The organism is Sphingopyxis sp. Soil_C_28, assembly GCF_057657055.1.
This window is the reverse complement of sequence record NZ_JBDGJE010000002.1, coordinates 444,881-502,551: the sequence shown is the minus strand read 5'-3', so window position 1 is coordinate 502,551 and position 57,671 is coordinate 444,881. Positions and strand designations below refer to the sequence as shown.

General features: G+C 65.4%; 45 protein-coding genes and 1 tRNA gene (2 of these 46 running past the window's edge). 27 read left to right on the top strand and 19 right to left on the bottom strand.

All coding sequences use genetic code 11. The features are described 5' to 3' along the window. From AC3A43_RS10525 to AC3A43_RS10485, 9 genes are all read left to right on the top strand, one after another. On the top strand, positions 1-16 hold the end of the coding sequence (locus tag AC3A43_RS10525; protein ID WP_487792494.1) for a CoA-binding protein. Its footprint begins 407 nt before the window's first position; 16 of the gene's 423 nt are visible here — the last part of the coding sequence; its start codon lies off the left edge, out of view; its stop codon occupies positions 14-16. Next, positions 13-609 (top strand): hypothetical protein, encoded by a 597-nt coding sequence (locus AC3A43_RS10520; RefSeq protein WP_487792493.1) that lies wholly within the window; start codon positions 13-15, stop codon positions 607-609. The genes AC3A43_RS10525 and AC3A43_RS10520 overlap by 4 nt, the downstream gene beginning before the upstream one ends. A 50-nt stretch (positions 610-659) precedes the next feature. Next, positions 660-1,373, top strand: coding sequence for an SIMPL domain-containing protein (locus AC3A43_RS10515; RefSeq protein WP_487792492.1), 714 nt, complete (start codon positions 660-662; stop codon positions 1,371-1,373). A 74-nt stretch (positions 1,374-1,447) separates the two neighbouring features. Then, positions 1,448-3,736, top strand: a complete 2,289-nt coding sequence (locus AC3A43_RS10510; RefSeq protein ID WP_487792491.1) for a xanthine dehydrogenase family protein molybdopterin-binding subunit — start codon at positions 1,448-1,450, stop codon at positions 3,734-3,736. After that, positions 3,733-4,728, top strand: a complete 996-nt coding sequence (gene hemH / locus AC3A43_RS10505) for a ferrochelatase (protein WP_487792490.1) — start codon at positions 3,733-3,735, stop codon at positions 4,726-4,728. Before AC3A43_RS10510 ends, hemH begins: the two co-directional genes overlap by 4 nt. A 94-nt stretch (positions 4,729-4,822) precedes the next feature. Continuing rightward, positions 4,823-6,370: a DUF1963 domain-containing protein gene (locus AC3A43_RS10500; protein ID WP_487792489.1), complete on the top strand. Its 1,548-nt coding sequence runs from the start codon at positions 4,823-4,825 to the stop codon at positions 6,368-6,370. 97 nt (positions 6,371-6,467) lie between these two features. Beyond that, entirely contained in the window at positions 6,468-7,190 is a 723-nt protein-coding gene (phbB, locus tag AC3A43_RS10495) for an acetoacetyl-CoA reductase (RefSeq protein ID WP_487792488.1), read from the top strand. A gap of 175 nt (positions 7,191-7,365) precedes the next feature. Next, complete coding sequence (locus AC3A43_RS10490) at positions 7,366-7,914, top strand: DUF7010 family protein (protein WP_487792487.1); 549 nt, start codon at positions 7,366-7,368, stop codon at positions 7,912-7,914. Next, complete coding sequence (locus AC3A43_RS10485) at positions 7,896-8,144, top strand: ribbon-helix-helix domain-containing protein (RefSeq protein WP_487792486.1); 249 nt, start codon at positions 7,896-7,898, stop codon at positions 8,142-8,144. Before AC3A43_RS10490 ends, AC3A43_RS10485 begins: the two co-directional genes overlap by 19 nt. Here the strand turns inward: AC3A43_RS10485 and AC3A43_RS10480 are convergent. From AC3A43_RS10480 to AC3A43_RS10470, 3 genes are all read right to left on the bottom strand, one after another. Then, positions 8,141-8,998, bottom strand: a complete 858-nt coding sequence (locus AC3A43_RS10480; protein ID WP_487792485.1) for an ATP-grasp domain-containing protein — start codon at positions 8,996-8,998, stop codon at positions 8,141-8,143. The genes AC3A43_RS10485 and AC3A43_RS10480 overlap by 4 nt on opposite strands. 112 nt (positions 8,999-9,110) lie before the next feature. Continuing rightward, on the bottom strand, positions 9,111-13,814 hold the full coding sequence (locus AC3A43_RS10475) for an NAD-glutamate dehydrogenase (RefSeq protein ID WP_487792484.1): 4,704 nt from the start codon (positions 13,812-13,814) through the stop codon (positions 9,111-9,113). 174 nt (positions 13,815-13,988) lie between these two features. After that, positions 13,989-15,329, bottom strand: coding sequence for a PAS domain-containing protein (locus AC3A43_RS10470; protein ID WP_487793032.1), 1,341 nt, complete (start codon positions 15,327-15,329; stop codon positions 13,989-13,991). Positions 15,330-15,784: 455 nt separating this feature from the next. On the opposite strand from AC3A43_RS10470, the gene AC3A43_RS10465 reads away from it, so the two are divergent. Both AC3A43_RS10465 and AC3A43_RS10460 read left to right on the top strand, forming a co-directional pair. Further along, positions 15,785-16,225, top strand: coding sequence for a DUF983 domain-containing protein (locus AC3A43_RS10465; RefSeq protein ID WP_487792483.1), 441 nt, complete (start codon positions 15,785-15,787; stop codon positions 16,223-16,225). Beyond that, the gene (locus AC3A43_RS10460) at positions 16,182-17,585 is read left to right on the top strand and encodes an aminotransferase-like domain-containing protein (RefSeq protein WP_487792482.1); all 1,404 of its coding nucleotides are present in this window, start codon (positions 16,182-16,184) and stop codon (positions 17,583-17,585) included. The genes AC3A43_RS10465 and AC3A43_RS10460 overlap by 44 nt, the downstream gene beginning before the upstream one ends. Positions 17,586-17,592: 7 nt before the next feature. Here the strand turns inward: AC3A43_RS10460 and AC3A43_RS10455 are convergent, their stop codons facing one another. From AC3A43_RS10455 to AC3A43_RS10425, 7 genes are all read right to left on the bottom strand, one after another. Continuing rightward, positions 17,593-19,617, bottom strand: a complete 2,025-nt coding sequence (locus tag AC3A43_RS10455) for a glycoside hydrolase family 97 protein (RefSeq protein ID WP_487792481.1) — start codon at positions 19,615-19,617, stop codon at positions 17,593-17,595. Positions 19,618-19,699: 82 nt separating this feature from the next. Then, positions 19,700-21,109, bottom strand: a complete 1,410-nt coding sequence (locus AC3A43_RS10450; RefSeq protein WP_487792480.1) for an efflux transporter outer membrane subunit — start codon at positions 21,107-21,109, stop codon at positions 19,700-19,702. Between the two features lie 11 nt (positions 21,110-21,120). Beyond that, entirely contained in the window at positions 21,121-24,312 is a 3,192-nt protein-coding gene (locus AC3A43_RS10445) for an efflux RND transporter permease subunit (RefSeq protein WP_487792479.1), read from the bottom strand. Between the two features lie 158 nt (positions 24,313-24,470). Next, positions 24,471-25,742, bottom strand: coding sequence for an efflux RND transporter periplasmic adaptor subunit (locus tag AC3A43_RS10440; protein WP_487792478.1), 1,272 nt, complete (start codon positions 25,740-25,742; stop codon positions 24,471-24,473). A gap of 390 nt (positions 25,743-26,132) precedes the next feature. Further along, entirely contained in the window at positions 26,133-26,753 is a 621-nt protein-coding gene (locus tag AC3A43_RS10435; RefSeq protein WP_487792477.1) for a TetR/AcrR family transcriptional regulator, read from the bottom strand. Positions 26,754-26,802: 49 nt separating this feature from the next. Further along, positions 26,803-27,183, bottom strand: coding sequence for an OsmC family protein (locus tag AC3A43_RS10430; RefSeq protein ID WP_487792476.1), 381 nt, complete (start codon positions 27,181-27,183; stop codon positions 26,803-26,805). 374 nt (positions 27,184-27,557) lie between these two features. Further along, positions 27,558-27,631, bottom strand: a tRNA-Cys gene (locus tag AC3A43_RS10425). A gap of 266 nt (positions 27,632-27,897) precedes the next feature. On the opposite strand from AC3A43_RS10425, the gene AC3A43_RS10420 reads away from it, so the two are divergent. The 3 genes from AC3A43_RS10420 (at position 27,898) to AC3A43_RS10410 (ending at position 30,581) form a co-directional block, all read left to right on the top strand. Next, on the top strand, positions 27,898-28,560 hold the full coding sequence (locus AC3A43_RS10420) for a protein-L-isoaspartate O-methyltransferase family protein (RefSeq protein WP_487792475.1): 663 nt from the start codon (positions 27,898-27,900) through the stop codon (positions 28,558-28,560). A 35-nt stretch (positions 28,561-28,595) separates the two neighbouring features. Further along, complete coding sequence (locus AC3A43_RS10415) at positions 28,596-30,083, top strand: TolC family outer membrane protein (protein ID WP_487792474.1); 1,488 nt, start codon at positions 28,596-28,598, stop codon at positions 30,081-30,083. Between the two features lie 78 nt (positions 30,084-30,161). Further along, positions 30,162-30,581 carry a DUF2497 domain-containing protein gene (locus AC3A43_RS10410; RefSeq protein ID WP_487792473.1) on the top strand — a complete coding sequence of 140 codons (420 nt, stop codon included), beginning with the start codon at positions 30,162-30,164 and terminating at the stop codon, positions 30,579-30,581. On the opposite strand, the gene nudC is transcribed toward AC3A43_RS10410, so the two are convergent. The 3 genes from nudC to AC3A43_RS10395 are packed head-to-tail and all read right to left on the bottom strand — an operon-like array spanning position 30,578 to position 33,782. Beyond that, entirely contained in the window at positions 30,578-31,447 is an 870-nt protein-coding gene (nudC, locus tag AC3A43_RS10405; protein WP_487792472.1) for an NAD(+) diphosphatase, read from the bottom strand. The genes AC3A43_RS10410 and nudC overlap by 4 nt on opposite strands. Further along, entirely contained in the window at positions 31,447-32,733 is a 1,287-nt protein-coding gene (locus AC3A43_RS10400) for a serine hydrolase domain-containing protein (protein WP_487792471.1), read from the bottom strand. The genes nudC and AC3A43_RS10400 overlap by 1 nt, the downstream gene beginning before the upstream one ends. Further along, entirely contained in the window at positions 32,730-33,782 is a 1,053-nt protein-coding gene (locus tag AC3A43_RS10395) for an A/G-specific adenine glycosylase (protein WP_487792470.1), read from the bottom strand. Before AC3A43_RS10395 ends, AC3A43_RS10400 begins: the two co-directional genes overlap by 4 nt. A gap of 26 nt (positions 33,783-33,808) precedes the next feature. Between AC3A43_RS10395 and AC3A43_RS10390 the strand changes: the two genes are divergently transcribed. The 5 genes from AC3A43_RS10390 (at position 33,809) to AC3A43_RS10370 (ending at position 40,183) form a co-directional block, all read left to right on the top strand. After that, positions 33,809-34,381, top strand: coding sequence for a DUF721 domain-containing protein (locus AC3A43_RS10390; protein ID WP_487792469.1), 573 nt, complete (start codon positions 33,809-33,811; stop codon positions 34,379-34,381). Positions 34,382-34,398: 17 nt separating this feature from the next. Next, entirely contained in the window at positions 34,399-35,106 is a 708-nt protein-coding gene (locus AC3A43_RS10385; protein WP_487792468.1) for a thioredoxin domain-containing protein, read from the top strand. A 36-nt stretch (positions 35,107-35,142) separates the two neighbouring features. Further along, positions 35,143-35,883: a thioredoxin domain-containing protein gene (locus AC3A43_RS10380; RefSeq protein WP_487792467.1), complete on the top strand. Its 741-nt coding sequence runs from the start codon at positions 35,143-35,145 to the stop codon at positions 35,881-35,883. A gap of 131 nt (positions 35,884-36,014) precedes the next feature. Then, positions 36,015-39,458: a chromosome segregation protein SMC gene (gene smc, locus AC3A43_RS10375; protein ID WP_487792466.1), complete on the top strand. Its 3,444-nt coding sequence runs from the start codon at positions 36,015-36,017 to the stop codon at positions 39,456-39,458. Continuing rightward, positions 39,455-40,183 carry a class I SAM-dependent methyltransferase gene (locus AC3A43_RS10370; RefSeq protein WP_487792465.1) on the top strand — a complete coding sequence of 243 codons (729 nt, stop codon included), beginning with the start codon at positions 39,455-39,457 and terminating at the stop codon, positions 40,181-40,183. Before smc ends, AC3A43_RS10370 begins: the two co-directional genes overlap by 4 nt. On the opposite strand, the gene ubiA is transcribed toward AC3A43_RS10370, so the two are convergent. From ubiA to AC3A43_RS10350, 4 genes are read right to left on the bottom strand one after another with little or no spacing between them, the layout of a single operon-like run. Continuing rightward, a complete protein-coding gene (gene ubiA, locus AC3A43_RS10365) occupies positions 40,180-41,088 on the bottom strand; it encodes a 4-hydroxybenzoate octaprenyltransferase (RefSeq protein WP_487792464.1) in 909 nt (302 codons plus the stop codon). The two genes, AC3A43_RS10370 and ubiA, sit on opposite strands and share 4 nt — an antisense overlap. 54 nt (positions 41,089-41,142) lie before the next feature. After that, on the bottom strand, positions 41,143-41,802 hold the full coding sequence (locus AC3A43_RS10360; protein ID WP_487792463.1) for a TadE/TadG family type IV pilus assembly protein: 660 nt from the start codon (positions 41,800-41,802) through the stop codon (positions 41,143-41,145). Beyond that, entirely contained in the window at positions 41,799-42,335 is a 537-nt protein-coding gene (locus tag AC3A43_RS10355; RefSeq protein WP_487792462.1) for a TadE family protein, read from the bottom strand. The genes AC3A43_RS10360 and AC3A43_RS10355 overlap by 4 nt, the downstream gene beginning before the upstream one ends. Next, complete coding sequence (locus tag AC3A43_RS10350; RefSeq protein ID WP_487792461.1) at positions 42,332-44,284, bottom strand: TadE/TadG family type IV pilus assembly protein; 1,953 nt, start codon at positions 44,282-44,284, stop codon at positions 42,332-42,334. The genes AC3A43_RS10355 and AC3A43_RS10350 overlap by 4 nt, the downstream gene beginning before the upstream one ends. Before the next feature lie 204 nt (positions 44,285-44,488). Here AC3A43_RS10350 and AC3A43_RS10345 point away from each other — a divergent pair, with 204 nt between their 5' ends. The 6 genes from AC3A43_RS10345 (at position 44,489) to AC3A43_RS10320 (ending at position 53,599) form a co-directional block, all read left to right on the top strand. Then, complete coding sequence (locus AC3A43_RS10345) at positions 44,489-45,238, top strand: 16S rRNA (uracil(1498)-N(3))-methyltransferase (RefSeq protein ID WP_487792460.1); 750 nt, start codon at positions 44,489-44,491, stop codon at positions 45,236-45,238. A gap of 89 nt (positions 45,239-45,327) precedes the next feature. Then, the gene (locus tag AC3A43_RS10340; protein ID WP_487792459.1) at positions 45,328-47,310 is read left to right on the top strand and encodes a proprotein convertase P-domain-containing protein; all 1,983 of its coding nucleotides are present in this window, start codon (positions 45,328-45,330) and stop codon (positions 47,308-47,310) included. Beyond that, entirely contained in the window at positions 47,310-49,358 is a 2,049-nt protein-coding gene (locus tag AC3A43_RS10335; RefSeq protein ID WP_487792458.1) for a hypothetical protein, read from the top strand. Before AC3A43_RS10340 ends, AC3A43_RS10335 begins: the two co-directional genes overlap by 1 nt. A 52-nt stretch (positions 49,359-49,410) precedes the next feature. Beyond that, entirely contained in the window at positions 49,411-50,784 is a 1,374-nt protein-coding gene (locus AC3A43_RS10330) for a glutamate--cysteine ligase (protein WP_487792457.1), read from the top strand. Between the two features lie 157 nt (positions 50,785-50,941). Next, positions 50,942-53,203 (top strand): TonB-dependent receptor, encoded by a 2,262-nt coding sequence (locus AC3A43_RS10325; protein ID WP_487792456.1) that lies wholly within the window; start codon positions 50,942-50,944, stop codon positions 53,201-53,203. A 96-nt stretch (positions 53,204-53,299) separates the two neighbouring features. Then, entirely contained in the window at positions 53,300-53,599 is a 300-nt protein-coding gene (locus AC3A43_RS10320) for a hypothetical protein (protein ID WP_487792455.1), read from the top strand. On the opposite strand, the gene AC3A43_RS10315 is transcribed toward AC3A43_RS10320, so the two are convergent. Further along, a complete protein-coding gene (locus tag AC3A43_RS10315) occupies positions 53,596-54,990 on the bottom strand; it encodes a methyltransferase family protein (RefSeq protein WP_487792454.1) in 1,395 nt (464 codons plus the stop codon). The two genes, AC3A43_RS10320 and AC3A43_RS10315, sit on opposite strands and share 4 nt — an antisense overlap. Positions 54,991-55,230: 240 nt before the next feature. Between AC3A43_RS10315 and AC3A43_RS10310 the strand changes: the two genes are divergently transcribed. Next, entirely contained in the window at positions 55,231-56,457 is a 1,227-nt protein-coding gene (locus tag AC3A43_RS10310; RefSeq protein ID WP_487792453.1) for a M23 family metallopeptidase, read from the top strand. Position 56,458: 1 nt separating this feature from the next. Beyond that, positions 56,459-56,857 (top strand): bactofilin family protein, encoded by a 399-nt coding sequence (locus AC3A43_RS10305; RefSeq protein WP_487792452.1) that lies wholly within the window; start codon positions 56,459-56,461, stop codon positions 56,855-56,857. Here AC3A43_RS10305 and AC3A43_RS10300 read toward each other — a convergent pair. Further along, positions 56,854-57,671, bottom strand: the end of a protein-coding gene (locus AC3A43_RS10300; protein ID WP_487792451.1) for a sensor domain-containing diguanylate cyclase. 940 nt of this gene lie beyond the right edge of the window; the window shows 818 of its 1,758 coding nt (coding positions 941-1,758); its start codon lies beyond the right edge, outside the window — the gene reads right to left on this strand; it ends in the stop codon at positions 56,854-56,856. The two genes, AC3A43_RS10305 and AC3A43_RS10300, sit on opposite strands and share 4 nt — an antisense overlap.

Here is a 57,671-nt window from a genome sequence, read left to right as displayed (position 1 = left end):
CGGCCTGCTGCGGTGAAGGCTGTCTTTTCGCTGCTGGCGGCAACGGCGCTTGCCGGCTGCGCAACCACGCCCGCCGCAACGAACCCGCAGGATGAATTTTTCGCCGCGCTCTCGGCACGTTGCGGCAAAGCCTATGCCGGCAAACTTGCGAGCGATCAGGACGCCGATGCCGATATGCGCGGCAAGGCGATGGTGATGCATATCCGCCATTGCACCGCCGATCGGATCGAGATTCCGTTCCATATCGACGGGCTTGGCCCCGATGGCGGCTGGGACCGGTCACGGACGTGGATCATCAGCCGCACGTCCACGGGCCTCCGCCTCAAGCACGATCATCGCCACGCCGACGGAACCTCCGACGACGTGACGCTCTATGGCGGCGACACCGCCGATGCCGGGACATCGACGCGGCAGAGCTTTCCCGTCGACGCCGAATCGATCGCGATGTTCGAGCGTACGGGCCGCGGCGTTTCGACCACCAATATCTGGTCGGTCGAAACGACGGACGCGGGCTTCACCTATGGCCTCGACCGGCAGGGACGGCATTTCCGTGTCGCATTCGATTATGCGAAGCCGGCAACGCCGCCGCCCGCGCCCTGGGGCTGGTAAGGAACCGTTGCACCCGTCATACGCTAACCAGCCAAGATGGGAGAAAGTTCATGCGTAACCAGACCCTTATGCTGATTCCGCTGCTGGCGCTCGGTGCGTGCGGCGACAAGGCGCCCGATCCGCGCGGCGTCGGGCATGACGAAACCCTGTTATCGGTGTCGGCAACCGGCCGGTCCGAGACAAAACCCGACGAGGCACGCTTCACCGCCGGGGTCAGCACGATCGCGGCGTCGGCGGAAGCCGCGACGCAGCGCAACAATGAAACGATGACCAAGGTCACCGAAGCGCTGAAAGCGTTCGGCGTTGCGGGCAAGGACCTGCAGACGCGCCAGCTGACGGTGAACCGCATCGACTGGGGTGCCAACAAGGGCAAATATGAAGCGGTCAATCAGGTCGAGGTGCGGATGCGCGCGGTCGACAAGGCGGGCGAGGCCGTCGCGGCGACGACGCAGGCGGGCGCCAATGTCCTGTCGGGTCCGACGCTGCGCGTGTCCGATCAGGAGGCCGCGACCAAATCGGCCTATGCCGCCGCCTATCGCGCTGCCCGCGCGCGCGCCGACGCTTATGCCGGCGCTGCGGGGCTCAAGATCGATCGCGTGCTCACGATCCGCGATGGCGGCGATAACGCCCCACCGATGCCTTATGCTGCCGACGCCGCCAATTACGCGGTCGCCGAGCAGTCCGCAGCCGCCCCGCCCTTCAATCCCGGGATCAGCGAATCGCAGGTTTCGGTGCGCGTCGATTTCGCGCTGTCGGAGGAATAGCGGCGCGATCGCGCCCGGCAGGAAAGCGCGATTTTCTTTGCGCCGATTCGCGGGCCTGACTATCAGCAGCGGGCATGACCGGCATTCGCGACACTGTGGGGCAACATAAATCGCGCGTGCCGCACGTCAGCCGCCGTCAGATGCTGGTCGGCGCGACCGCGGCGGGCGGGCTCGCGATCGCGTGGAGCCTCTGGCCGCGCGATTACCTGCCCAATCTGACCGCCGCACCCGACGAGCATGTCTTTAACGCCTTCCTGAAGATCGGCGACGACGGGCATATCAGCGCGATCGTGCCGCAGTGCGAAATGGGTCAGGGCGTCACGACGCTGTTGCCGCAGATCATGGCCGACGAACTCGGCGCCGACTGGCGGACGATGGCGGTCGAAACCGCGCCGATCAATCCGCTCTACACCAACACGCTGCTCGTCGACGAGGACAGCGCGGTCTTTACCCCGCGGTCGGGGGTTCCCGATTTCGTGTCGGACGTGCGCAGCTGGGCGCGCCGCGAATGGGCGGTTCGTCACGCCGTCATGCTGACCGCGAACAGCTCGTCGGTGCGCATGTTCGAAGCGCCGTGCCGCGCCGCTGCGGCGCAGGCGCGCGTGTTGCTGATGATGGCTGCGGCGAAACGCTGGGACGCCGACTGGGAACAGTGCGACACGCAGGACGGCTTCGTCACTTTCGGCAAGAAGAAGCTGCGCTTTGGTGATGTGGCGGCCGCCGCCGCGCTGCTCGAACCGCCCGCCGAGCCCGTCTATCGCGCGAGCAGTTCAGACCCGCTTTACGGCAAGGAGCTGACGCGGCTCGACCTGCCCGCCAAGATCGACGGATCGGCCAATTATGCCGGCGATATCCGCCTGCCCGACATGGTGTTTGCGGCGATCCGCCAGGGGCCGCTCGGCGCGACGACGCTGAAGAGCATCGATCGCAAGAAGGGGCTGTCATCCCCCGGCCTGCTGCATGTCGTCACGCACGAACGCTGGGTCGCGACGGTCGCGCGCAACTGGTGGGCGGCGAACCGCGCGCTCGACCGCTTCGCGCCACTGTTCGAAACCGAAGGCACGCCGATTTCGTCCGACCGGATCGACAAGGCGCTGAAGACGGCACTGAAAGGCGATGGCTATCGCATCGCGAGCGAAGGCGATGTCGGCGAGGCGATGGAGGGGCGTCAGAAAATCTCCGCCGAATATGCCATTGCGCCCGCGCTCCACGCCGCGATCGAAACCCGCACAGCGACGGCTGCCCCCGACGGCGGCGGCCTGCGCATATGGGTCGCGACGCAGGCGCCCGCGCAGTGCCGTGACGCGATCGCGCGGGCGACCGGCCTGGGGGCCGCAAACATCATGCTGTTCCCCATGATGGCAGGCGGATCGTTCGATGCCTGCCTCGATCATAGCGCCGCGGTGCAGGCGGCGATTATCGCGCTGCAGGTCAAACGCCCGGTCCAGCTCGCCTGGTCGCGCGCCGAAGAAATCATGCGCCTGCCGCCACGCCCGCCGGCCCGGGCCAAACTGACCGCGACGCTCAACGCCGCGGGCGGGATCGACGCGCTCGTCACGCGCATCGCCGTGCCGCCGACCAACCATGAGTTTCGCGACCGGCTTTTCGACAACACTCCCGCCGACGTCGCGCAGCGCGCCGCTGCGGGGCGCACCGACGCCGCCGCGGTCGAGGGTGCGGCGACCAGCTATGCCATCCCGCACAAGGCGGTCGATCATTGCCCCGCCGATATCGGTCTGCCGACCGGGCGCTGGCGCGGTAATGCCGACAGCTACACCGCCTTTTTCACCGAATGTTTCGTCGACGAAATGGCGGCGCGCGCGGGGACCGATGCGCTGTCCTATCGCATGGCAATGCTCGGCAATGCGCCCCTGCTCGCGCGCTGTCTGCTCACCGCGACCAGCCTCGGCGGCTGGGAAGGCGGCCTGTCGGGGACCGCGCAGGGCCTTGCCTGTCACTCGATGCGCGGCAGCCACATCGCGCTGATGGCGACCGCGCGGCAAAGCGAGCGCGGATTGCAGGTCGAACAATTGGTCGCGGTCGTCGATGCCGGGCGGCTGGTGAATCCCACCGTCGCGCGGCAGCAGATCGAGGGCGGGCTGATCTTCGGGCTGGCCGCAGCGGTTGGCGCCACCACCGACTATGAAGGCGGCGTTGCCACCGCGCGCAAGCTGAGCCAGCTCGGCCTGCCCGACCTGTCGCAGACCCCGCAGATCCTGATCGAATTCATCGACAGTGATCGCGATCCCGGCGGGCTGGGCGAGATTGGCGTGCCCGTCGTCGCGCCCGCCATCGCCAACGCGATGTTTGCTGCCACAGGCCGCCGGATCCGCCGGATTCCGCTGTCGGCGCACCCTTTATGACGCTGCCTCCTGATCATCCGCCCATCGCCGCGCCGCAAATCGGCGTGTTGCTGACCAATCTCGGCACCCCCGACGCGCCTGATGCGCCGTCGGTGCGCCGCTATCTCGGCGAGTTCCTGTCGGACCGCCGCGTCGTCGAAATCCCGCAAATATTGTGGCAGCCGATCCTGCGCGGAATCATCCTGACGACGCGCCCGAAAAAGTCGGCGCATGCTTATGCGCAGGTGTGGACCGAGGATGGGTCGCCGCTTGCCGCGATTACGCGTGCGCAAAGCAATGCGCTGCAATCCGCGTTCGGGGAAACGGTGCAGGTTGCCTATGCGATGCGATACGGCAATCCGGCGATCGGTCCGGCGATCGACGCATTGAAGGCCGCGGGATGCGCGCGCATCCTCGTCGCGCCGCTCTATCCCCAATATTGCGCCGCAACGACCGCGACGGTCGTCGATGCCGTGGGCAAGCATCTGGAATCACTGCGCTGGCAGCCGACGGTCCGCTTTCTGCCGCCCTACTACGACGATTCGGCCTATCTGGACGCATTAAAAACGTCGGTTGAGACGGGCCTCGCCGCGCTCGATTTCAGCCCCGACGTGCTGCTTGCGAGTTTTCATGGCATGCCCCAGCGCACGCTGCACCTTGGCGATCCCTATCATTGTCATTGCCAGAAAACGGCCCGGCTGCTGGCCGAAGCGCTCGGCCGCCCGGTCGATGTCGCGTTCCAGTCGCGATTCGGCCGCGCCAAATGGCTCGAACCCGCCACCGATACGCGCCTCGAACAGCTCGGCCGCGGAGGTCGCAGCGTCGCGATTTTCGCGCCGGGGTTTGCCGCCGACTGCCTCGAAACGCTGGAAGAGCTGGCGATCCGCGGCAAACAGCAGTTCGAAGGCGCCGGGGGAAAACGCTTCGCCTATCTTCCGTGCCTCAACGCCGATACTCCGGGCCTGGCGATGCTGGAGACGCTGACGCGGCGCGAACTCGCCGGTTGGCTTTGATCCAGGCCGCTTACCAACTGTTTAGGTCCATGCGCTAAACTGATCCGACGCGGCGCCGAACAGGCATAATCCGCGCCAATTTGGAGGTAACGCCATGACCGAGGTCGAATCGGCAGCGCTCGCGCTGGCCGGGCTCACGCTCGCCTTTCTGGCGATCGCCTTTGCCATATGGTGGCAGCGCCGTCCGCGTCCCGCCGCGGCAACGCCCCGAGCGCCGCGCGAACCGCGTGCACCGGGCGAAAGCCGCTTGCCCAAATTGTCGCGCAAGGCGGCCCCCGAAGTGGAAACGGTGGAAATATCGCCGTCGCGGCTCGCACGGATCAGCCGCAAAACCCCGCTCGAAATACCGAGCGATGACGAATATGAACCCATCGTCGCCGACGAACCCGTCGATGCCGCGCTCGCAGCAATCGTTTCCGAGGTCGAAGAAGACGCGCACCGGGTCGAGAAAGCCGCCGCGGAGGAGGTCTCTCTGCGCCTCGTCCCCCAGATTCCGTCGCGCGACGCCATTTCGACGAACAGTTGGCTCGGCGGTCGTCCGCGACTTTCCGCGGGAATGGAGTGGCCCAAAATCGACGGCCAGCCCGCCGATTTCCTCGCCCAGATCAGCTGCACCGACCTGCCTCGCGGTCTGTGGAACGGGCTTGGCCCGCGCGACGGCGCGCTCGCCTTTTTCATCCACCGCAGGAATTATGACGTGCGCGTCCTTCACCTGCGCGAAACCGGCACACCGATTGCGCCGCCCTTCACGCTCAACGATCCGGAGGGGTGGTTCGGTCCGCAGGGGGGGCTCGCTTCGGGCGATCTGACGTCGTTCGCAGTGCGCGCCTTTCCCGAATGGCCGGTCGATCTGATCGGCGTCCGCCCGGGCGATACCGATCCGCGCAGCAAAGCCGATCCGGACGAAACCGGCCGCGCGCTCTACGCACGTGGTTACGATATCGCGGACCCGGCTTTCCATCCGTTCGACTGGGGCAGCATGACCGCGATGATCGCACTGCTCGAAATGCGGCTCGACCGGCTGGTGACCGAAGCGGCGCCGCCGCCGGGCGCCAGCGCCGAAGATGTGAACGAGATGGAAGGGCGCGCCGCAATCAACCGCGAAGCGCGCACGCGCGCTGAAGAAATTATCGCGATCGTGCACGACAGTGCGACGCGCGACGCCTTCTCGGCCGGCGATGCGACCGCCGTGATGGCCGGACTGCACGCGATCCATTGGGCCAAGGCGATCTGCACCCTCGACCCCGAGACGGGCGTCGAGATGATCGAAACGATCACCTTGCCGTTGACGACGCACCGCGCCGACGCGGATCTGTGGGTTCATGATTATCAGACGATCTTGTTCGATCGCGCGAAACATGCCTGGTGCGCCGACCCCGACAATCTTTCAACGTCGGCGCGCGCGTTTTACGAACCCTGGTGGCGCGACCTTGCGGACCGCGAGATGGCCGCAATCGGGCATGAGCCCTTTCGTCACATCCATGATTATGACGAGGAGCGCGACGCGGTCTTGCTGGAGCTGCCGACCAGCGGATTGATGAGCCGGAAGTTCGGTGACGGCGACAATCTGGTGGTGACGATCGACAAGGCCGATCTCGCCATCGGCGACTTTTCGAAGGTCCGGGCGCAGGTCAGCCACTAGGCGCCTGAATAGCTTTGCGATTGACGTTCCGGTAAACTTGCGGCGCCCGCTTGCGCAGCCTAATCATGATTCCATAAACACGTGGGAGAGTGAGTTTATGGCACGCGTAGCAATCGTCACCGGCGGCAGCCGCGGTATCGGGGAAGCAATCTCCCTGAAACTTCAGGAACAGGGCGTCACCGTCATCGCCAACTATGGCGGCAATGATGAAAAGGCACGCGCGTTCACCGACCGCACCGGCATCGCGGCGATCAAATGGGACGTCGGCGATCATCAGGCATGCCTCGACAGCTGCGCGCGCATCGCCGAGGAGTTCGGCCCCGTCGACATCGTCGTCAACAACGCCGGCATCACCCGCGACGGCACGCTTGCCCGCATGAGCTATGACGACTGGGACGACGTCATGCGCGTCAACCTCGGCGGCTGTTTCAACATGGCGAAGGCCACGTTCGGCGGCATGGTCGAACGCGGCTGGGGCCGCATCGTCAATATCGGGTCGATCAACGGTCAGGCCGGCCAATACGGCCAGGTCAACTACGCCGCCGCAAAATCGGGCATCCATGGCTTTACCAAGGCGCTGGCACAAGAAGGCGCCAAGAAGGGCGTGACCGTAAACGCGATCGCGCCGGGCTATATCGACACCGACATGGTCGCGGCGGTGCCGCCGCAAGTGCTGGAAAAAATCGTCGCCAAGATCCCGGTCGGCCGTTTGGGGCAGGCCGACGAAATTGCGCGCGGCGTAGCGTTTCTTTGCAGCGAAGACGCCGGCTTTGTGACCGGGTCGACGATGAGCATCAACGGCGGGCAGCATATGTACTGAACGATGGCAGGCGTGTAACCAAGGCGTTCGCGCAGCGGACGACGAGGTTAGGCGCCGGTGCCGCAAAGCGGCAGCCATCGGCACGGCCAGCGGGGCGGCGATCCCAAAGATCGCAGCCCCGTCTGACGGCAAGTGGCGGCATTGCCGCCGCCGATCAACACGCTACACCCACACCATGACCGAACCCGCCTTCTCCCTCACTGCCGCCCAGCAAGACCTTGCCCGCGCCTATGCGGGCGGCGCGCCCGGCGTTCTGGTCTCGGGCGTCGTGTGGCTCGTCGCCGGCATCATATGGCAGCTTCACGGCACTATGGTCGCCTTCGTCGCGCTATTCATCGGCGGCATGGCGATCCACCCGCTGGCGGTCCTGATCGAACGCACCACATTCAAGGCCCCGAAACCGACCATCGGCAAGGCGCTCGAAACGCTGGCGCTCGAAGCAACCGTCCCGCTGTTCGTCGGCGTGATGATCGCGTGGGTGCTGCTCGTCCGCGCGCCCGACCTTGCGATCCCCATCTTCGCCGCGATCATCGGCGCGCGCTATTTCCTCTTTCGCACGATGTATGGCGACATCGCCTATTGGGCGCTCGGCGGCGCGATCCTGCTGGTGGCCGGCCTCGCGCTGTTCGGCATCGGTCTTTCGTTCAACCTCGGCTTTCTCATCGGTGCGATCGAGCTGGTCGCGGCCGCGCTGCTCCTGCGGCGATGGCGCGCCCGCCGTTGAGCGCGCCGCTCCACCCCCCGGTCAAGCGCTCGGTGACCATCGCCGGTCACCCGACCTCGATCAGTCTTGAGCCGATGTTCTGGGACGCGCTGGAAGCCGAGGCGGCGCGGCAGGCGCTGCCCGTCAACGCGCTCGTCGCGCGGATCGATGTCGAGCGGATGGAGGCCGACGATCCGCCGAACCTGACTTCGGCGATCCGGCAATGGCTGTGGCAGAACCGCCCGGGCTAGATCGCGGCGTAGACGGCCAGTCCGAACCCCGCGCCCTTGTCGGGGGCATGATGCAGGAACAGCGAGGGCTCGATCAGTTCGAGTTCCATGATGTGAAGTTTGCCCGTCGCATCGCCGACCATATCGACGCGCGCATACACCGGCGGTGCCGGAGCCGCGGCCAGCGCCGCTGCCGCCAGAGCCCGCGCAGCATCATTGGCTTCCCACAGGGTCTCGCGCCCGCCGAACTGTTCCTGCACGCGAAAGTCGCCCGACGCAGGGCGTTTGACGATCGCGTGGCTGAACTGGCCGCCGAAAAAGAAAAGCGAATATTCGCCGTCGGTCAGGATGCCCGCCATCAGCGGTTGGACGAGCCGTCGCTGGCCGATCGCGTCGGCGGGGATCGGTGCGCCGGTCGCGATGCGGTGGGTGCCGTCGGCGCCGCCGGAGATCGCGGGCTTGATCACGACCTCTCCGGCGCCAAGTTCGGCGCGCGCTGCGGCGAGAGCCGCCTCGTCGAGCCCGGCGACCTCGACCGTCGGCACCACGGCGACATCCTTTGCACCGAGTTCGGAGAGATAGGCCTTGTCGCTGTTCCAACGCAGCACGGGCACCGGATTGGCCACCGGCAGCGCGTCGGCCTCGAGCCGATCGAGCAAGGCGTACCAGGCCGCAACATCGCGTTGATAGCCCCAGGCAAAGAGCGGGAGGACCAGATCATAGCCCGACAGATCGCCGGGATCGCTCCACACCCGCTGCTCGACGATCAGCCCGGCAGCGGTCAGCGCCGCCGCCTTGCGGGCAAAGGCGGGCTGCCACTTTTCGTAATAATCGGGCGCCGGGACAAGGATCGCGACGCGAGGCTGAAACGGCATGGGCACTCCATAAATAGGGGCAGTCCCCATTTTATTTGGCCGATCGATGGAAACCGCTCTGCCATTCTCGATTAAATAGGGACTGTCCCTATTTATTGCCCGCAATCGTCGATTACCGTCCCAGCAGTCCGCGGGCCTGTCCGGCGATATGCGACAGCATCGCGCCATTCGGGTTCGGGATCGTCCGCGCCCGTTCGACCGTCGCCTTGAACTGCGCGACGCGCGGGGCATGGTCGGCGAGCCATTTGGTCACCGCCGCGTCCAGATCGCCCTTCGGCAGCCCGGCGAGGAAGCTCAGGCGCATCTGCTGGAAATCGCGCGCGAGGCTGTTGACCAGCAGACGTTCCCACGGATCGGCGGGGCTCATATGCGCCGCCAGCGTCTGCGCCCAGTCGAGCCCCAGAGCTTCGCCGAGATGGGTGAAAGCGCGGGTGACCGCGATTTCGTCATCACCGCGCCGCTCGGCCAGATCGACGATGCCGATCGCGCCGTCGGTCTTGAACAGGCGAACCACCGCCGCGGTCAGCGGCTCCGGCGCGCCGGCGTCGAGGAGCTGCTGCGTCAGCATGTCCCACTGGTGCTTGACCGACGGACTGAGCAGTGCGTCGACTCCGGTCATCAGGCGGTCGACACCGGGTTCGAGCCGCGCGACCACCGGGCCCGCCTGCGCCAGCGTCTGGGTCACGCGGAGGAGGTCGGCCATTTGCGACGTCATCGCCGACGACGCCTGTGCGAAGAGCGACAGGCGCACGCTTTCGTCAATCTTCGCCGCGTCGAGCGCGGTCCAGATCGCCGGCATGTCGAGCAGCCGCTCGACCGCGACGAACGCCGCCGCAATATCGCCGAGCGCGCAACCTTCCTCTTCGACGAGTTCGAAAGGATGGACGATGCCCATGCGATTGATGATGCGGTTCGCAATCTTCGTCGCGATGATTTCGCGGCGCAGCTGGTGATCGGCAATCGCCGTCGCGAAATCGCGCTGCATCTCGGCCGGGAAAGCCGCCGCCAGGTCACTGCCCAGCGCAGGATCGTCGGGCAGGTCGCTATGCTCGATCGCGTCCTGCAACGCGAGTTTCGCGGTCGACAACAGCACCGCGAGTTCGGGGCGCGTCAGCCCGCGCCCTTCGGCAGCGCGGCGGAGCAATTCATCGTTCGCCGCGAGTCCTTCGACCTTGCGGTCGAGACGGCCCGAAGCCTCGAACGTCTCCATCAGCCGGACGAGCGACGGCACACCCGCCGCGCCGCCCTTCTCGGCGATCGACAGCGCGAGCGCCTGCAGCCGGTTGTCCTCGAGCACCAGCGCCGACACATCGTCGGTCATGCGGACGAGCAGCGCGTCGCGGTCGTCCTGCGCCAGCCGGCCTTCGATCATCTCGCGGTTGAGCGCGATCTTGATATTGACCTCATTATCCGAGCAATCGACGCCCGCGCTATTGTCGATGAAGTCGGTGTTGATCCGGCCACCCTTCGCCGAGAAAGCGATGCGCGCGGCCTGGGTGGTACCGAGGTTCGCGCCCTCGCCGACCGCCCGCACACGCAGATCCTCGGCATCGACGCGCAGCGCGTCGTTGGCGGGATCGCCGACCTCGGCATTATTCTGGCTCGCAGCCTTCACATAGGTGCCAATGCCGCCGAACCACAGCAGGTCGACGGGTGCTTTCAGGATCGCCGAGATCAGCGCGCCGGGGTCGATTTCGGACACCGACAGGCCGAGCAGCGCCTGCACTTCAGGGCTAAGCGGGATGCTCTTCTGGCTGCGCGGGAAGATGCCGCCGCCGTTCGAAATCAGCTTGGCGTTATAGTCGGCCCAGCTCGACCGCGGCAGCGCGAACATCCGCTCGCGTTCCTTCCAGCTTTTCGCCGGATCGGGATTGGGGTCGAGGAAGATATGGCGGTGGTCGAATGCCGCGACGAGCTGGATCGCCTTCGACAACAGCATGCCGTTGCCAAACACGTCGCCCGACATGTCGCCGCAGCCGACGACGCGGATCGTGTCGGTCTGCACATCGACACCCATTTCGGCGAAGTGGCGCTGAACCGAAAGCCACGCGCCCTTGGCGGTGATGCCCATCGCCTTATGGTCATAGCCGTTCGACCCGCCGCTCGCGAACGCGTCGCCGAGCCAGAAGTCGCGCTCCATCGCGAGCGCATTGGCGACGTCGGAGAAAGTCGCGGTGCCCTTGTCGGCAGCGACGACGAAATAAGGATCGTCGCCGTCGTGGATCACGACATCTTTCGGATGCACGACCTTGCCCGCGACCAGATTGTCGGTGATCGACAGCAGCGAGCGGATGAAGATGCGATAGCATTCGGTGCCCTCGGCGAACCACGCATCGCGGTCGAGCGAGATGTCGGGCAGCGCCTTGGGATAGAAGCCGCCCTTCGCGCCGGTCGGCACGATGACGGCGTTCTTGACGCGCTGCGCTTTCATCAGTCCAAGGATTTCGGTGCGGAAGTCGTCGCGGCGATCGGACCAGCGAAGCCCGCCGCGCGCCACCGGACCGGCGCGCAGGTGAATACCCTCGACCCGCGGCGAATAAACCCAGACCTCGCGCCAGGGCAGCGGCTTGGGCAGGCCCGGCACAAGGCTCGAATCGATCTTGAACGCGAGCGCCTCGTCGGCAGCGGGCGCAAAGGCGTTGGTCCGCAGCGTCGCGCCGATCACCGCGTGGAAGAGCCGCAGGATACGATCTTCGTCGATCGACTTGATGTCGGCAAAGCCCGCCATGATGTCGGCTTCGAGCGCCTTTGCACGGGCCTCGTCGCGCGCTTTCGGATCGTGGAGTGCCGAGAAGCGCTCGATCAAGGCGGCGGTGAGCGCCGGCGCGTGCCGCAGCGCGCTGACCACCGTGTCCATGCCGTACGCAGACCCGCCCTGGCGCAAATAGCGGAACCACGCGCGCAGCCAGATAATCGCGCGCGGGTCGGTCTGGTTGGTTAGCACCAGTTCGTTGAACGCGTCATTTTCGGCGCGGCCGTCGAGTACCGCCGCGATCGCGCCTTCGAGCACTTCGGCATTGGGAAGCAAGGCGAGTTCATCGACATTCGGCGGCAGGCGCAGCGTGAAATCGTGGATTACGATCGGCAATTCATCGTCGTCCTCGGCACCCGGGGCGCGGCTCTGACCAAGCGCAGTCGGGATTTCCTCGAGCACTTCGAACCCGAAATGCTCCAGTGCAGGGACAATGGCGGAAAGCGCGAGCGGGCCGACCGCACTATAGACTTTGAGCCGCAGCTGGTCGTCGCCGTCGAGGCTCTTGCGCGCGAGCCGAACGCTGCGCGGATTATCGGCGTCGAGGTCGCGAAGCCGCAGGATGTCGCGCGCGGCTTCCTCGGGATTATAGAGATTGCGATAGTTCGGCGGGAACATCGGCGCGAAACGTGCCGCCAATGCCGCTGCACGTCCCGGATCACCGCGCTTGGCAAGCGCGGCCTCGACCTCGGGCTGCCAGCCGCGTACCATCTGTTCGAGCTGCGCGTTCAGTGCCTCGGTATCGGGCACGACGCCGCCGCTGCGCAGGTCGAGCGTGTAGCGCAGCAGGGCCGCACCGCCGTCTTCGAGCACCATCGTCCAGTTGATGACGCCCGCCCTGGCTTCGCGCACGAGCAAAGATTCGACCGCAAGGCGGCGGCCGGCCGACACTTCATCGCGCGGCAACCATACGAAAACGAAGAGGTGACGACCGAGCGCGCTGCGCACCGTCACCAGCTTTGGCCGCGGGCGATCGGTGATCGACATCGACGTCAGCACCAACTCCTCGAGCGCCGCCGCATCGAAGGCGATCAGCAGGTCATGCGGCAATGCGGTAAGCGCATGCGCGAGCGCCTTGCCTGCGTGACCGGCCGGATCGAAACCGAACTTCGCCATCAATGCTTCGAGCTGCGCGCGCAGTACCGGCACCTTCGCCGGGGCCGCCGACAAGGCCGCGCTGGTCCACAGGCCGGCATGGATCGACAGCCGCTCGACGGTCTTGCCCTTGAATTCAGGCACGATCACGAGGTCCAGCAGCACGCGGCGGTGCACCGCCGACAGCCGGTTCGACTTGATCAGCAGCGGCGCGGTGCCCCCCTGATCGAACCAGGCGAAGGCCGCTTCGAGCGCAGCGGGCGACAGGAGCTGGCTTTCGCCGCTCTCGCTGATCCCCAGCGAATCCTGAATCTTGCCATCGCGCGTGCGCCATTCATGGCCAAGTTGGGTCATCGCCCCACCCTCGAACCAGCGCAGCAGTTCGGCCGCCTCGCCCTCGACGCGCATTGCGGCGTCGGCGAGCATCGCGGCGCGCATCGCACGCCAGTCGCGTACCGCAGCGCGCACGTCGCGCAGCGCGGCTTCCAGCCCGTCGAGCAAGCGCCGGCGCGCGCGCGCATCGCCGCGCTCGAGTTCGATATAGATGACCGACTCGCGGGTGCCGCCTTCGCCGGCTTCCTGCAGGTGGCCTTTCGCATCGCGCTTCGCCGCAACGACAGGGTGCAGGATGCGGTGGACGGCAAGCCCCTGCGCCGCAACGGCTTGCGAGGTCGAATCGACGAGGAAAGGCATGTCGTCGTTGATGATGGCGAGCCGCATGCGGCGGTCGGTCCCGTCGGCGGCGATCGGTTCGAGCAGCAGCGAAGGCGTTTCGGCCGTGCGCTCAAGCGCGGCACGCGCAGCGAACTGGCCCGCGTCGGCGAGCGCCGCCTTGTCCATATCGTCGCCTTCGCCGGGCAGCGCGCTGCCCCGCAGCGCGGCCAGATAGGCAGCGGCGATTTTCGAAGGAATTTTGGCGGTGGAGGTGGTGGTGTCCGTTTCCGGCGTGTCGGACAAATTCTGAGACATAGAGTGCAGCATCCCGAACCAAAGAGGGGGATCCCAGCCGACGATCGGCGGGGGCCCGTTCGCTGCCGCCCCCTATGCGCCTGCGCGGCGCGCGGCTCAAGGCCTCGTTCGCGCGTCCACGTTAAATAATTTCAATTTTCGGGTCGTCTGTTGCGTGAACGCTCTCAGAGGCTCCTAGCCGCCTTGGGTGATCGGAACGGCTTTCTTCGCCAGCTTCGCCACCAGCGCCGGATCGTCGGCCGCCTTGGCGACAATCCCGATATGCCCGCCGGGCATCGCGCGCGCGATCAGCACGACGAATTCGGCGTCTCCGGCGTCATGCTCGAGGATGAGCGCCGGGTGCGCGCGGCGCAATGCTTCGAGCTTCTCGTCCGGCCGCTCGCTGCTATTGTCCGGCTTGCGGCGCGCGCGCGCATCCTTGACCAGCCCCTTGAGCCCGCCCGGATAGCGATCGAGATAGGTGGCGAGTTCGCCGCGGCCGACGCCCTCGTCCTTCGCGTGACCGAGCACGCAAGCATATTCGGCAAGCCGCGTCTTGTCATAGGTCGCGCCGAAAACCAGTTTCACCACCGGCGTCATCGGCGCGCGATCCTGTACCGCCAGCCCGGCATCGTCGAGCAAAGCAGCAAAGGCGTCGGGCTGTTCGTCGGCGGCGAGCGCGAAATCCCACGCCTTGCCGACCGCCTGATAGAGTGCACCCCGACTCCGGCTGTCGGCGGCGATTGCGCGTTCAGCGGTTTCGCGCGCAAGCGCGAGCCAGTCGGCAAGTTCGGCATCGTGCCCCGGATCGACCGGCGCCTGCTCTTCGTCCCTGACATCTGCGTCCGAAAAGAGGTCCGCGCCGTCGCCCAGCGCGGCAAAGCCGGGCGTGGCATCGGTCGGGACATCGTCGTCGAGATGCTCCGAATCGGGGCCGTCGGCCCAGACCGGCACCGGTGCGGTCAGCGGCGCCGCGCTGCGCAGCGCCTGTTCGACCGACAATTGCAATTCCTCGGCCTGGTCGGCGGGGACGGCTTCTTTCCAGTTGATCACGCCCATGATGAAATCGATCGAGTCATCGTCGGACGAGAAGGGCAGCAAGATGCCGCGGTACATGATCGTCACGCCGCGATCGTTGACGAATTCGGCCTCGAAGCCGATCGGCGCGCGATTGGCGATAATCTGAAGATAATGATCGGTCAGCCGTGACAGCAACGAACGCCCCGGAATCTGGCTGATATAATGGACGTCTTCGTCGATCTGCGATTCTTCGCGCAGCTTGTCGCCGAGGAAAGCGAGCCCCGGGTTTTCGACGCCGGCGGTGAAGTCGAGCAGCACCGAATGCGAACCGAAATCGGCGCGGTCGAGATCGAGGTCCTCGACCGAAGGATAAGCGCGGTCGGCGAGCAGCGAGGCCCAGTAATTATAGGCCCGCACCTGCATCCGCCGTTCGTCGACACCGACGGACGCGGGCGCATCGATCGCTCCGTCCTCCTGGTCGTGGCTGCTCGAAAGCAGTCCGCGCATGCTGTCCATCATTTATCCCCAGTCGCAAACATTGGTAAATGTTATGCACCGGAACTGGTAAAAGCCGCGTAAACGATGGCCGGCACAGCCCGCACCACCCAGGAGCGGTGGACTTTGGCCTATTTGGAGGAAGATCGAACCGCTTCGGCGGCGCGCCGCGGACGATGAAGCGGGGATGATGCCCCGTGCCGGGAAGAGGGTGGAATTGCGCGCCGATTCGCTGCCCACATTGAACGCCCGGCATAAAACGAAGGCGTTTGTCCGGTGAAAAGCACCCCAATGATCGAAAACACATCGATATAGGATTATTGTGCATGGCTGATATCGAAATATTCTCCATGCTAATATTATCATAGTCATTATATGATATTTATTTCAATGATTTATATAAAGAGTTCAATTGGCCCATCTCTGCACCATATGCACTTTGCATGGTATTTATCCTGCAACTGATGGAGTCGAACATGGCGAGCGGTGATATCGGCAACGAAAAGCTGCGCTGGATTCTGTGGTCCGGCTGGCACGGCAAATGCCCCGAATGCGGCAAGGGTCATATGTTCCGGTCATGGCTGAAGCTCGCCGATCGCTGCGACAATTGCGGGCTCGATTTCAGCTTTGCCGCGCCCGACGACGGTCCCGCCTTTTTCTCGCAATGCATCGTCGCCTTTCCGCTGACCTTTGTCATCGTGTGGATGCAGATCGCCTACAGCCCGCCGCTGTGGGTGCACCTGGTCTTTTCGATTCCGATCATGGTCATCGGATGCATCCTGCCGCTGCGCCCGATCAAGGGCTGGCTGGTCGCCTCGCAATATGTGAACAAGGCGCAGGAATCGGGGACCGAGCATCTGTGGGCGAAGCTGAATGCACGCGAAAAGCACGAAGCGGACGAACGGCATGGCAAGTGACGCATGGGCGCCCGATATCGCAGGTGCCGCAGGGCCGAAATATAAGGCGGTAACCGCGGCGATCGCCGCCGCGGTCGCGCGCGGCGAGCTGCGTCATGGCGACCGTTTGCCGCCCCAGCGCGACCTGGCCGCGCGGCTCGGTATCGACCTCACGACCGTCACAAAAGCCTATGATCTTGCGCGGCAACGCGGGTTGATCGTCGCGCGCGGGCGCGCGGGCAGCTTTATCAGCGACGAGGTGCGGACCGGCGAGATCGCCACGACAGCGCAGAACGACATCGCGATGAACAGCCCGCCGGTTTCGGCCGAAAGCCATCTTGCCGATGCGATGACGTCGGCGCTCGCCATGCTGGCGCGCGGCGACGGCATCGCCCGCCTCCACTATCAGCGCCCCGGCGGTGCGGCGGCGGACCGCGAGAGCGGCGCCGAGCTGTTGCGGCGTGTCGGATTGTCGTCCGATCCCGAACAGATCGTCGTCACGGCTGGCGCGCAAAACGGGCTTCACGCGATTGCATCGACGATCCTGAAGCCCCGCGATCGCGTGGCATGCGGCGATCATGTCTATCCCGGATTTCGCGCGATCGCCCGCCGGATGGGCGTCTCGCTGGTGCCGCTGGCCGCGATAACCGCGCGCGCGCTGGAAGCGGCGCACGCCGACGTGCCGCTTCGCGCGCTATATATTGTTCCCACGAACGATAATCCGACCGCATCGACGATCGAGGCCGGGGAGCGCAAAGCCCTCGCCAAATGGGCCCGCGATGCCGGCGTCCAGATCATCGAGGACGACGCCTATGGCCTTTTGCCCGATGTGCCGATCCCCGCGATCACAAGCTTTGCACCCGAAATCGGCTGGTACATCGCGAGCATGGCGAAGATCGTGTCGCCCGCGCTCCGCGTCGGTTTTGTCCGGGCGCCGGGGGTGGCCGAGGCCATGCAACTCGCCTCGTGCCAGCACGAAAGCGCAGTGATGGCGCCGCCACTCAACGCGGCGATGATATCATTGTGGCTCGCCGACGGGACGTTCGACCGCCTCGTCGACGCGGTGCGCAAGGAAGCGGCGTGGCGGCAGAAACTGGCGCGCACCATACTCGGCGACGCGCGCCATGCCGCGCATCCGCAGGGCTATCACCTCTGGTTGCCGCTGGCCGACGACAGCCATCCCGAAACGCTCGCCGCCGCACTCGCGCTCGACGGCCTGTCGGGCGTGCCGTCGGACCGGTTTGCGGTCGCCCCCGAGGCGCCCAAGGCGATGCGGATTTCGCTGGGCGGCACAATCGACCGTCGCGGACTTTCGCGCGCGCTGCACCGGCTGGCCGCGCAGCTCTGGTCGCCCGGCGGAGCGCCGAGCAACATCGTCTAGCGCCGGCTCACTTTCCCGGATGGAGACGCATCGCCGCACCGCCGCCGGGGGCGAGCCAAAGCTTGTAGGCGTCGCCTTTTTCCACCCGGATCGTTTCATAGGCGATCTTGTGCCGCGCGTCGGTCAGATAGGTCGCGCCCTCTCCGTCCTTGTAGATTGTCGCGGTATAGCTCTTGCCCGTATCGAGGAAATCGAATGTCAGCGTCAGCGTGCGTTCGGTGCCGTCGTTGACCCCGCCGACATACCAGTCGGCACTCTTCCGGTCCTTGCGCGCAAAGATCGCATAGTCGCCGACCTCGCCCGCGAGCAGCCGGCTGTCGGACCAGTCGGTCGGCACTTGGCCGATGAAAGCGAGTTCGCGCGGATGCGCCGCCAGATTCTCGATGCGGTCGGCCGCCATCTGGACCGGCGAATAGATCGCGAGATAGAGGCCGAGTTGCTTCGCCAGCGTCGAGGCCATCGGCATCTCGTTCGACCCGGCAAGGCTGAGCACTCCCGGTGTATAGTCCATCGGCCCCGACAGCATGCGCGTATAGACGAGCGTCGGTTCATGGTCGGGACCGCCGTTCGCGAACGCGCTCCAGCTGTTATATTCCATGCCCCGTGCGCCCTCACGCGTGATGGCATTGGGCCAGGTCCGGCGGAGGCCGGTGTCCTTGACGGGCTCGTGCGCGTTGACCGCGAGGTGATATTTTGCCGCGGTCTCGACGACGCGCTGATGGTGCCGCACCTGCCACTGGCCGTCGTGCCACTCCATCGCGGTCGTGCCCGGGGTAGCCCCCGGCGTGACGATCCCGCCCGCGTCGGCGACATAACCCGTCTTGACCGACCGGACGCCGAGGCTGCCGTAGAGCTTCATCGCATCCTCAAGCTGTGTTTCGTAATTCGCGACATTGCCGTTGGTTTCGTGATGGCCGATCAAGGTGACGCCCTTCTTGCGCGCATAGTCGGTGACCGCTTTCAGGTCGAAGTCGGCCGCTGGCTGCGTGAAGTTGAACGCCCCGCCGTTCCAGCCGGTGTTCCACCCCTCGACGAGCACGCCGCCGAAACCATGCTTCGCGGCGAAATCGATATATTGCCTGGCGCGCGCGGTGGTCGCGCCATGATTCGGCCCCTCGCCCCAACTCCACGGCCCGCGGATCATGCCCCACCAGATGCCGATATATTTCATCGGCTTCACCCAGCTGACATCGCCGAGCTTGTTCGGTTCGTTGAGATTGAGTTCGAGGTCGCTTGTCACAAGCCCCGCTGCATCGTCGGCGATGCGGATCGTGCGCCAGGGCGTTGCGAAGGGCAGATCGCGGGTCACGCGCGGCCCGCGCGACGAAGGCGACAGCGTCGTGCGAAACTTCCGCCCCTCGGCGCGCTTGAACCACATCGCCGAATAATCGACGAGCGCCGCTTCGTGGAACGCCAGATGCGTGCCGTCGTCGAGGCGCATCGTGATCGGCGTATGCGCGGTCGCGACGCCGTCGATCGGCGTCTTCTGGTAAATCTGCTCGTAGCGATTCCACTCCCCGCCGGTGATCCACCAGGCGGTGCCGGGTAAGGCGATGTCGAACTCGGTGACCTCGTCGGCGATCTTTGCGGTGGTCATCCCCGGCTGTTCGGGCAGCTCGTACCGAAAGCCGATGCCGTCGTCGAACAGGCGAAAACGGACGTTCATCAGATGCCCGCCGCGGCTTTCATGCTGGTGAAAGCGCACGAGCAATTCATTGTGATGATCGCGGACGAAGCGGCGCTCGCCCCACGGCAATTCCCATGTCGCGTCGCCGCTCGCCTTCTCGGCGCCGTCGATCCGGAAACCGCTCTGGAGCGCGGGGCCATCGGTAAGCAGAAAGCCGAGGCTTGACGGCGCGATGAGCAGTTTGCCTTTGCGCGACAGCGACCAGATCGGACGCTCGTCATTGTCGGTCGAAACGGTGAGGACGATATGGCCATCGGGTGAGGACGCCGTCTCCGATGGCCGCACTTGCTGTGCCGAAACCGGGGCTGCGGCGAGCAGCACAAAAGCGGCCATCAGGATCCGCATGACTTCATTCCTTCGTGGATTAACCGGGGCAGGCATCTATCCCGGTTAATCCTCGACTTGGCAAATCATGCAGACGTATGGATCAGGTCGACCAGCCCCCCGCGAGCGCGCGGAACAATGCGATCTGGCGCCGCGAAATCTGCCCGTCCTGCGCAGCGAGCACCGCTTCGGTCTCGGCAAAGGTTCGCTCCGCATCCAGCCATTCGAGCGAATCGGACGCGCCCTCCTGCCGCTTGGCACGCACGATCCGCGCGGCGCGTTCGGCCTGATCGCGCGCGGCGCGGAGCGCCTGCCTTTGTTCAAGCGAGCGCGCATAAGACGACAGCGCCGTCTCGGTTTCCTCGAGCGCGCGCAGCACCGTGCCGTCGAATTCGGCGAGCGATGCCTGTGTGTCGGCCTCTGCCGCCGCGATCCGTGCCCGCGCGGGTTCCTGATTGGGGAAGGCCCAGTTGAGCAGCGGCCCGAGGAGCCAGCGGATCGGCCCGCCACCGAACACATCGCCAAAGCCCGCACCCGTAGACCCTGCCGAGCCGCCAAGCGTGATGCGCGGATAAAGGTCGGCGGTCGCAACGCCGATGCGCGCCGTGTCGGCGGCGAGGCGGCGCTCGGCGGCGCGAATATCGGGACGGCGCTTTAGGAGCGCCGCCCCATCACCGACTGGGATCGGGTCGGTGATCTCGAGGCTGATGTTGCGGTCCGCCGCGATGGCGGGGAGCGCAGCGGGGGCACGACCGGTCAGAGTCGCGAGGCGGAATAACGCCGCCTGCCGTTCAGCTTCGATGGAAGGAATGTCGGCCGACCGCTGGTCGCGCAGCGTCGTGATGCGCGCGAGGTCGAGCCCCGTCGCCATTCCAACGTCCTTGCGGCGTTCGGTCAGCTTTACCTGCTGGTCGAGCAGCCCGACGATGCGGCGTGCGACGTCGAGCCGTGCTGCGCCCGAGGCGGCGTCGGCATAGGCTTGGGTCGTGTCGGCGGCAACGATCACGCGCACCGCATCGGCATTGGCTTCGGCGGCGGCGGTGTCGCCGCGCGCGGCTTCGACCGAGCGGCTGACGCGCCCGAACAGGTCGGCCTCGTACGAGACGTTGAGCCCGACATCGACCGCCCAATCTTCGCGGTCGGCGCCGGGGAGACGCTGGCCTTCGGGGCTGCGGCCGTAATTGGCGCCCGCGCCGATCTGACCCTGCGGCAGGCGGTCGGCGCGCGCGCCGCGGAGCGACGCGCGGGCGCGGGCAATGTTGGCGACCGCGACGCGGACGTCGGTGTTGGCGCTCAGCGCATCGCCGACGAGCCCGTCGAGGACGGGATCGTCATAGAGGCGCCACCAGTCGCCCGCGACCGGCGCGAGCGACACGGCGGGGCTGTTCGCCGAGACGAACGGCCCGGTCGCGACGGGCGCCGACGCAGATTTGGGCTCGGCATAGTTGGGGCCGACCGCGCAGGCGGCGAGCGCCAGCGCCGAGGCGGCGGTGAGGATGTTGCGAAGGATCATGATCTTGTTCCTTATTCCGCCGGAACCGGCAGCGCCGTCCCATGGTCGTCCGACCCGCGCCGCGCGCGCCGCTCGGCCGACCAAAGGCTGAGCGAGCGGGCGACGACGTAGAAGGTCGGGGTGAAGATGAGGCCGAACGCCGTCACGCCGAGCATGCCGAAGAATACGGCGGTGCCGAGCGCCTGGCGCAATTCCGCCCCTGCCCCGCTCGCGATCAGCAGCGGCACGGCGCCGAGGATGAAGGCGAAACTGGTCATCAGGATCGGGCGCAGACGGTCGCGCGCCGCGCGCACCGCGGCTTCGACCGGCGACAGGCCGTCCTGCTCCTCGGCCTGCTTGGCGAATTCGACGATCAGGATCGCATTCTTCGCCGCAAGCGCGATGAGTACGACGAGCCCGATCTGCGTCAGCACATTATTGTCCATGCCGCGCAAATTCACGCCGACCATCGCCGCGAGCAGACACATTGGCACGATGAAAATGATCGCCAGCGGCAGCATCAGGCTTTCATATTGTGCCGCGAGCACGAGGAAGACGAAGACCACCGCGAGCGCGAAGACGATCCCCGCGGTGTTCGCCGCCGCCTTTTGCTGGAAAGCGATACCGGTCCATTCGGTGCCGTAACCCGCGGGCAGCGAGTCCGCCGCGAGCTTTTCCATCGTCGTCAGCGCCGCGCCCGAGGATGCGCCGGGAGCTGTGTCGCCGTCGATCTCGACCGCCGGGAAGAGGTTGTAACGCGTGACGCGGTACGGCCCCGTACGGTCCTCGAAATTGGCGACCGATCCGATCGGCACCATCGCGCCGCTGTCCGACCGCGTCTGGAGGTTCGCAACGTCCGCGACGGTCTGGCGATAGGGCGCGTCGGCCTGTGCGGTCACACGATAGGTCCGGCCGAGCAGGTTGAAGTCGTTGACGAAGGCTGAGCCGAGATAGACCTGCAACGCTTCGAACACGCGCTCGGGCGGCACGCCGAGCATATTCGCCTTCGCCCGGTCGATGTCGGCAAAGATGCGCGGGTTCGACGGGTCGAAGAAGGTGAAGACATTGGCGAGACCGGGGGTCTGGTTCGCCTTGCCGATCAGATTGTTCGTCTCGTTCGCGAGCGCGGCATAGCCGTTCCCGCCGCGATCCTGGACGATCATGCGGTAGCCACCCGCCGAGCCGATCCCCTGGATCAGCGGCGGCGGGATGATCACGATCTGCGCCTCGGTGATATCGGCGGTGTTCGCGCGCGCCTGATTCATGATGTCTTCGAAATTGACACCGAGCTTCCCGCGCTCCTCGAACGATTTGAGCGGGAAATAGGCGGCGGCCGAATTCGGCGCGAGCGTCTGCGACGGGCCGTCGAAGCCCGCGAGCATCACCGAACCGAGCACACCCTTGATCGGCAGTACGCGGCCGGCGACCTTCTTCAGCACCGCATCGGTGCGTTCGACCGAGGCACCCGCAGGCAGCTTGGCGACGACGAGGAAATAGCCCTGGTCCTGTGCGGGAATGAAGCCGGTCGGCGTCGCCCAGAACAGGCCCGCGGTCGCGGCGATCAGCGCGGCATAGGTGATCATCACTTTCTTCGGCGCACGCACCAGCCGGTCGGTCAGGCGCGCATAGCCGTCGCTCATCTTCTCGAAATTGCGATTGAAGCTGTCGCCAGCGCGGCGGACGAGCTGCATCCCGCGACCTTCGTTCTGCGGTGCCGCATGCGGCTTGAGCAAGATCGCCGCGAGCGCGGGCGACAGGGTGAGCGAGAGGATGAGCGAGATGATCGTCGCGGTCGAGATGGTGACCGCGAACTGCTGATAGAAGGCGCCCGACAGGCCGGTGAGGAACAGGGTCGGCACGAACACTGCGCAGAGCACGAGCACGATCGCGACGAGAGCGCCCGATACTTCGTCCATCGAGGTCCGCGCCGCTTCGAGCGCGCTCATCCCCTTTTCGAGATTGCGTTCGACATTTTCGACGACGACGATCGCGTCATCAACGACGATGCCGATCGCGAGCACCAGCCCGAATAGCGACAGGTTATTGAGGCTGTAGCCGAACGCTGCAAGCACGACGAAGGTCCCGATCAACGATACCGGGATCGCCAGCACCGGGATGATCGCGGCGCGCCATTTCTGCAGGAAGACGAGGATGACGATAACGACAAGGATCACCGCCTCGAACAGGGTTTCCATCACCGCGTCGATCGACTGGGCGATAAATTCGGTGGGGTTATAGATGACGCGATATTCGAGGCCCTTGGGGAAGCTTTTCGATGCGGCTTCCATTTCGGCCTCGACCGCCTGTGCCGCCGCAAGCGCGTTCGAACCCGGACGCTGGAAGGTCGCGAGGATGACCGTCGGGTCGCCCGACAAATAGGTGTTCGAATTATAGTCCGACGCGCCAAGCTCGACGCGCGCGACGTCGGAGACGCGGACCTGACGCCCGTCGGCATCGCTGCGGATGACGATGTTGGCGAAGTCCTTGGGATCGGTCAGGCGGCCCTGCGTTTCGACGCTGAGCTGGAAACTGCTGCCGTTGGCATGCGGCGGCTGGCCGAGTGAACCCGCGGCGACCTGCACATTTTCGCGGCGGAGAGCGGCGACGATCTCACCCGCGGTCAGGTCGAGCGCGGCGGCGCGGCCGGGATCGATCCACACGCGCATCGCATAGTCGCGGTTGCCGAACAGGCGGACGTCGCCCACCCCGTCGATACGGCTGAGGCGGTCGCGGAGCTGGGTCAGCGCATAGTTGGAGATATAGGCGCGATCGAGCGACTTGTCGGGTGACACCAGGTTCACGATCAACAGGAAGTCCGGCGAGGTCTTGCGCGTCACGACGCCCAGGCGCTGCACCGTTTCGGGCAGGCGCGGGGTCGCGATGGCGACGCGGTTCTGCACCAGCACCTGCGCGGCATCGAGATCGGTGCCGATCTTGAAGGTGACGGTGATCGTGACGACGCCGTCGCCGGTCGACTGGCTGCTCATATAGAGCATATTGTCGACGCCGTTGATTTCCTGCTCGATCGGCGCCGCCACCGTTTCGGCGACGGTCTCGGCCGACGCGCCGGGATAGGTCGCGGTCACGGTCACTGTCGGGGGAACGATGTCGGGATATTGCGAGACCGGCAGGCCGATATAGGCGACCGCGCCGACGATGGTGATGATGATAGCGAGCACGGCGGCAAAGATCGGCCGGTCGATGAAAAAGCGGGATAGGCGCATGGGAGAGCCCCTGTCTGAAAAATGGTCTGGTCATCCCCTCCCGCTTGCGGAAGGGGCAGCGAGACTGCGAGATTTGCTCGCTAGTCGCAGCGGGGAGCGCCATGAAACGTCACGGGCCCTCCCCCACCCCTCCCGCAAGCGGGAGGGGAGAAGAAAGATCACTTCGCGAAGGTCGCCTGCGCCGACACCGGTTCGACCGCGGCGGCGGCATCCTTCGGCGGCGCCATCGCGGCGATCTTCCCGGCCTTGGTGACCGCCTTGGTGCCGGGACGCGCGAACTGATAACCGGTGATGACGACCTGATCGTTCGGCGTCAGACCCGATCGGATGACGCGCAGGCCATCGACTTCAGGGCCAAGCTCGACCGGCTTCGCCGCGACCATTCCGTCCTTGCCAACGACATAGACGATCTTGCGCGCCTGATCGGTCTGCACCGCGGCGGCGGGCACCAGCAGCGCGCGCGCCGTCTGGCCGGTCGACAGGCGCATGTTGCCGAACATGCCGGGGGTCAGGAACATTTCCGGGTTGCGGAAGCTGGCGCGGGCGCGGATCGTGCCCGAGCGCGGGTCGAGACCATTGTCGGTAAAGTCGAGCTGGCCTTTCCAGCGGTAATCGCTTTCATCCTGCAAGCGAACCTCGACAGTCGCACCCTTGTCGCCGCCTTCGCGCTTGGTCTTGAGGAACAGCGCTTCGGATCCCTGGAAGGTGAAGTATACGGGATCGAGGGCATTGATCGTGGTCAGCAGCGTGCCACCGGCGTCGCCCGCCGACACCAGGTTGCCCGCGTCGATCTGACGGTCCGAGATGCGGCCGCTGAGCGGCGCGCGAACCACGGTGAATTCGACGTCGAGCGCGCGCGCCGCGATGCGGGCATCGGCACCTGCAAGCGCAGCGTTCGCAGCGTTTACCCTTGCGCGAAGCCGGTCGATCTCGCTCTGCGACACCGCCTCGACATCGACGAGCCGCCCGGCGCGTTCCAGTTCAAGCCGCGCGAGTGCGAGGTCGCTGCGCGCGCTCGCGGCCGAAGCGCGCGCTTCGGCGAGCGCGGCGCGATACGGGCGCGCATCGATGGTGAAGAGCGGCTGGCCCTGACGGACGATCTGGCCGTCGGTAAAGTGGATCGCGGTGATCGCGCCCGACACGCGCGGACGCACCTCGACCGCTTTGCTCGCCTCGAAGCGGCCGATATATTCGTCCCACAGCGTGACGTCGCGCGCGATCGGCGCCGCGACGGTGAGGACGGGCGCGGGCGCCGCGGCTGCCTGCGGTGCGCCGTCGCGCAGCAACCACCAGGCACCGACGACGAGCACGAGCAACGCGCCAATCCATGCCGCACGACGGCGACGGCCGGGATAGAGCAAGGTCTTGAGTTCGCGGCGGACCGTCGCATCGGCGGGGTCGAGTTTTTCGATCGGGGTGTGGACGGTCATGGGGTGCCCTCTTCTTCTCTTCGTTCGGTTCGGCTGCGCGCGAAGCGCAGCGGGTCGCGGCCCCGAAAGCGCACGCCTTCGGTCCAGTCTTGAAACAATCCTCATTGCTGGACGGCCCTCTTCGAAGAAGGCGACCGCCCCTCCGGTCACCCGCATGTCGAATGCGCGCGCCGGCTCCCTGTTATGTCGTGCGGACGTGCGCCAACAGGCACCGACCGGAACAAGACCCGCTCCCGGGAAAATAATCTGGATGGTGAATCCGGCCGCCGCATGATCTTTGCCACACGGCGGCCGGTCTCGGGGGAGAGCCTATCTTTGTATACCGAGTGGTATATAAGTATTGCTGCGGTGCGTCAAGGCCATTCTGTACCGGGCAGTAAAATTTTTCTTCTAGCGTCCCGGCCACAGCTTCAGGCTGGTTTCGACGAGACGCTCCAACTCGGCGCGCGTCGCGCCCGAACCCGCCTGTACGGCCATGCCCTGGTTCACCGCGATCAGGAACTGCGCGAGCCCGTCGGGGTCCGTGTCGGGAGGGAAATCGCCATCCTCCTTGGCGCGCGCAAATCGTTCGAGCATCGCGCGCTTCGCCGCAGCACCGCGCTCGACGACGGCCTCGCGAATGCACTCGGCCTCGGCGCCGCACGCGACCGAGCTGATCACGCCGAGACAACCGTTCGGATTCTCCGGGCAAGTATACATGTCGAGCGCGCCGTACATCAGCCGCTCGGCGACGCCGCGCGCGGTCGGCGCTTCGAGAGCGGCGCGCATATAATCGGCCTTTTCGCGCTCATAAAGGTCGAGTGCCTTGTTGAAGAGCGCTTCTTTGTTGCCGAACGCCGCGTAGAGGCTGGGCTTGGTAATCCCCATCGCCTCGGTCAGGTCGGCCATCGACGCGCCCTCATAGCCCTTCGACCAGAAGACACGCAGCGCCGCCGCGAGGGCCATGTCGACGCAAAATTCGCGCGGACGGCCCTTATGCGGTGTGGCAACGGTGGCGGTTTCGATTTCCATAACGGCTGGTATATAAGTGGCGGATCGCAACTTGTCCAGTGGCAGCTGGTCAGACCAGTCGCGTGTCGATCGCCAACCCGCCCTTAAGCGTCAACGTCACCGGCGTGCGCTCGGCAATGTCGGCCAGCCGCGCCTTCTGATCGTCGTCGAGCCCGGCGATCGTCAACGCACGGTCGACCCGGAGCCCGTCCTTGCTCAGCAGCCGCAAACCGACCTCGACCGACTCCAGCGGCCATCCCTTGCGATCGGCATACATGCGCAGAGTGATAGCGGTGCAAGCACCAAGGCTGGCAAGCAGCAAGTCATAGGGCGCCGGCCCCATATTATTTCCGCCAAGTGCGGCGCCTTCGTCGGCGACCAGATCATGACCGCTGACCGAAATTTCAGTGCGGTAATGGTCGTTGCCGATGCGGGCAGTGCCATGGGCCATGCGACTATCCTTTATTGGCGAAGGGCTGATCGAACCGATATTCCGGTCAGCGGCAAAAACGGCAAGCATAAACCTCGACCGTCGGCGCCGCGCGCAGTCGTCGCCCCCGAGATCCTGCCTTGAACGAAGCGTCAAAAGCCCTACATTCGCGTCATCGTCAACAAGCGAAAGGAGGTGGTCGAATGTCTCATTGTCACACGCCGCATGCGGCAGATTTGAGCAAGACCTTCTTCGCGGGGGTCCAGCTCGCATAAGCTGTCCGCGACAGGCAAGACAATGGAAGGGCTGCTCCGAAAGGCGCAGCCCTTCGTTGTTTCCGCAACGGCCCAAGCTTGGACGCAGCATGCGTTTAAATGCATAATTTCAGGGAAAGTTGGAGGCCCGAGCCGGAATCGAACCGGCGTGCGCGGATTTGCAGTCCGCTACGTCACCACTCCGCCATCGGGCCTCATGCCAAATTGCCGCATCCCCTTTGGGATGGGCCGGGTGTTGGACGGCGATGCTAGTGAGCGGCTTTCGCCGCCTTGTCAAGGAGTCGCCCGAATGGCGCCGCGCGGGCGCTGCCGGGCGCACGATGCGGGGTTGGCGGCACCCCCGTTGCCAGCTATGCGCGGCAACGCGCGGCGGCATGGCTGTATTACCATTGCAATACAGCATGGCTTCGGCTAAAGCGGCCCCGCAAAGGTTCATGTTCCAGGGAATCGGAAAAGGCTGATGGCGACGAAGTTTAGCGAAATCACGGCGGCGGAGATGCGCTCCGCCATGATCGACAGCCAGCTCAGGACCAGCGATGTCATCGACCCCGCCATTATCGGTGCGATGGCGGCGGTACCGCGCGAGGCGCATGTGCCTGCCGCGCTCGCCGGTGTCGCTTATACCGACCGCGCGGTTGCGCTGGGCCACGGCCGCGCGCTCAATGCGCCGCTGGTCACCGGCCGCATGCTCGTCGCGGCAGCGATCCGCCCCGGCATGCGCGTGCTACTCATCGGTAGCGCGACGGGCTATACCGCTGCGCTGCTCGCGCTGCTCGGCGCCGAGGTTCACGCAGTCGAGGAACAGGGCGAACTGTTGGCCGTAGCACGCACCGCCGCCGCCCATGACGCGATCCGCTGGGTCGAAGGACCGCTGGCCGCCGGCGCACCAGACGCGGCGCCGTTCGACCGCATCATCATCGAAGGCGCGATCGAGACGCTGCCCGAAGCGCTGGTGGCGCAGCTGGCCGAAGGCGGCCGGCTGGTCGCGGCGCAGCGCGAGGGCGCGGTGACACGACTCGTCGAGGGTGTGAAGACCGGCGGCACTATCGCGCTGCGCAGCTTTGCCGACATGGACGTCGCGCCGTTGCCCGGCTTTACCGCGCCGGCAGGTTTTCAGTTCTAAGGCCATATCCCCCCTTGTTTCAGGCTGACATCAATATGCACGATAACAATAAGAGACAGCCCCTTCGCCGTGCCCGCTGGCTTGCCGGCCTCGCGGTCGGCGCGCTGGTGCTGGCGCCTGCGGCGCAGGCCGAAACATTGCAGGATGCACTGGCCAAGGCCTATGAAAACAACCCCACGCTGACCGCCGCACGCGCCGGACAGCGTGCCAACGACGAAAATGTCCCGATTCAGAAGTCGCAAGGTCTGCCGAACGTCGGCGTCGGCGTCGACTATCAGGAAAACCTGGTGCTGCCGGGCAACAGCTTCTTTTCGCCCAAGCGCTTCGTGAGTGTCGGCGGACAGGTGTCGGTACCCATTTATCAGGGCGGCGCGGTACGCAACGCAGTGAAAGCCGCCAAATTTCGCGTCGAGGCTGGACAGGCCGATCTGCGCGCGACCGAGGCGAGCATTTTTTCGCAGACCGTTGGCGCCTATATGGACGTTATTCGCGATTCCGCGATCGTCCAGCTCAACCAGAAAAATGTCTCGGTCCTTCGTACCAATTTGCAGGCAACGAGCGACCGCTTCGAGATTGGCGATCTGACGCGCACCGACGTCGCCCAGTCGGAGGCACGGCTGGCGCTTGCCGAGGGCGATCTGCGCACCGCCGAATCCAATCTGATTGCCAGCCGTGAATCCTATGTTCGCCTCGTCGGCGATGCCCCGGTCGACCTTGAACAGCCGCCGCAATTGCCGAACCTTCCCGCATCCCCCGAAGATGCGGTCGCGATCGCGCTAGCCAGCAACCCCGATATAGAAGCTGCAAACCAGCTCGTCAGCGCCAGCCGCGCCGACATCGGCGTCGCCCGCGCCGGGCGGCTGCCCAAGCTGTCCGCGACAAGCAGCGCGGGTTACAATAATAATCTGAATTCGGTCCCATCGGGGAACACCACCTCGGAAAATGTCACGAAGAGCGCGCAGGCCGGGCTTTCGCTGACGATACCATTGTTCCAGGGCGGGCGCCCTGCCGCGCAGGTGCGCCAGGCGCAGTCGCGCACCAGCCAGGCAATCGAGAATTATGTCGAGGTCGAACGTAGCGTGATCGCGCAGACCCGCGGCGCTTATGCCGCGTGGCAGGCGAACGAGCGTATCATCACTGCGACGCAGCAGGCGGTGAGCGCCAACGGCCTCTCGCTCGAGGGCGTCCGCGCCGAAAACAGCGTCGGCACGCGCTCGATCCTCGACATTTTGAACGCCGAACAGGAATATCTGAACACGCAGGTCCAGCTGGTGTCGGCGCAGCGCAACTCCTATGTCGCCGCCTTCTCGGTCCTCGCCGCGATGGGCAAGGCCGAAGCGCGCGACCTCGGTATCGAGGGCGGCGCGCTGTATGATCCCGAAGTCAATTACAGACGCGTGAAGGGCCAGATCTGGGATTGGGCCGACGACCCGGCGCCGCAGCAGGTCGCGACCGACACGCGCGCCGTTCCGGCCGCAACCGCCAGTGTTCCCGTCGGGCCGCCGTCGCTGTCACCACAATAACGCTTGGCAAAACGCGCCCCAAATCGGTAAGAGGATTGTTAACCATCCGGTAATCGTGATGGTTTAGGGGGTTGGGTTATGGGCGATATGTCGCGGGAACCGTCGATGGAAGATATATTGTCGTCGATTCGGCGCGTGATCGCTCGTGACGAGGCGCCCGGTAGTATTCGCGAAGCCCGGCTCGCCGAAAACGACGATATTCTAGACCTTCAGGACGAAGAAGAAGACGCCGAAGCGGCGCCTGCGGCCGAAGAGCTTGTCTCTGCAGCAAGCGCCGATGCCGCGCGCCAGTCGCTCGAAGCATTGACCGCTGCCGTGGCACCTGCGGTTGCCGCGGCGACAGTGGCAGGGCCGAACGTTGCCGGCCGCACGATGGAGGACGTCGTCCTCGACGCGCTGCGCCCGATGCTCAAGGACTGGCTAGACACCAACCTGCCCTCGCTCGTCGAGGCGATGGTGGCGAAGGAAATCAGCCGAATTACCGGCAAGCGGCTTTAGCCGACCCAATCTTCCAGCAGGTAGCGCGCGATCGCCAGTGGCGGCGGCGCCATGAACGGCGCGCCCATATCTCCCGCGAGTGCGGCGCGTACTTCGGCCTTGTCCACCCACATCGCGGCCTCGATCTCGGTCGTATCGAGCGTCAGCGCGGGATCCTTCGCGACCGCGCGGCAGCCGATCATCAGTGACGACGGGAACGGCCAGGGTTGGCTCGCCACATAAGCGACATCCGACACGCGAATGCCCGCTTCCTCGAACAACTCGCGCGCGACCGCTTCCTCCAGCGATTCGCCGGGTTCGACGAACCCCGCGAGCGCCGAGAAGAATCCCGGTGGAAACCCGCCCTGCCGCCCGACGAGCACCCGCCCCTCGCATTCGGCAAGCATGATCACGACGGGATCGACACGCGGAAAATGTTCGGCGTTGCAGCTGCCACAGCGCCGACCCCATCCGCCGCGAAACAGATCGGTCGGCGATCCGCACACCGCACAGAAGCGATGCCGCGCATGCCAGTCGACAAGGCTGCGCGCACCGCCGTACAGCGCCGCATCCTCGCCTGAAAGCAAAGGCAGCAGCCGCATCACCGTGCGCGATCGCGCATCGATCCGTACTCCGGACGGGGCCTCGCGCACGAAGTGCGGGATCCCCGCATCGTCGATTCCGAGCAACATCAGCGCGCGGTCGCCGGCGGGGTCCAGCGCCTCCCACAGCAACCCGCCGCCCTCGCCCGGCACGAAGTCGATGCCGTCAAGCGCGAGGCAGCGCGCTCTCGGATCGGCGGTGGCGGCGGCAAAGGCATCCGCATTCGTCCGCAACTGGTCGGCGCGATCGAGCCACGCCCCGGTGAACCCGAGTGGCAACGGCATCAGCGGGTGACGTCCGAAAAGAAGGTCTCACCGAACTTGCCCTGGAACGACACGGCGTCGGGCGGCATGATCTGCGTGTAGCCCCCGACGCGATAACCGAGTTTGCGATGGACGAAGCCGATCGTCCCCGCCGCGCCCGCCCAGCCGAAAATCCCTTCGCCGCCCGGCGAAGTCGGGAGCGACACGCGGCCGCCGGCGCCAAAGCCCTGCCCGTCGATGAAAGTCCCCTTGCGGTCGATGCTGTCGGCGATGAGGTTCGACATCGCGAGCCGCGCGGTTTCACGCTTCATCACGCGCACGCCGCCGGTTTCACCCTCGCCGAGCAGCATCGCAAGGAAGCGGTCGTAATCGCGCGCGCTCGACACGAGCCCGCCGCCGCCAAACGGATAGGGCGGCGGGTCTAGATAAATCGAGCTAGCCGCGGGGTCGAAGGGGATCAGCGCGCCGCCGAAGGGCGCATAATTGCTCGTGAAGCGCCCGACATCCTTCGCGGCCACCATGAAGCCGGTGCTCGTCATGCCGAGCGGATCGAACAGCCGCGCCTTAAGGAACGCATCGAACGCCTGCCCCGACACGACCTCGATCAACCGCCCCATCAGGTCGAGGCTGATCGAATAGCTCCATTTCGTCCCCGGCTCATAGACGAGCGGCAGCGCCGCGAGCCGGTCGGCCATCGCCGCAAGGCTCGGCGCGGGCGTCACCGGCGCGAAACCCGGAATCGGCAGGCGGCTTGCCTGTCCGCCAGCGATACCATTGTCGTCATAGGCCTTTTTGATCGGCCCCTTCTGGATGATATTATAGCCGAGCCCCGCGGTATGGGTGAGCAGCTGGCGCACCGTGATCGGGCCCTTCGCCGGGCGCACATCGGTGATAGACCCGTCGGCCACATTCTGCACATTCATCTTTGCGAAGAGCGGCAGGAAGTCGGCGATCGGCTGATCGAGCTTCATCTTGCCGTCTTCGATCAGCAGCATGGCGGCGATCCCGGTAACGGGCTTGGTCATCGAATAGAGGCGCCACAGCGTGTCAGGGCCGACCGGCGTCGACGAATCGTTCGACCGCACCCCGGCGCCGAAAAACACCGGCACCTCCTGCCCCTTGCCGATCGCGGCGAGCGCGCCGGCGAGTTCGCGGCGGTCGACGAAGCCTTTGATGAACGCATTGGTCGCCGGATAAAGCCCCGCGCCGTCGACCTTCCACGCCAGCGCGGAGCGCGGCAGCAACGCGCCCGCACCAGCCAGCGCCATCCCACCCATCAGCGCGCGGCGCGACACCATCATGTTCATCCGTCTCTCTCCAGCATCTTGTCGGTCAGTTTACGATAGAGCGTCGGCAGCCCGGCGGCGTCAAGGCCCGCAATCGGCCACCATTCGCCTTCCGCTGCGGCATCCGAGCCTTCGGGCGGAGGTTCGCGCCGCACCAAGGTCAACGTGAGATCGAAATGGGTAAAACCATGATCGACACTGACGATTCCCGAATCGGGCGGTCTCGCATCGGTCCAGTCGCCGCCGGGCAGCGCGCGCATCCCGCCGAGCATGCCCTTGTCCGGGCGGCGGACGAGCCAGATCCGACCCTCCGCCTCGATCCAGTGCGCCAGACCGTGGCGATGCGGCTTGGCCTTCTTCGGAGGCTTCACCGGCAGCCGCTCGAGATCTCCCCGCCCCCGCGCGCGGCAGTCGGCCATCAAAGGGCAGATCGCGCAGGCAGGCGAACGCGACGTGCAGATGGTCGCACCAAGATCCATCAGCGCCTGAGCAAAATCCCCCGGCCGATCGTCAGGCACCCGCGGCGCCAGCTCGGCGCGAATCTCGCGCTTCGCCATCGGCAGCGGCGTCTCGATCAGGCGGTGGCGCGCAATGACCCGCTCGATATTGGCATCAATAACGACAGCCGGCCGGCCAAAGGCGATCGCCGCGACCGATGCCGCAGTATAGTCGCCGATCCCCGGCAACGCGCGTAAGCCACTCTCGTTATCGGGAAACTGCCCGCCATGATCCGCGACCACCGCGCGGGCGCAGGCAAGCAAATTTCGCGCGCGGGCGTAATAGCCAAGCCCGGCCCAGGCCGCCATGACATCGGCATCCGCCGCCGCCGCCAGATCGGCAACTGTCGGCCAACGCGCAATAAAACGCTCGAAATAACCCGCCACTGCCGCCACCGTCGTCTGCTGCAGCATCACCTCGGCCATCCAGATGCGATAGGGATCGGGCTTGCCGCCGCTGTTCGGCGCGATGCGCCACGGCAGCACCCGCGCGGCGCGATCGTACCAGCCGAGCAGGCGGTCGGCGAAGTCGCGGACGATGTCGCCTGCAATGTGGGAAGTCTGGACGCTCACCCCCCGCCTATGGCATGGCACCCGCTATGACGAAAGACGCGGGAGAGGATGCGCCGGCCAAAAAGGCAAAGGCGAAAGCAAAGGCGAAAACCGCCAAGGCGCCCGTGCGCGCCTATGAACGCCCGCGCGGCGGCGAGGCCCGCATGGTATCCGACCTCGTGCCCGAAATCGGCCGCGCCGCCTTTCGCAAATTCGGCTTTGTCCAAAGCTCGGTCGTCAGCCGCTGGCGCGAAATCGTCGGCGACCGGCTCGCCGATGTAACCCAGCCCGCGATGATCCGCTTTCCGGCCGGGCAAAAGGCGGGCGGCACGCTCCACCTGACGATCAGCGGCGCGCACGCCCCGATGCTGCAACATGTCGCGCCCGACATCATCGGCGCGGTCAATCGCTTCTTCGGCTATGCCGCCGTTGCGCAGGTCCGCATGACGCACGGCCAGGTTACCCCCGCCGCGCCTGTTCAGCCGCCGGCAATGCTGAAACCCGTACCCGCCGAACTGGGGGACAGTTTGCGGGATATCGGTGACCCGGAACTGCGAACCGTGCTCGAACGGATGGCAGCGGGATTGGCGACCGCGCCGAAACTCCCCCGCATCAGCTGAAGGAAAGACGGCCGACGATGTCTTTTGACGACCCGCTTCTCGATCGCCGCACCGCGATGTTTGCGCTTTCGGGCGCCGCGTTGACCCTGGTCGCCGCAACACCCGCGCCGGCCTGGTCATCGACCGTCACGACCAGCCCGATCGGCGCATTTCTCGTCGGCAATCCCGCGGCGAAGGTCCGGCTGGTCGAATATTTCAGCTACACCTGCCACGTCTGTGCCGATTTCGCCAAAGCGGGGTCGCTGCCGCTGAAGACGCAATATGTCGATCGCGGCCTCGTCCTGTTCGAATATCGCAATCTCGTTCGCGACCCGGTCGATATGACGGCGGCCTTGCTGGCGCGCTGTGGCGCCCCGAAGGCGTTCCCCGGCAATCATCAGGCGATCTTCAACGCGTTTCCAGCCGTGATCGCGAAGATCCAGAAAGCGACCGACGCGCAAAAGACCAACTGGTTCGAAGGCACGACCGGCCAGCGCGCGCGCAAGATCGCCGCCGACACCGGGCTCACAGCCCTGATGCGCGCGCGCGGCTATACGCAGGCGCAGATCGACGCCGCGCTCGACAGCGAGGTTGCGCAAGCCGAACTCACCGGAATGACCAACATCGGCCTCAATGCCGACCGCGTCGAAGGCACGCCGAGCTTTTTCGTCAACGGCCGCAACGCCGGGGTCACCGCGTGGCCCGCGTTGAAATCGAAACTCGACCTTGCGCTAAAGGCCTCGTAAAAGCCCCGCATTCCCGTTCTGTGGAGAAAGAATGACATGACCGCTTCGCTTCGTATCGCCCTTTTGTCGTCACTCGGCGCGCTCGCCCTCGCCGGTTGCGGCGACGGCGCCACCGACCCTTCCAAAGAACAGGCTGTCGTCGCCAAGGTCGCCCCGCCCGCCGGCAAGAGCTGGTCGCAGGTCGTGCGCGTCGACGGCGATGGCGTGGTGATGGGCAATCCCGATGCGCCGATCAAACTCGAAGAATATGGCGCCTTCACCTGCGGTCACTGCGCGCAGTTCGCCAAGGATTCGCACGAAGAGCTGAAGCGCGACTTCGTCGACACGGGCCGCGTTTCGTACAAGCTGACGCCGTTCATGCTGCACCCGGTCGATGCGATTTCGGGCGCGATCGTCAAATGCACCGGCCCCGACCGCTTCTTCCCGCTCGCCGATGCCACCTTCCTCGAGCATGAGGCGTTCATCGCCGGCGCATCGAAGCCGGCACCGGGGATCGAAGAAGCCATGAAGCTGCCGCCCGCGCAGCGCTTCGTCGCGCTCGCCAAGGGCTGGGGCATCGACCAGTTCTATCAGCAGCGCGGCGTCCCCGCCGCGACGATCCAGCAGTGCCTCGCCAAGGTCGAGAATGTCGAGGCGATCGAAAAGGGCACCAACAACGCGGTCGAGCAACATCAGATCAACAGCACGCCGTCGTTCGTCATTAACGGCCAGGTTGCCGAAGGTATCAACGGCTGGGGCCCGCTGCGTGACCGCCTGCGCACGATGGGCGCGCGCTGATTTGGCTTGGGGGTAGGCGCGAACCCTACCCCCTTGCGACTCCCCGTGGGGCGCGGCATGACAGCGTCAGGGGGATATGTGACATCAAGGTTGCACCGATTCCGATTCGATGAACTGCACGGGGCGTCCCCGTGCAGATAAAGCGGTTACGCCTCACCGGTTTCAAAAGCTTCGTCGAACCTACCGAACTGCGCATCGAACCCGGGCTGACCGGCGTCGTCGGGCCCAATGGCTGCGGCAAGTCGAACCTGCTCGAGGCGATCCGCTGGGTGATGGGCGAATCCTCCCCCAAATCGATGCGCGGCGGCGGGATGGAAGATGTGATCTTCGCGGGCACCTCGTCGCGTCCGGCGCGCGATTTCGCCGAGGTCGCACTCCATTGCGACACCGAAGGCGCGCTCGTCGCCGGCCTGTCGGACTCGAGCGACGGCGACGATCTGGAAGTTATCCGCCGTATCGAGCGCGGCGCGGGATCGGCCTATCGCGCCAACGGCCGTGACGTGCGCGCCAAGGATGTCGCGCTGATTTTTGCCGACGCCGCGACCGGCGCGCACAGCCCGGCGCTCGTCAGCCAGGGCAAGATCGCCAACGTCATCGCGGCCAAGCCGACCGATCGCCGCGCGATGCTGGAGGAAGCGGCGGGCATCGCGGGGCTGCACGTCCGCCGCAAGGACGCCGAGCAAAAGCTGCGCGCGACCGAAACCAACCTGACCCGCCTCTCCGAAATCGTCGCCGACATGGAAGTCCGCGCCAATGCGTTGCGACGGCAGGCGCGCGCCGCGGAGAAGTACAAGAAGCTGAGCGACGAGATTCGCATCGCCGAGGGGCGGCTGATCTATGCGCGCTGGCGCGACGCCGCCGCCGCCGCCGATCAGGCGCGCCGCGACGCCGATGCCGCCGAAGCGGCGGTGAAGACCGCGCAGGAAGAACTCGAAACCGTCTCCAAGGCGCAGACCGAGGTCGCAACGCGCGTCGCGGCGGCGCGCAGCGATGCGCAGACGCAGCGCGAGGCATTGGCCGAGGCGACCGCGACGCAGGTGCGGTTGCAGGGCGAGGAGCGCGCCGCATTGCAGCGGCTCGAGGATCTGGCGGCGCAGCAAAGACGCCTCGCCGACGATCGCGCCCATGAAAGCGAACTCGCGCGCGAAGCCCATGGCGCGCTGACCGCACTCGATACCGAAAGCAAGTCGCTGGCGCAGGACATCGCCGGCCATGACGCGGGCAAGGCCGCGCTCGCCGACGCCAATCTGGCCGCGCAGGCACGGCTTCGCGATGCCGAGGTCGCGCTGGCGCAGGCCCGCGCCAAGGCCGCGAGCGAAGCCGCCGACCGGCGCATTGCGGTGTCGGCACGCGATAGCGCCGAAGCCGCGGTGCGCCGGGTCGCAAATGACAAGGCACGCGTCGATTCAGAGGTCGCTTCGCTCGGTGACAGCGAAGCCCTCGGCGCGAGACATGCCGAAAGCGTCAAGGCCGCCGAAGCCGCCGAAGCGGCGATTGCCGCCGCCGAAACCGCGCTGCACGAGGCCGAGGCCGATCGCGAGGCGACCTCTGCCGACCTCACAGGCATCGAAGCTGGCCTCGCCGAGGCGCGCGCCGCGCTCGCCGCGCTTGACGGCGAGGCGACAACCCTTGAACGCGCACTCGCCGCGGGTCGCCGCGACGAAAGCCGCATCCTCGATCGGCTTCGCGTCGCGCCGGGTTATGAAGCCGCGCTCGCCGCCGCGCTGGGCGACGATCTCGACGCCGGGACCGACACCGATTCGGCGCGCAGCTGGGGCGGTGTCGCCAGCGGGAAGAGCGACCCCGCGCTTCCGGCCGACACCCCAGCGCTCGCGGAATTCGTCAAGGCACCCGCTGCGCTCGCGAGACGGCTTGCGCAAGTTGCGGTGGCCGACACCGACAGCGGACAAGCGCTCGCGGTCGGCCAGCGCCTTGTTACCTTGGGCGGCGTGATGCGCCGCTGGGATGGTTTCGTCACGCGCGGCGACGGCGCGACCGCAACCGAGCGGCTGCAACGCCAGAACCGCCTCGATGCGCTCGCCGCGCAGCGTCCGCAGGTCGAACTGGGGGTGCAGGAACTGCGCGATCGCCGCGATGCCGCCGCCGCGAAGGCGACCGAATTGACCGAAGCATCGGCCGCTGCCAGAAAGGCGCTCGCCGGGGCCGACGAGGCCCGCCGCACCGCGCTGCGCGCCGCCGATCAGGCGCAGGCCGCAATCGACCGCCACCGCGACGCCGCCGCGCTGTTCGACCGCCGCCTTGCCGAAATCGCCGAAGCTGCGAGCGAAGCCGCCGAGCAGCTGGCGGCGCAGGAAGCCGCGCTTGCCGCGCTGCCCGACGACAGCATCGCGCGCGCCGCGCTCGAAGCCGAAGATCGGGCCGCCGAGCGCGCACGCGCTGACGCCAACGCCGCACGCGACACGCTGACCGCTCACGAACGCACGCTCGCGGGCTTGAGCGAACGGCAGGCGGTCGTCAGCGCCGAAATCAAGAGCTGGAAAGCGCGCGCGGGGGAGGCCGCGCGCCGCGTGACCGAGATGGACAAGCGTACCGACGCGCTGGCCGCCGAGGCAACGAAGCTCGCCGACGTTCCAGGGCGGCTCGCCGAACAACGCGCCGCCGCCGAAGCGCAGCAGGCCGCATTGCGCGACAAGGTCGCGGCCGCCGAAACGCAGGAACGCGCCGCCGAGGCCGCGCTGCGCGAGGCCGAAACGGCGCTCAACGCGATCCGCGAGCGCGTTGCCGCCGCGCGCGAAACGCGCGCGGGTGCCATCGCACGGTCCGAAAATGCCGAGCTGCGGCGGATCGAGTTGGGGCGCCTGTCGGGCGAACGCTTCGAATGCCCGCCCCCGCTGCTGCCGCAAAAGGCCGGGTTCGAAAGCGAAAGCGTCGGCGATGCCAATGCCGAATCGGCGCAGCACGACCGGCTTGTCGCCGAGCGCGAGCGGCTGGGTCCGGTCAACCTCGTCGCCGCCGACGAACTGATCGAACTCGACACCGAGCGCGAGAAGAACGCCGCCGAGATCGAGGAACTGACGCAGGCGGTGCACCGCCTGCGCGGGTCGATCGGCAATCTGAACCGCGAAGGCCGCGTTCGCCTGCTCGCCGCGTTCGAGGCGGTGAACACGCATTTCCAGCGGCTGTTCACGACGCTGTTCAACGGCGGGCAGGCGCATCTCGAACTCGTCGATTCGGACGATCCGCTCGAGGCCGGGCTCGAAATCATGGCGCAGCCGCCGGGCAAACGGCTCGGCACGCTGACGCTGCTGTCAGGCGGCGAGCAGGCGCTGACCGCGGTCGCGCTGATCTTTGGCCTGTTCCTGACCAATCCCGCACCGATCTGCGTCCTTGACGAAGTCGACGCGCCTTTGGACGACGCGAATATCGAGCGTTTCTGCGACCTGCTCGATCGCATGGCGCGCGAGACCAACACCCGCTACCTGATCGTCACCCACAATGCGGTGACGATGGCGCGCATGCACCGCCTGTTCGGGGTGACGATGATCGAGCGCGGCGTATCGCGCCTCGTGTCGGTCGACCTCGGCGGCGCCGAGGAACTGCTCGCCGCCGAATGACCGATAGCCCGGCCGACATCTATGATCCCGCCTTCGTAAAGGGGGTCTTCGACCGCTGCTCGCGCCGCTATATCCTGTTCAGCACTTTCTGCTCGATGGGTTTCACCGAACGCTGGCGCCGCGAATGCGTCGACGGGCTGGACTTGCCCGATAAACCGGGGCTGGCAGGGCTCGACCTGATGGCTGGCACTGGCGAGGCCTGGCCGCATCTGTTCGCCCGCCACCCGCATGTCCGCGACATCACCGCGGTCGATATTTCGTCGGGGATGCACCGTCTGGCGATGGAGCGGCTCCACAAGGAAAGGAGCCACCGCATCGCCTTTGTCGAGGACAATGTCCTTGCGAGCAATCTGCCCGCGGCATCGGCCGATTTCATTCTGTCGACCTTCGGGCTCAAGACCTTCAATGCGGATCAGCTTCGTCAGCTCGCCGTGCTGACGGCGCGTCTGCTGAAATCCGGCGGGCGCTTTTCCTTCATCGAAGCATCGGACCCGAAGGGCTGGATTCTCCGCCCGCTCTATCTGTTTTACCTGAAGGGCGTATTGCCGATGATCGAGCGCCTTTTCCTGCGCGGGGCGCAGGATTTTGCGATGATCGGCACCTATTGCACCAATTTCGGCGATGCGCAGCACTTTGCCATGATGTTGCGAGAAGCGGGACTGGAGGTCGAATTCCGCCGCCACTTCTTCGGCTGCGCAACGGGCGTCACCGGCAAGAAGCCCTAAGGCGCCGTCCCCACCACCAGCATCGCCGCGAAGATCAGCAGCCCGGCGAAACGATTGCTGCGAAACTTCGCCAGCGCGTCCTCGCCATTCGCGGGATCGAGCGTCACCACCTGCCCCGTCAGGTGCACCGCAGCGGGCAGCAGCGCGATCAAGACCAGCGGATCGGGCCGCATTGCCCACAGCGCACCGCCCCAACAAGCAAGCGCCGCCGCGTAGCACATCGCGACGCCGCCCTTCACATGACGCCCCATCGCGCGCGCGCTGGACTTCACGCCGATCAGCATGTCGTCCTCAATATCCTGCAGCGCATAGATGGTGTCATAGCCGATCACCCATGCGATGCATCCGGCATAGAGCAGGGGCAGCGCGAGGCCGTCGCCCCCGCCCACCGCCATCCAGGCGACAAGGGCGCCCCAGCTGAACACAAGGCCCAGCCACGCCTGCGGCCACCAGGTGATGCGTTTCATGAACGGATAGCCCGCAACGAGGATCAGGCTGGCGAGCGCGACAATCTGCGCGGGGCGCGGCAGCTGGAGCAGCACGATCAGCCCGACAAGCGACAGCAGCCCCGTCCATAGCAGCGCGCTCCGCACCGATACCGCGCCGCTCGCGACCGGGCGCGACGCCGTGCGCGCGACCCGGGCGTCGAGGTCGCGGTCGACGATATCATTATAGACGCACCCCGCCCCGCGCATCGCGATCGCGCCGGCGAGCATCCACAGGAACAAGGGCCAGTGACTGATCGCTCCGCCGCCCAGCGCGAGCGCAAAAGCGCAGGGCCAATAGAGCAGCCACCAGCCGATCGGCCGGTCGAACCGCGCGAGCAACGCATAGGGCCGCGCCGCCGATGGCAGCAAGGCCAGGAATCCGCGGAGCTGGCTATCGGGAGGATGGGTGGCAGTCATCGATGCGCGGGCGATAGCAGCCTCGATGCGGGGAATAAATGCCGTTCGTGGCGGTCAGGCCGGACAGGTCGCGGCCGCGCCGGGGGCCTTGACCCCAGAGAGATCGCGCGACTCGCGAATATTGAAGGCCGCGACCGATTGGATCGTCTTGGCCCCCAGCCACTTCCCATAGAGCAAAGGTTCGTATTTATACGTCACTTCGACGAACATCACCGCGGTTCCGCCGGCCGCTGTGACCTCGCGCCCCGTCGCGCCCATGCCCTTGAAATCGACGCCCGTGATGCCCGTGCCCTCAGGCCCATATGCAGACCTGACGCTCAGATCGCCATAGCATCGCTGCCAGTGAATCCACTGGCCGCCATCCCTGTTCTGCTCGAGACTCGAGAGGATGATGCGGCCGCGTGTCTTGAAATCAAGGCCCGCGGCTTGCTTCTCCGCGCCCGAAAAGACCTCGTTGATGTCGATCTCGCGGATTTGCGGCAGCGTGAGATTGCTGCCCGCCGCGATGCGCGACGCATTGTCGGCCGTGTTCAGTCCCAACTGGCTGACGCGGGTATGGATCAGCGTCAGATTGGCAATCTCGAGCCCACCAAAGCCGACCAGCACGAGGAGGGGTATCGAGAAGGCCATTTCGATCAGAACGGACGCGCGATCGGCACCCGCGAGGCGCTTTGCCAGACCTCGCAGACGGCGTGGAATGAGGAGCCGGGTCATTCGCAAGTCTCCGGCGCAACTTCGCCGCCCGCCGCGAACGGCTGATTGCGAAGAATCGTGGTCGACGTCAGCGTCGTGTGAGTTGGCTGACCCAGCATGCTCCAGACGGGAAGGACGCGCTTGTAGCGCATCGATACCTGATACAGAACCACATCGTCCGCGCCGCCGTTGCCGCCTTTGCCGCCATCCTCGATACAGCCATCGGCATTCTTCCGCGGCTCCTGTATCTTGCTGAAATCGTCATAGGCGCGGCGCGAGAAACTGACGGTCGCACTGCTGAAAACTCGCTTCACCTCGGACGCGACATGTCCGTCGAGTTTCGACTGATCGTCGGCATAGATTTCGATCGTCGCATCGCGGCCCGCCTTGGCGACGACGCCCTGCAGCACTTGCTGCGCGTACATTTGCCAGCAATAGTCGAATATTCCCATCAGGATGAGAAGGAATACGGGCGCGGTCATCGCGAATTCGATGAGCGCGACACCGCGCTCATGGCGACGAAGGCGGCGTAGCAGGGCTTTGAAAGGGCTCATTGCGCCAGCCTCAGTTTCGAAATCTGGCGGGCGATCGACTGGAACTGCTGGTTGAGCTGCGCGGCATTTTCCGCCTCGAACGCCTGGCCCGACGAGGCGCAGGTATTGAGGTTTGTATTGGCGCCGACGCCGAAGGAGATGACCCAAACCGTCACGCCGCGCTGACGCGCAAACCGGCACAATTGCACGAAGCGATTATTGTGCCGCGCGATGGCGTTGTTTTCCTTGGCCGTGGCGGTGCTTCCCGTCGCGCCGATACGCGGCAGCGAGTTTTCATTGCCCTGGTGCGACAGATTGGTGGGTGGCGTCCGCATGTCGCCGTCGGTCATGAAAACGATGTGGCGGCTGATCGGGCGGCCATTATACGGCCCGTTTTCGGCGGCGAACAATCCTGTAGGCGAGATCAGGCGCGCGCCCCATGCCATGCCAGCATCATGATAAGTAAAGCCTTTCGGCTGGAGCGAGTTGATATAGGTCGAGAAGGTATTTTTGTCCGTCTTGGTCATCGTGGTCAGGTTCATTGCCGCAACCGGACAGGCCGCAGTATCGCCGCCCATCTGCGCGAAGCTGCTGGTCGAGCTCGAGGTGCCGAAGTAAGGCGTCGGCGAAGACCGGGGATAGGCGACGGCTGGCAGGAACAATTTCCATTTGGTGTCTTCGGGATTCTCCCCGAAATTGGTTGGCACCATGTCGATGTCCATGTCGAAGGCGTCGGCGGGCGCAGTTTCGTTCGCCGCGAACTCCTCGGTCTTGCGTTCGATGATGCAGCCCTGCCACGCAAGCGAAACGCCGGTGCCGGACGTACCGGTGTCGGCCTCATCAGGTTGCCCCGCCTTCGCTTTACGGGTGTCAATATCCCGGTCCTGATAAAGATATTTTTCGAACACTTCGACCTTGGTTTCGGTGGTCGTCGATACGTAGGTGCGGGTGAATTTCGCGTTCTTATATTCTTTTTGGCATTTCTTGCTGGCCCATCTGTAGCGGTAGGTCCGGTAGGTATAAAGTTGCGTCGTGTTGTAGGTTGTGACGCGCTTGCTGCCGTCTTCATATTGGCCGGTCTGGTTATAATTCGGCGATCCGCTTGGCGACGCTGTCGTATTCACGGGCGGCGTCAATGCATTGCATGCATTTTCGTCCTTGGCCGTAACCGTGCCGTTGCTCGTCCAGCTTGCGTCCAACGTCGTCGCGCTGTCGGTATATTCGGTGCTTGGTACCGTCTCCGGATTTCTATATTCCGTACGATAATAGGGCGTCCGCGACGGCAGCGAAGTCACGTCGTCCAGCCAGTCGGGATTCTTGGCATAGAGGATATGCCCGACATTGACCGACGAACTGTAGGGAACGACCCCGAACCGCAATCGCCCGTCGCCGACGTCAGCGTTGGTCAGCGTATCGAAAAAGTCGATCGACGCTTTGCGTAGCGCCACGATCTTGGTGTCGGTATCGGACGATTCGGCCTTGCTCGCCATCGATCCGGTCACGTCGAGCACCATCATGACATCGACGTTCGAGATTTCGAGTTTCGCAGTGCAATCGGCAGCCAGCGCGAACCGGTCCTTGCCAAAGATATACATCAGCGCGGTGGGCAGGTTCGCGGTCGCGCGACCCGTAACATCCGATGCTCCGGCCGCCCACGACGTAAAGGCAACGCTCTCGCTACCATATCTGCCGGCGGGAAAGTTGAAGCTGAACATCTTGCTCGCTTCGAGTTTCGAGGTATCCGAATAGGCGGTCCCGCCCATCGCGCGCCGCCCGGCAAGAACGCCCGCGTCGCACGCCTGCTGCAAACGCAGCTGCGTCATATAAGCGCGGCCGATATCGACCGCCGAACCGACGATACCGATGACCGGCACGATTGCCGCCGCGGTCAGCATGAACGCATTGCCGCGCTGGTCGCGCAAAAGCTTTGTGGCGCCGAGCCGCAGCCGGCTGAATACGGTCCCTCGCATGGCCTAAACCCCTCTTCGACCAACGACGCCCCCCACTAGATGGGCCGCTGGTACTCTCGCACCTAGGGGAGGACTGCTTACCAAAATGCTAATCGAGGCTGGTCGGATTGCGCCGGAGTGGCGGTTTTGACCCGGATCGGGACAGGGTCACTCGTCCTACGGCAAAGGATGCACAAAATATCGCCTTCTGTTATCGACTTGGCCATGCCCGCGATTCCTGCCTGGCCGCCTGCCAGCACACCCCGTTTGTTCGTCGACCTGCCGCTGGGGCCCGACGCTGCTCCGATGATCGACGGCCCCGCCGCGCATTATCTGCTCAACGTGATGCGGATGAAGGCGGGCGATCCGATCCTGCTGTTCGACAATATCAGCGGTGAATGGCTCGCGGTCGTCGCCGATTCGGCGAAACGGCAGCTGACGCTGCGCATCGAACGCCAGATGCGCGCGATCGAACAAGTCCCCGACCTGTGGCTCTGTTTTGCGCCGGTGAAAAAGGCGCGGCTCGACTGGATCATCGAAAAGGCGACCGAACTGGGGGTCGCGCGGCTGCAGCCCGTGATCACCGAACGCACGATCGTCGAGCGCGTCAAAAGCGAGCGGCTGGAAGCGCAGATCATCGAGGCGTGCGAGCAATGCGGACGCACCGCGCTCCCCACGCTCGCCGAACCCGTCAAATTGCCGCAGCTGCTGAAGGACTGGCCGACGGGTCGGGTGCTGCTGTTCGCCGACGAGGCGGGTGGCGCGCCGCTGGCCGACATTAACGCCCCCGCGCCCGCGGCGATCCTCACCGGGCCCGAAGGCGGCTTTACCGCGCGCGAACGCGAATTGCTGATCGCGCATGCCGCCGCCCGCCGTATCGCGCTTGGCCCGCGCATTCTTCGCGCCGAAACCGCAGCCATCGCAGCGGTCAGCCTGTGGATGGCGCAACATGGCGATTGGTCGGCGCGCGCCTGAGACGCCAAATCTGTCCCGCTACCGAACAGAAATGCCGCCAAGCTACCGATTTTAACCGCATATTAGCTATGGGCGGGCATAGCGGCCCAATGCAACGGCAGGACCAGAGCCGATATTGCTGGCGTGGGGGCCAGTGCGCGCAGTTTGTACGGGCCTTTCTGATGCTCGTCGGGCTGGCGTGGGCGCTCGCCTTCCGTCCGGCCGCGGCGCAGACGACGACCACTTACAGCAACACAATCACCGGCACGATCAGCGAAACAGCGACCGCGTGCACCAGTCCGATGGTGCGCAATTTTACCGTCACGGCCAACGCGCAGATCACCGATGTGAACATAGGAGTCCAGCTGGCGCATAGCTATCGCGGCGACCTTCGCGCGACGCTCGTTTCGCCGGCCGGCACCGTCGTCAACCTGATCACCAATGTCGGCACGTCGGCAGACAATCTGAACGTCCTGTTCGACGATAGTGCGGCCGCCAGCATCACGGCGCACACCACGAACGATAGCACGGCGACCGCGCCCCCCTATCAGCGCAGCTTCCGCCCCGAAGGGTCGCTCGCGAACATCAATGGCGAGGGGTCGGCGGGGACCTGGCAGCTCACCATCTGCGACTCGCTCAACGGCGACACCGGAAACTTTACCCGAACCGACCTGACGCTGACGACTGTGCCGATCGCGCCTTACGCCGATCTGTCGCTGACCAAGTCGGTCAGCAATGCCGCGCCGGCGTTCGGCGCCAGCATCAACTATGTGTTGAGCGTGACCAACGCGGGCGCATCGACGCTGACCGCGTCCGGGGTGACGGTGCAGGACACGCTGCCCGCGGGTTTCAATTTCACCGGCGCGTCGGGCTTTGGCAGTTACAACGGCACGACCGGCGTATGGACGGTGGGCAGCATTCCCCCCGGCACGACGCGCACCCTGACGATCAGCGGCACCGTCGCCGCGACGTCGGGCGCGACCGTCGCCAACATCGCCGAGGTCAGCGCCTCCTCAGCCTTCGATCCCGATTCGATCCCGGGCAATGGCACGGCGGGCGAGGATGATTTTGATAGCGCCAGCTTCACCGTCTCGGGCTCGCGCGTCGCCGGAACCCCGCCAACGCTCGTCTGCCCGGTCGGCACGACGGTCCACGACTGGGATGGCATCAGCTGGCCGGCGGGCACAACGGGCGGCAGCTACGCCCTGCCCGGCATCGGGACGATGAATTTCAATATCGCGATCAGCGGCGGCGCGCTCCTGAACAATGCGACCTATGGCGGCCAGTCGCCGACGCGCCAGAACGTCGTCACCGGCGGTATCGCGCCCGCTCAATTTTCGATCTTCCAGATCGCCGATTTCACCAGCCAGGCCGGCACGATAACATCGACGATCACGCTTCCGACCGCGGTCCCCGGCGCGCAATTCCGTCTGTTCGATATCGATTATGCCGCGGGCCAGTTCGCTGACCGCGTGACCGTGACCGGCAGTTTCAACGGATCGCCGGTCACCCCCAACCTGACCAACGGGGTCAGCAATTATGTCGTCGGCAACAGCGCCTATGGCGACGCGACATCGGCCGACGCCAGCGCGAACGGCAATGTCGTCGTGACCTTTGCCGCGCCGGTCGACACGATCATCGTCACCTATGGAAGCCACAGCCTGGCTCCGACCGATCCGGGACAGCAGGGCATGGCGGTCCACGACGTCACCTTCTGCCGCCCGACCGCCAACCTGACCATCGTCAAGACAAGCAGCGTCGTGAACGATCCGGTGAACGGCGCGACCGATCCCAAGGCAATCCCGGGCGCGACGATGCGCTACTGCATCCTCGTCACCAACAATGGCAGCGGCACCGCGACCGGCGTCAACGTCGCCGACGCGCTGCCCGCCAGCACGACCTTCGTCGCGGGTTCGCTGCGCAGCGGCACGAGTTGCTCCGGCGCGACAACCGTCGAAGACGACAATGCCAGCGGCTCGGACGAAAGCGACCCGTTCGGCGCGTCGATCACCGGCGCCAGCGTCGCCGCCGTGACGCCGGTACTGGCGCCAGCAAGCGCGATGGCGGTCGCTTTCGACGTGACGATCAACTGATGACCCGGCACCCTCGAACCCACCTAGCGCGACTGTGTGCCCTGATCGTCATCGCAGGATCGATGGCGGCCGCACCGGCGCAGGCGCAGCGCGTCATCGTCAACCCATCGTTCGAGGCCAACGATCCGCAAGGGCCGGGCGCGGCCAATTACGAAATCTATTCGAACGGGTCGGTCGTCGGGTGGGATTCGGCGTCGGGCGAAATCGAACTGTGGGACAGTAATTTCAACAGCGTCCCCGCCTATGCCGGTTCGGTGTTTGCCGAAATGAACGCCAATGTCCCCGGTGCGCTCTACCAGAATATCTGCATGGTCACCGGCGAGACGATCGGCTGGACCTTTGCTCATCGCGCGCGATCGGGCGGCCCCGCGACGCAGACCGCGCGGTTCCAGATCGCGAACAGTTCGGGCGCGCAGATCCAGGCGCTGGCGTCGCAGTCTTCGACGATCAACAATGTGTGGAACGTCAACACCGGGTCAACGACCTACACCGGTGCTTCGGGGATCCAGCGCGTCCAGTTCATCACGACCGACGCCGGCAGCATCGGCAATTTCCTCGACGACATCCGCATCACGCTGAACCCGTTCATCGAGCTCTCGACCGCGAGCGCGTCGGGGGTCGAATCGCTTGCGACCGCCAATCTTCCGACGCTCACTGTCAACGGCACGCTGTTCACGGCGCGCACGGTCAATGTCAGCATCACCGGCGGCACCGCGACGCGCGGCACCGACTATACGACGCCCGGCGGCGGCGCGACCTTCACCGTCACCATCCCCGCGGGCACTTACCAGAACACCGCCGTGCCGCTGGGCATCCAGATCGTCGACGACGCCGCGACCGAAAGCAGCGAGACGATCCAGATCGCGCTGAACAGCGGCACGGGCTACACCGTGTCGAGCACCACGAGCTGCGGTGGCGCGGCGCGGACGGCGAGCACCTATACGATCACCGACAATGACTCGCCCGTCGTTCTCGCGAAGAACTGGACGAACGGCATTGCGGGCGATGCGGTCGGCCTGTCGATTTCGGGCGGCCTCCTGCCCAGCGCGGGAACGTCGACCGTTGGCGGGGGCGCGACCAACGCGACGGCCGTGGCGACCCCCGGTTCGACGCTGACGCTGACCGAGGCGTACACGACGGGCAGCGCCGCCAATTACAACGGCAGTATCGAATGCCGGCGCAACAGCGACAATGTCGTCGTCGCGACCGCGGGCACGGGGCTCAGCCGCACCGTCGTCATGCCCTCGGGCACCTCGCTGACCTGCACTTGGACCAACAGCCGCAAATCGGCGACGCTGGTGGTGCGCAAGACATGGGCCAACGCCCAGACGACCAACGCCGTCACCGTCGCGACCAGCGGCCTGATCAACAACGCCAGCCTCGCGTCGGTTGCAAACAGCGCGAACGAGACCGACACCAATGCCGCGGTCACCGTCTACGCCGCCGAAAGCGCAACGCTGGCCGAGACCTTCACCGTCGGCAATGGCGCCAATTACGCACAGGCGCTGGCCTGCACGGGAAATACGGCGCCGCTTACGGGCAATGTGCTGACGGTCGATCCCGCCGACACCGCCATCGTCTGTACCTTCACCAACAGCTATATCGTGCCGCTGTCGATCGCGAAGACATCGCTCGCCTACAGCGACCCGGTGAACGGCCTGACCAACCCCAAACTGATCCCCGGCGGCTTTGCCAATTACAGCCTGACCATTACCGCCCCCGCGGGCACCAGCCCGTCGAACAACAGCGTGATCGTCACCGATGCGATCCCCGCGAACCTCAGCCTGTTCGTCGGCACCTACGCCCCCGGCCCCGGCCCGGTGCGCTTCACCGCCGGCAGCAGCGCGCTGACCTACAGCTTCGCCAGCCTCGCCAGCACAACCGACGATCTCGAGTTTTCGAACAATGGCGGCGCCAGCTGGACCTATGGCCCGAGCGCCGACGCCAATGGGGTCGATGCGACCGTCACCCATGTCCGCGTCCGGCCAAAGGGGTCGATGGCGCCGGGATCGAACTTCACGATCAACCTCCGCGCGCTAGTCAAATAGGGCCATTCCAACAGTCGATTGCTTTCTGTACCGAACCGTATAATGGCGCGATATGAGCACGCGCACCGCCTCGGACAGCAACGATCCCATCGTCGAAAGCCGCGACCAGCTCGCGGTCCCCATGATCAAGGGCGAAAAACCCAAGGACCGCTGGCGGATCGGCACCGAGCACGAGAAATTCGTCTATCGCACCGCGGACCACCGCGCGCCCAGCTATGACGAGCCCGGCGGCATTCACGACCTTTTGATGGCGCTCACCCGCTTCGGCTGGGAACCGGTGATCGAAGGCGGCAAGGTCATCGCGCTTGCGGGCAGCGACGGGACCGTCAGCCTCGAACCCGCGGGGCAATTGGAATTGTCCGGCGCCCCGCTCGAAAATCTCCACCAGACCTGCGCCGAAACCGGCCGCCACCTGAAACAGGTGAAAGAGGTCGGTGCCGAACTCGGCCTCGGTTTCCTCGGGCTCGGGATGTGGCCCGACAAGACGCGCGCCGAGCTGCCGATCATGCCCAAGGGGCGCTACAAGATCATGCTCGACCATATGCCGCGCGTCGGCAGCATGGGTCTCGACATGATGCTGCGCACCTGCACGATCCAGACCAATCTCGATTATTCGAGCGAAGCCGACATGGTGCAGAAATTCCGCGTCTCCCTCGCGCTGCAACCGATCGCGACCGCGCTGTTTGCCAGCTCCCCGTTCACCGAGGGCAAGCCCAACGGTTATATGTCGTACCGCAGCCATATCTGGACCGACACCGATCCCGCGCGCACCGGCATGCTGCCCTTCGTGTTCGAGGACGGCTTCGGTTACGAACGCTATGTCGACTATATGCTCGACGTGCCGATGTATTTCGTCTTCCGCGACGGCAAATATATCGACGCCGCGGGGCAGAGCTTCCGCGACTTCCTGAAAGGCGAGCTGCCGGCGCTGCCCGGCGAAAAGCCCCGCATCTCCGACTGGAACGACCATCTGTCGACCGCCTTCCCCGAAGTGCGCCTGAAGAGCTTCCTCGAAATGCGCGGCGCCGATGGCGGCCCGTGGAACCGCATCTGCGCGCTCCCGGCGCTGTGGGTCGGCCTCCTCTATGACCAGGGCGCGCTCGACGCGGCGTGGGATCTCGTCAAGGGCTGGAGCATCGAGGAGCAGCAGACGCTCCGCGACGCGGTCCCGAGCGAAGGCCTCGACGCCCCCGCCCCCGGCGGCGGCACGGTAGGCGAGCTTGCCCACCGCGTGCTCGACATCGCAGCAGCGGGCCTTGCGGCGCGCGGCGAGGTCAATTCGATGGGCGACAATGAAGTCGGCTTCCTCGAACCGCTGCGCCGCATCGCCAAGAACGGCAAATCGCCCGCGCACGACCTGCTTGATCGCTACGAGGGTCCGTGGGGCCACGATCTGTCGAAGATCTACGACGAACTGAGCTTCTAAGGGACGTTCGCGCCCCGAAAGTGCAGCAAAAACGCAACACCGCTGACACGAACGTCAGCGGTGCGCGCTTCGGCGATTGATCGCGCGCGCTCAGAGAGCCAAGAAGCGATCGGTTTTTCGCCTCTCCCATCTTCACCTCTGTTTCAGGAAGCTCGCCATGCGCCACTTTCCTTCCACTATTGCTATAAGCGTCGCCCTCGCAACCGCGGCCTGGGCCGCACCCGCCGCCGCCCAGGATACGGCTCCCGTCGCTGAAGACAGCGGCCTCGGCGACATCGTCGTCACCGCGCAGCGCCGCGAGGAAAGCCTGCAGGATGTGCCGGTTTCGGTCAGCGTGTTGTCGGGCGACACACTCGATGCGATCACCTCGACCGGGTCCGACGTGCGCGTGCTCGCGGGCCGTGTGCCCAGCCTCAACATCGAAAGCTCGTTCGGCAGGACCTTCCCGCGCTTCTACATCCGCGGGCTCGGCAACACCGATTTCGATCTCAACGCATCGCAGCCGGTCAGCGTCGTCTATGACGACGTCGTCCTCGAAAATCCGATCCTCAAGGGCTTCCCGATCTTCGACCTCGACCGCATCGAAGTGCTGCGCGGGCCGCAGGGCACCCTGTTCGGCCGCAACACGCCGGCAGGCATCGTCAAGTTCGACACCGTCAAGCCCGGCAAGACCGGCGGCTATGCGCGCGCCAGCTATGGCCGCTATGGTACCACGCAGGTTGAGATTGCGGCGGGCGCCGCCGACGACAATGGTTTCTCGGTCCGCCTGTCGACCTTGTTCCAGCATCGCGACAATTGGGTCGACAATGTCGCGACGACCAAGAAGAACGACCTCGGCGGCTATGACGACATCGCCGCGCGCCTCCAGCTCCAATATGAGAACGGCCCCTTCACCGGCCGCGTGACCGGGCAGGTCCGCATCTATGACGGCTCGGCGATCATCTTCCGCGCCAATACGCAGCTTCCAGGCAGCAACAAGCTCGTCGGCCTCGGCGGCGCGGGCACCGAGTTCAAGCGCGACGAAGTCTATCAGGACGGGCTGAACTTCCAGAAGCTCAACACCTACAACGCCGGGCTGAACCTTGAATATGATTTCGGGCCGGTGACGGCCTATTCGGTCACCTCCTACTGGAACGGCAATTTCCGCAGCCGCGGCGACATCGACGGCGGTTTCGGCGCGGTGTTCCTGCCGGTGTCGGGTCCGGGGCTGATCCCGTTCCAGGCGCAGAGCCAGGATAATGTCCCCAGCCTCGACCAGTTCACGCAGGAAATCCGCATCGCGTCGAACAACAGCGGCGGGCTCGGCTATCAATTCGGTGCCTTTTATTTCGACGAAAAGCTCGATATCTCCAGCTTCGAGTTCGGCGGCCCGACCGACGCCACGCCGTCGGCGATCGCGATCCAGCGTCAGGACAGCGAAGCCTACGGCCTGTTCGGCTCGGTCAATTACGCCTTCGACAATGGCTTCAAGCTGCAGGCCGGCGCGCGCTACAATCATGACACGCGCGATTTCGTCGCCTCGCGTCCGGTCGAAACGCGCCCCGCTTTCGTCGTAAGCCCGAACACCCCGGTCCCGCCACAGGCCGCCAAGGTCAAGGGCAAGCTGCTGACGTGGGACGCCAGCGCAACCTATGAAGCGTCGGACGCACTCACGCTCTACGCCCGCGTCGCACGCGGCTATCGCGCGCCGTCGGTGCAGGGTCGCCTGACCTTCTCGCGCACCATCTCGACCGCCGATCAGGAAGAGACGATGTCGTACGAAGCCGGGATCAAGACCGCTTTCCTCGACAACCGCGTCCGCTTCAACCTGACCGGCTATTATTTCGACACCAAGGATCTTCAGCTGACCGCGGTCGGCGGCACATCGAACGTCGCCAGCCTGCTCAACGTCGACGCCAAGGGCCATGGTATCGAGGCCGAATTGCAGGCGGCGCCGGCGAAGGGCCTGACCTTCTCAATCGGCGGCGCGTGGAACGTCGCCAAAATCGACGATGCCAACGCCTTTGTCGCGGGCTGCGGCTCGGCGACGCCGTGCACCGTGCTAGACCCGCCGCGCGCCGGCAGCCCGGGCATCTTCTCGATCGACGGCAACCAGTTGCCGCAGTCGCCGAAGTGGACGCTCAACTGGACCGCGGGCTATGAAATTCCTGTCGGCGACGGCGCGATCTATGCGTTCACCGACTGGTATTATCGTTCGAAGGTCGAGTTCTTCCTCTACCGCTCGGTCGAATTTTCGGACGACAAGCTGCTCGAGGGCGGCCTACGCGTCGGCTATCGGACCGACCGCTTCGACATCGCCGGCTTCGTTCGCAACATCACCAATGATGAATCGGCGACCGGCGGTATCGATTTCAACAATCTGACGAGCTACGTCAACGAACCCCGCATCTTTGGCGTCGAGGCGGGCTTCAAATTCTAAAAGCTTTCGATCCGCGCGGAATTTCGTTCCGCGCGGATCGGGCTTCGGTTCCAATTATTTCCATGTTATCATTGCCCTGTAATAATATGGGAGTCGATGATGCGCCGTTTGACCCTGGGCCTTCTTGCCACCAGCCTCCTCGCCACCGCCGCATCGGCCGCAGACATGCCTTCGCCCGCCGTGTTCGGCGTCATGGGCTATTCCGAGAATGTCCGAACCTATCCGTTTAGCCGCGACAACAGCCCCAAGGCGGTTCTGGAACGGCTCGACCGCTTGTGCGCCAGCAAGCGGCGCTCCGATCAGCAGCAATGCGAGCAGGCATGGCGCGCGATCAACGCGGCCTATGCCGAGCTGCAGGCCAAGCGCGCCGTCGCGGCCGGCGCGGTGAAAGATTAAGCGACTGGCCCGACGCGTTCGTCGGGCTCAAGCCGTATAAGGGGACGCTTGCGGCCTGTTATCCGCGTGAAAAGGCGTGGTATAAAAGCGTGCTCCTGCGCCCAGTTCCAATAGGCCTGGTACGCCGGATCGGCGAGGAGATGTTTCTCCTCGGTCTTGGCACGCCAGTAATAGATGCCGCTGACCAGCCCGAGCAGGATGACGTTGCGCGCGCCCTCGACCCAGCCGCCTGCGGTGACGAGGAAGGGGAGCGACCCGACCCACCAGCTGAGATTCTTCGAAATATAGGCCGGGTGCCGCGTGAAGGCATAAGGTCCGTGCGTGATGACGCCGCGATGCGTCAGGTTCGAAAAGCGGATGCCGAACGCCATCGTCGCCCAGCTGTAGATCGCCGTGAGCAACACCAGCACCACGCCCCAGACGATCAGCCAATTCTCATGGCCGGCAAGCCAATACCCCCAGTCCGAGCCGCCCACCTGATAATCGAGCGGGCCGCCGTTCATCAGGATGAAGGGCGGGTAGCAGACCAGCGCCGCGACCCAAGCCATGCCATAGGGATTCGCGGTGCGGATATGCGCGTCGAGCGGCTTTAGCGTCAGGATATAGCCGACGGTCGCGATATGGACGTCGATCAGATAGAGGAAATTGATTGCCCAGAGCCCGGTCATATAGGGATTGGCAAGCACCTCGCTCATGGGCACCGTGACCAGCGCCGAAAAATTGCCGGGCACGATCGACAGCATGAAGGCGGTGAAAAATCCCTTCACCGCCCAGGCGCGCAGATGGTGGCCGACCGCACGACCATCGACCGGTTGCCCGGGTGCAACCAGCCAACGCCCGAACTGATAGCAACCGTCGCGCGGCTCGATCATGCGTCGGTCGAGCCACAGCATATAGGGCACCGAAACGAGCAGCAGCCACGGCGCGACGGTTTCGAGCAGGTTCATCGAAAAGGCGTAATTGCCCTCCCAATAATAGCGCATCGTCGCATAGATCAGCGCGATCAGCCCCCAGGTTGCCCACATGCCCGCGAGCTTGGTCAGGCTGATGTCGAGCGTCTCCCGCCACGGACGGCGCTGCGCCCAGTCGATGCCCGTCGACGGATTGCGATGCACCTTGTCGACGAAGATCGACCACAGCACCATCGGGCCGCCGCAAGCCAGCACGCTGGCGATCGCCGAGTTCGGGCCGTTCATAGCCCCGCGATCGCCCCAATCGACGCCGAGGAACGCCGCGATCTCGGGCGCGAAACGCGCGATCAGCAAGTAGCTTACCAGTCCCCCGAGCCCGACGATACCGACCCCGGCGCTGACCGCCGAACGCGGACGGACGGCGACCGGTCCCGGCTGGCTGGCCGATTCGTGTGTCTCGGATGAAGCAGATTTCGCCATGATATTCACCCGCTTAGCCCTACCCAAAAATGGTAAGCAAGCCGTCAATATAATCAGCCGATTCGCAGGCTATTTCCTGCCAAAATGGCCGCGTTCCGGCCGTTTGACACCGTTCACCGCATGTTGGTTTCGACTCAGCCCGAGTCGCCCCGCAAAGATTCGCGCCGCCAAGGTCCGCCTGATACAGCGCGCATCAATCGGGGCGGAGGGCTCCTAAAACAAACAAGATGGGGTCGCCACTTGTCATCGAAAAATTTGGGTCTGCGCGATTTGCGCCAGCGTTTTTCTGCGCTGTTTCAAGACCATGAAATCTTCGTTCGTACGCACGGACATGTCCGTTTTCTGCGTGTCAGCGCGGTCTGGCAAAAGCGCGTCGCGCTGATCGCCGCGATTGTGCTGCTCGCATGGGCCGGCGCCACGCTGGCGGTGCTCGTCAATCAGCTGCTCTCGTCGGGTGAGCGTGCCGCGGTCGCACAGCAGCAAGCCGCCGCCGCCGCGTCCGAAGCGCGCATCGCCAAATATCGCGACAATGTCGCCGAAACCGCCGCCGATCTCGAAGACCGGCAGGAACAACTCGAAGAATGGTCGAAGGTTCACTTCGGCGTCGAGCCCGCGGCGGTGACGCCCGAAATCGGCACCGAAGGCACCGCTCCGGCGGCCGAAAAGGCGCCGCTCAAGATCAGCCAACTTGAAAATAGCGCAACGATCGACCCCAATTTGCCCCCCGAAGCGCAAGTCCTCGCCCGGCTCGAAGCGCGGCAGGAAGGTTTCGCGGCGCGCTTGCTGACCGCCGTCAACGAACGCGCGGCAAAGGCCGAAGGCGCCGTTGCCAAGCTCGGCATGAACCCCGCCGCGCTGGTTCGCAACGCCGCGGCCGGCCGAGGTGGACCGTTCATCCCCTATCGTGGCCGCGCCGGCCGCGCGAGTTCGCTCGGCAAGTCGTTCGCCGCGCTTGAAAGTGCGCTCTTCCGCATGGAAGTGCTCGAACGCACGCTCGTTGCGATCCCGTCGGGCCAGCCCGCGAATGTGCTGATGCTCTCGTCGAGCTTCGGTTATCGCAGCGACCCGTTCACCGGCGCCGGGGCGATGCACTCGGGGCTCGATTTCCCCGGCCCGATGGGCACCCCGATCCTTGCCGCCGCCCCCGGCCGCGTCGTCTATGTCGGGCAGAAGTCCGGGTACGGCAATGTCGTCGAGGTCGATCATGGCCAGGGCATCCTGACCCGCTACGCCCACTTGTCGGGCTTCACATCGACCGTCGGTGCGCAGGTTGCCGCGGGCCAGCAGATCGCCAAAATGGGCTCGACCGGCCGTTCGACCGGCAGCCACCTGCATTTCGAAGTCCGTTTGAATGGCGTCGCGGTAAACCCGCGCCGCTTCCTGGAGGCCAAAGCCGATGTTCTCGAAGTCAAAGACGACGCAAGGCAGCGAGTCGGTTCCGTCGCTGCCGTCCGCGGTGCCCGCTAAGATGGCGACCGGTGCCCGCCACACCACCTTTTCGATCCTTGGATCCGACGTCGTCATCACCGGCAATGTCGCCGCCAGCGTTGATCTGCACGTCGACGGCAAGATCGACGGCGATCTGAAATGCGCCAACCTCGTCCAGGGCGAGGCAAGCGAAATCAAGGGTTCGGTTATCGCCGAGACCGCAAAGATCGCCGGCCTGCTCGACGGCGCGATCGAGGCCAAGACGCTGATCGTCCACGCCACGGCGCGGATCACCGGCGACGTCACCTACGAAAATATCACGATCGAAAATGGCGGCAAGGTCGAAGGCAAGCTGAGCCATCGCCGCCACGGCGCCGCGGCAAAGGCGCCGCCGCCGCTGGAAATCGTCGAGAACAAGTCAGCGTCGGCCGGCCTCTAATTCGATATCGCGACCTCGCGGTCGGATGTTTGTCCACCGGCGCCTTGGTGTCGCTGGACGATAACCTTGTTACGTCCGCCGCGTTTCGCATCATAAAGTGCTTCGTCGGCCAGCCGGTATAGCTGCCGGAAATCGCAGGCGGGCCGCACTTCGGCGACGCCGACGCTCGCGGTGACCAATCTTTCGCCGACCGCTTCGCTATGATCGCACGCGCCGATGCCGCGGCGGATGCTCTCGGCAAAACGATTGAGGATGATCCCCTCCATCCCGATCGTCAGCAGGCCGAACTCCTCTCCGCCGAGCCGCGAGACGGTGCACATCGGCCCTTCCCAGCGCTCGATCCGGCGCGCGATACCGCACAGCACCGCGTCGCCCGCGTCATGACCAAAAATATCGTTGATCGACTTGAAACGGTCGATGTCGACGAGCAGCAACGCCGCTGGAAGATTGTCGGCGCGCGCGCGTTCGAGCAGCGGCGTCACGCTCTCGACGAAGCCTCGGCGATTGGGCAGCCCGGTCAGCGGATCGCGCCGCGCCAGCTGCTGCGCCTGCGCTTCGCCGCTGCGCGCATGGTCGCGTTCGATCCGCAGGTGCGCGAGCCGGCGCGTTGCCGCAGCGGCGAGCCACAGCGCCTGCCAGGTTGCGGCAACGAGCACGAGCAGCTTCGATCCGCCACCCCAGAAACCATTCTCGACATCGACGATGTGGATGAAGGCGAGGATCGCCATGGGCAGACCCCACGCCGCCAGAAAGTCGCGCGCTTCGACCGATCCGCGCCGCCATGCCCAGCCAAGATAGATGGCGACCACCAGAA

Bases quoted from the DNA above. Each gene is read 5' to 3' on its own strand.
- AC3A43_RS10515 (WP_487792492.1), top strand. From the start codon at position 660: ATGCGTAACCAGACCCTTATGCTGATTCCGCTGCTGGCGCTCGGTGCG.
- AC3A43_RS10510 (WP_487792491.1), top strand. From the start codon at position 1,448: ATGACCGGCATTCGCGACACTGTGGGGCAACATAAATCGCGCGTGCCG.
- hemH (WP_487792490.1), top strand. From the start codon at position 3,733: ATGACGCTGCCTCCTGATCATCCGCCCATCGCCGCGCCGCAAATCGGC.
- AC3A43_RS10500 (WP_487792489.1), top strand. From the start codon at position 4,823: ATGACCGAGGTCGAATCGGCAGCGCTCGCGCTGGCCGGGCTCACGCTC.
- phbB (WP_487792488.1), top strand. From the start codon at position 6,468: ATGGCACGCGTAGCAATCGTCACCGGCGGCAGCCGCGGTATCGGGGAA.
- AC3A43_RS10490 (WP_487792487.1), top strand. From the start codon at position 7,366: ATGACCGAACCCGCCTTCTCCCTCACTGCCGCCCAGCAAGACCTTGCC.
- AC3A43_RS10485 (WP_487792486.1), top strand. From the start codon at position 7,896: ATGGCGCGCCCGCCGTTGAGCGCGCCGCTCCACCCCCCGGTCAAGCGC.
- AC3A43_RS10480 (WP_487792485.1), bottom strand. From the start codon at position 8,998: ATGCCGTTTCAGCCTCGCGTCGCGATCCTTGTCCCGGCGCCCGATTAT.
- AC3A43_RS10475 (WP_487792484.1), bottom strand. From the start codon at position 13,814: ATGTCTCAGAATTTGTCCGACACGCCGGAAACGGACACCACCACCTCC.
- AC3A43_RS10470 (WP_487793032.1), bottom strand. From the start codon at position 15,329: ATGGACAGCATGCGCGGACTGCTTTCGAGCAGCCACGACCAGGAGGAC.
- AC3A43_RS10465 (WP_487792483.1), top strand. From the start codon at position 15,785: ATGGCGAGCGGTGATATCGGCAACGAAAAGCTGCGCTGGATTCTGTGG.
- AC3A43_RS10460 (WP_487792482.1), top strand. From the start codon at position 16,182: ATGCACGCGAAAAGCACGAAGCGGACGAACGGCATGGCAAGTGACGCA.
- AC3A43_RS10455 (WP_487792481.1), bottom strand. From the start codon at position 19,617: ATGCGGATCCTGATGGCCGCTTTTGTGCTGCTCGCCGCAGCCCCGGTT.
- AC3A43_RS10450 (WP_487792480.1), bottom strand. From the start codon at position 21,109: ATGATCCTTCGCAACATCCTCACCGCCGCCTCGGCGCTGGCGCTCGCC.
- AC3A43_RS10445 (WP_487792479.1), bottom strand. From the start codon at position 24,312: ATGCGCCTATCCCGCTTTTTCATCGACCGGCCGATCTTTGCCGCCGTG.
- AC3A43_RS10440 (WP_487792478.1), bottom strand. From the start codon at position 25,742: ATGACCGTCCACACCCCGATCGAAAAACTCGACCCCGCCGATGCGACG.
- AC3A43_RS10435 (WP_487792477.1), bottom strand. From the start codon at position 26,753: ATGGAAATCGAAACCGCCACCGTTGCCACACCGCATAAGGGCCGTCCG.
- AC3A43_RS10430 (WP_487792476.1), bottom strand. From the start codon at position 27,183: ATGGCCCATGGCACTGCCCGCATCGGCAACGACCATTACCGCACTGAA.
- AC3A43_RS10420 (WP_487792475.1), top strand. From the start codon at position 27,898: ATGGCGACGAAGTTTAGCGAAATCACGGCGGCGGAGATGCGCTCCGCC.
- AC3A43_RS10415 (WP_487792474.1), top strand. From the start codon at position 28,596: ATGCACGATAACAATAAGAGACAGCCCCTTCGCCGTGCCCGCTGGCTT.
- AC3A43_RS10410 (WP_487792473.1), top strand. From the start codon at position 30,162: ATGGGCGATATGTCGCGGGAACCGTCGATGGAAGATATATTGTCGTCG.
- nudC (WP_487792472.1), bottom strand. From the start codon at position 31,447: ATGCCGTTGCCACTCGGGTTCACCGGGGCGTGGCTCGATCGCGCCGAC.
- AC3A43_RS10400 (WP_487792471.1), bottom strand. From the start codon at position 32,733: ATGAACATGATGGTGTCGCGCCGCGCGCTGATGGGTGGGATGGCGCTG.
- AC3A43_RS10390 (WP_487792469.1), top strand. From the start codon at position 33,809: ATGACGAAAGACGCGGGAGAGGATGCGCCGGCCAAAAAGGCAAAGGCG.
- AC3A43_RS10385 (WP_487792468.1), top strand. From the start codon at position 34,399: ATGTCTTTTGACGACCCGCTTCTCGATCGCCGCACCGCGATGTTTGCG.
- AC3A43_RS10380 (WP_487792467.1), top strand. From the start codon at position 35,143: ATGACCGCTTCGCTTCGTATCGCCCTTTTGTCGTCACTCGGCGCGCTC.
- AC3A43_RS10370 (WP_487792465.1), top strand. From the start codon at position 39,455: ATGACCGATAGCCCGGCCGACATCTATGATCCCGCCTTCGTAAAGGGG.
- ubiA (WP_487792464.1), bottom strand. From the start codon at position 41,088: ATGACTGCCACCCATCCTCCCGATAGCCAGCTCCGCGGATTCCTGGCC.
- AC3A43_RS10360 (WP_487792463.1), bottom strand. From the start codon at position 41,802: ATGACCCGGCTCCTCATTCCACGCCGTCTGCGAGGTCTGGCAAAGCGC.
- AC3A43_RS10355 (WP_487792462.1), bottom strand. From the start codon at position 42,335: ATGAGCCCTTTCAAAGCCCTGCTACGCCGCCTTCGTCGCCATGAGCGC.
- AC3A43_RS10350 (WP_487792461.1), bottom strand. From the start codon at position 44,284: ATGCGAGGGACCGTATTCAGCCGGCTGCGGCTCGGCGCCACAAAGCTT.
- AC3A43_RS10345 (WP_487792460.1), top strand. From the start codon at position 44,489: ATGCCCGCGATTCCTGCCTGGCCGCCTGCCAGCACACCCCGTTTGTTC.
- AC3A43_RS10340 (WP_487792459.1), top strand. From the start codon at position 45,328: ATGCAACGGCAGGACCAGAGCCGATATTGCTGGCGTGGGGGCCAGTGC.
- AC3A43_RS10335 (WP_487792458.1), top strand. From the start codon at position 47,310: ATGACCCGGCACCCTCGAACCCACCTAGCGCGACTGTGTGCCCTGATC.
- AC3A43_RS10330 (WP_487792457.1), top strand. From the start codon at position 49,411: ATGAGCACGCGCACCGCCTCGGACAGCAACGATCCCATCGTCGAAAGC.
- AC3A43_RS10325 (WP_487792456.1), top strand. From the start codon at position 50,942: ATGCGCCACTTTCCTTCCACTATTGCTATAAGCGTCGCCCTCGCAACC.
- AC3A43_RS10320 (WP_487792455.1), top strand. From the start codon at position 53,300: ATGATGCGCCGTTTGACCCTGGGCCTTCTTGCCACCAGCCTCCTCGCC.
- AC3A43_RS10315 (WP_487792454.1), bottom strand. From the start codon at position 54,990: ATGGCGAAATCTGCTTCATCCGAGACACACGAATCGGCCAGCCAGCCG.
- AC3A43_RS10305 (WP_487792452.1), top strand. From the start codon at position 56,459: ATGGCGACCGGTGCCCGCCACACCACCTTTTCGATCCTTGGATCCGAC.